Genomic DNA, 57671 nt, shown 5'->3' on the forward strand with positions numbered 1-57671 from the left:
GTCGCCACATGTACGATGCCCACCGCGATGATGATGCCGAGCGCCGTGCCGAAGGCAAAGCCCAGCAGCGTCGAGGACAGCGTCACCCAGGCATTGTAGACCAGGCTGCGGTTCGAAGTGACGTTGCGCAGGAACGTGTTCTCGAAAAAGTTCACCGCCACCTGGTGCGGCGCCGGCAGCGTCGGCTTCGGCTGCGAGAGCGTCTTGCCGATGAACTCGACGGTGCCGGGCGTTTCGTTGGCACGTTGGTCGAGATCGCGCTGGAACGGCGTGTTGAGTATGACGGCGAAGACGTACCAGAGTGCGACCACGCCGGCGAGGATGGAGGTTACCGGGATGACCTTTGAGCGGAAGGTGTCCATCTAGCGCCGCCCTTCTCCTCTCCCCACCGGGGAGAGGGTGGCCGGAGCGAAGCGGAGGTCGGGGGCCCTTGCCTTCGTCATCCTAGGGCGAAGCAAGGAGCGAAGCGACGCGGCGCAGACCCTAGAATCCATGCCGTTACCTCTCCGCTCCGCGACCATTCGGAATATGGCTCCCTCCGCGCCGCTTAGCCTGCCGAATATTCTCGACTGTTTGCGCCTTTCGGCAGGCGTCACGGCATGGATCCTAGGGTCTACGTATGCCGCTTCGCGGCTACTCCGCCCTAGAATGACGAAGGCGTAGGTGGCCGCTCCTTCGTGAGGTGGAGGCGCCTTTCGGGGCGCTGCCGCGAGTCCATCCTGCCCCCGCTCAATCATCATAGCTGTGCCCTGCCCTTAAGCCGTCTCGCACCCGTGCGGCGATCGCCAGGAACTCCGGCGTCTCGCGGATGTCGAGTGGCCGCTCCTTCGGCAGCGTCGATTCGATGACGTCGCTGACGCGGCCCGGGCGCGGCGACATGACGACGATGCGCGTCGATAAATACACCGCCTCGGGAATGGAGTGCGTGACGAAGCAGATGGTCTTGTTGGTGCGCGCCCACAATTGCAGCAATTGCCCGTTGAGATGGTCGCGCACGATCTCGTCCAGCGCGCCGAACGGCTCGTCCATCAACAGAAGGTCGGCATCGAAGGCGAGCGCGCGAGCGATCGAGGCGCGCTGCTGCATGCCGCCGGAAAGCTGCCAAGGATACTTCTTCTCGAAGCCGGAAAGGTTGACGAGATCGAGCGTGCGCCTGATCCGCTCTCCCTGCTCCGCCCCGGACAGACCCATGATCTCCAGCGGCAGCGCGACGTTGCGCTCGATGGTGCGCCAGGGAAACAGGGCGGCGGCCTGGAAGACATAGCCGTAGGCGCGTTTCTCGCGCGCCTGTTCTGCTGTCATGCCGTTGACCGAAATGGTCCCCGAGGTCGGCTTCTCAAGATCGGCGATGACCCGCAGCAAGGTCGTCTTGCCGCAGCCCGACGGCCCGATGAAGGAAACGAACTCACCCTTGCCGATGGTCAGGTCGACATTGGACAGCGCCTGTACCGGCCCGTCATTGGTCTGGAAGGTCAGGCCAAGCTTGCTTGCCGCGACGACGGCTGGCGAAATCCCCGTCATCGGCCGCGGCCTGCCTGTTCCTGCCCCTTTAGTGCCGGCCCGATTCCGATTGCTTTTATCGCGATGTTGTTTTCCACTCGCCCAGTCCCATTGGTCTTGTTCCACTCATTCGACGCCCGGAGTTTCCCCGATGTCGCCTCAACCCACTTGCCATCTTATCCGCCCTGAAAGCTCTTATGAAGGCAAGCAGGGATTGACCTATTTCGCCGGTATCGCCACCGAGTCGGTCGGCTCATCTGGTATCTGCATGCATGTGCTCACCATGCCGCCCGGCGCCCGCGCTAAGGCGCATCTGCATGAGAACCATGAAACGGCGATCTACGTGCTCTCCGGCGAGGTCCATACCTGGTACGGCGACCGGCTTGAGAACCACATCGTCGCCAAAGCCGGCGACCTCTTCTACATTCCGGCCGGCGTGCCGCATCTGCCCGCCAATCTGAGTGGGGCCCCGTCTTCGGCCGTCATTGCCCGCACCGATCCCAAAGAGCAGGAAAGCGTCGTCCTGCTGCCGGAACTGGATGCATTGGTCGCCTGAAGCCGGCCTTGCGGGGCTAGGCGCCCATCGGCCAATTGCTTGAGGTTTGCGCTGCCCCTCATCGCCCTGCCGGGCACTTCTCCACGTATCGGGACGGGGAGAAGGACGATTTCGCGAAGGATTTCGCCAATTTCCAGCGTTGCCGGAAAGGGCGCCAAGATTGCGTTCAGTTCCCTTCTCCCCGTCCCTATACGGGGAGAAGGCGCCGGCAGGCGGATGAGGGGCAGCACCAACTTCGGCAATCATCGGCACCGGGAAACTTCCCCGCAGACGGTGCCGTCCTTGTCGGCGATCATCAGTTTCTTGGCGCTTTTCGAGCTGCGCAAACTCAAACCCCAGTCGCCGGAATGCCTGTCCGCTCCACCTTGCGCGGCGCGGTGATCTCCTTCCAGGTCGACAGTGCCCGGTTGACCGCCGCGTTCGGCTCGCGGCCGACGAACTGGCCATGGCCAGGCTTGGCCTTCACCTCGGTCTCCTCGATCGACAATTCGCCACGCGAGAAGACAAAGCGCGGCAAGCCGGTCACTTCGACGCCTTCGAAGACATTGTAGTCGATGACCGACTGCTGCTTCTTCGAAGAAATCGTCTTCTTGCGCTTGGGGTCCCACACGATGATGTCGGCATCCGCGCCTTCGACAATGGCGCCCTTTTTCGGGTACATGTTGAGGATCTTGGCGATGTTGGTCGAGGTTACGGCGACGAATTCGTTCATCGTCAGCCGCCCGGTGTTGACGCCCCTGGTCCACAGCACCGGCATGCGATCCTCGAGGCCGCCCGTGCCGTTCGGGATCTTGGTGAAATTGCCGACGCCGAAGCGCTTCTGGTCCGTGGTGAAGGCGCAGTGGTCGGTCGCCACCACCTGCAACGATCCCGCCTGCAGGCCGGCCCACAGCGAATCCTGGTGTAATTTGTTGCGGAAGGGCGGGCTCATCACGCGGCGCGCCGCATGGTCCCAGTCCTTGTCGAAATACTCGCTCTCGTCCAGCGTCAGGTGCTGGATCAGTGGCTCGCCGAACACCCGCATGCCTTTCTGACGCGCCCGGCGGATGGCCTCGTGCGCCTGCTCGCAGGAAACATGCACGACGTAGAGCGGCACGCCGGCCATGTCGGCAATCATGATGGCGCGGTTGGTCGCCTCGCCTTCCACTTCCGGCGGGCGCGAATAGGCGTGCCCCTCCGGGCCATTGTTGCCGGCGGCAAGCAACTTCTGCGAGAGCGCCGCAACCACGTCGCCATTCTCGGCATGCACCAGCGGCAGCGCGCCGAGCTCGGCGCAGCGCTGGAACGACGCATACATCTCGTCGTCGTCCACCATCAGCGCGCCCTTGTAGGCCATGAAATGCTTGAACGAGGTGATGCCCTTGTCGACGACGGTGGCCATCTCGTCGAACACCTGCTTGCCCCACCAGGTGATCGCCATGTGGAAGGAATAATCGCAGGACGCCTTCGAGGTCTTGTTGTCCCACATCTGCAAGGCCTCGAGCAGCGACTGCTGCGGCGACGGCAGGCAGAAATCGACCACCATCGTCGTGCCGCCGGCTAGTGCCGCGCGCGTGCCGGACTCGAAATCGTCGGCCGAATAGGTGCCCATGAACGGCATTTCGAGATGGGTATGCGGATCGATACCGCCTGGCATGACATAACAGCCGGTGGCGTCGAACTCATGGTCGCCGTGTAGGTCGGAGCCAATGGCGACGATCTTGCCGTGCTGCATCAGCACGTCGGCCTTCCATGTGCGGTCGGCGGTAACGATGGTGCCGTTTCTGATGACTTTGGTCATTTTTCTCGTTCCCTTGTTCCTTCGCGCTTCTTGCGAGCAGCGTTTGGAAATCCAGCTTTCCAGCTTACTCCACGATGACCGCTGTCTCCACCACGGCATGGAACAGCACGTCGGCTCCTGCCGCCGCCCATTCCTTGGAGATCTCCTCGGCCTCGTTGTGGCTGAGACCGTCGACGCAGGGGCACATCACCATGGCGGTCGGCGCGACGCGGTTGATCCAGCAGGCGTCGTGGCCCGCGCCCGAGACGATGTTGCGGTGCGTGTAGCCGAGCCGGTCGGCGGCATCACGGATCGCCTTGACGCAGCCCTTGTCAAAGGTGACCGGATCGAAATGGCCGACCTGCTCGATCTTGTACTGGATGTCGAGCGCCTCGCATATCGTGTCGATGCCTTCGCGGATGCGCCCATCCATGGCGTCGAGCACTTCCTTCTCCGGCGAGCGGATGTCGATGGTGAAGACCGTGCGCCCGGCGATGATGTTGCGCGAGTTCGGATAGACTTCCATGTGGCCGACCGCGCCGACGGCGTCCGGCTGGTAGTCCATGGCAATCTCGTGCACCAGTTCGATCACGCGCGCCATGCCGAGCCCGGCATTGCGGCGCTTGGGCATCGGCGTCGAGCCGGTATGCGCCTCCTTGCCGGTCAGCGTCACCTGCAGCCATTTCAGCCCCTGTCCATGGGTGACGACGCCGATGTCGATGCCTTCGTCCTCGAGGATAGGCCCTTGCTCGATATGCAGTTCGAAAAAGGCGTGGATCTTGCGATCGCCGACCTTCTCCGTGCCCTTCCAGCCGATACGCTCCAGTTCCTCGCCGAATTTCTTGCCGTTCTTGTCCGTATGCTCGTAGACGTCGGTCTGGTCGAGCACACCGGCGAACACGCCGGACGCCATCATCGCCGGGGCAAAACGCGAGCCCTCCTCGTTGGTCCAGTTCGTGACCACGATCGGATGTTTGGTCTTGATGCCGAGATCATTGAGCGAGCGGACGATCTCCAGGCCGCCGAGCACGCCGAGCACGCCGTCATACTTGCCGCCGGTCGGCTGCGTGTCGAGATGGCTGCCGACATAGACCGGCGGCAGGCTGGGATCGGCGCCTTCGCGCCTGGCAAACATGGTGCCCATCTCGTCGACGCCCATTTCGAGCCCGGCCGCGTCGCACCAGCGCTTGAACAGATGCCGGCCCTCGCCGTCCTCGTCGGTCACGGTCTGGCGATTGTTGCCACCGGCAATGCCGGGGCCGATCTTCGCCATCTCCATGATGGAATCCCACAAACGGTCTGAATTGATTCGCAGATTCTCGCCGGGTGCGGCCATTCAAAACCTCTCCAATTGCGTGGCGTTCCCCTCCCCCTCGAGGGGAGGGTGGCCGCGAAGCGGTCGGGTGGGGTCGCCGGACATGCGCTCGACCTTCCCTTTGACCACCTGCGCAACATGCCAAGGGTTGTTTATGACATCGGGCTCATCGACGCGAAAGACATCAAAGCCGAGCGAGCGCAGATAGGCATCACGAACGGCATCATGCCGCTTGCCCTTCTCGTGTTCGTGCAGATCGCCATCAACTTCAACGATCAGCTTCACGGCGAGGCAGGCAAAGTCAACGATATAAGGCCCGATCGGACACTGACGACGAAACTTGATGCCGGCCGATTTCAGCTCGCGCAGTTCATACCAGAGCAAGGATTCACCCCTGGTTGCGTGAACTCGAAGCGCGCGCGCCTTTTGGCGCATTTCGTAGCTCACGCGAGTGCGGGGCATCAACGGCAGCCTCGCGGCAACAGATCAGGTCGGCACCCCGTCGCACCGACCCCACCCGACCGCTTCGCGGCCACCCTCCCCTCGAGGGGGAGGGATATCCGCGCCCAGTTCTTCAATCGATCGACCTCAGTACCTCACGCACATGATCGATCAGTTCGTTGATCTGGCCCTTGGTGATGATCAGCGGCGGCGACAGCGCGATGATGTCGCCGGTGGTGCGGATCAGCGCGCCGCGCTCGAACGCCTTGACGAAGGCCGAGAAGGCCCGCTTGGTCGGGCTGCCGGCAATTGGCGCCAGCTCGATCGCACCGATCAGGCCGATGTTCCTGATATCGATGACATGCGGCTCGCCCTTCAGCGAATGCAGCGCGTCTTCCCAATAGGGCGCCAGTTCCTCGCCGCGGGTGAGCAGGCCCTCTTCCTTGTAGGTGTCGAGCGTGCCGAGCGCCGCGGCGCAGGCGATCGGATTGCCCGAATAGGTGTAGCCGTGGAAGAACTCGATCATGTGCTCGGGGCCGGTCATGAAGGCGTCGTGGATTTCCTTCTTCACGAACACCGCGCCCATCGGGATGACGCCGTTGGAGACGCCCTTGGCGGTGGTCATGATATCAGGCGTGACGCCGAAATAATCGGCAGCGAACGGCGCGCCAAGACGGCCGAAACCGGTGATGACCTCGTCGAAAATCAACAGAATGCCGTGCTTGGTGCAGATTTCGCGCAGCTTCTGCAAATAGCCCTTGGGCGGCAGGATGACGCCGGTGGAGCCGGCGACCGGCTCGACGATAACGGCCGCGATGGTCGAGGCGTCATGCAGCGCAACGATGCGCTCCAGCTCGTTGGCCAGCTCCGCGCCATGTTCCGGCACGCCCTTGGAGAAGGCGTTCTTCTCCGGCAGGTGTGTGTGCGGCATATGGTCGACGCCGCCGAGCAGCGTGCCGAACATCTTGCGGTTGGTGACGATGCCGCCGACCGAGATGCCGCCGAAATTGACGCCGTGATAGCCGCGCTCGCGTCCGATCAGACGGGTGCGCGAGCCCTCGCCCTTCACGCGGTGATAGGCGATCGCCATCTTCAACGCGGTCTCGACCGATTCCGAACCGGAATTGGTGAAGAACACGTGATCCATGCCCTTCGGCGCGACGTCGACCAGGCGGTTGGCCAGTTCGAACACGATCGGGTGGCCCATCTGGAAGGCCGGAGCGTAGTCGAGCTCGGCGGCCTGCTGCTGGATCGCCTCGGTGATCTTGGGCCGGCAATGGCCGGCATTGACGCACCAGAGGCCGGCGGTGCCGTCCAGCACCTTGCGGCCGTCGCTGGTCGTGTAGTGCATGTCCTTGGCGGACACGAACATGCGCGGCGCCTGCTTGAACTGCCGGTTTGCCGTGAACGGCATCCAGAATGCACTGAGATCGTTCGGCGTGACTTTCAGCCGGTTGGACATGACCAAGACTTCCCCTTGTAACCTGTTTCGGTACGTCCAACGCTTGGTCTTTGCCGCGCTTTCGTGCTACGCAAATTTTTGACCGATTGGACAAACGTTAGCACCGCCCTGTCGGCGGTCAAGGGATTACTAGCGGAAATGCGGCTCCTGAAGTGCGTTCCACAGGCCGGGGAAAAACTGGTCCAGAGAATTGGGCCAGACCGCTTTCAACACGAGGGCGCGCAACGGTGAACACCAGCACGGAAGCCCCTCGCCGCACCCGCATCCAGCAGGAGAAGCGCGAACTCATTCTCGAAGCCGCGCTCGAGGTGTTCTCCACCAATGGCTTCCGCGGCTCGACCATCGACCAGATCGCCGAAGCCGCTGGGATGTCGAAGCCCAACCTGCTCTATTACTTTCGCCGCAAGGAAGACATTCACGAGACGCTGATGCAGCGCCTGCTCGACACATGGCTGGCGCCGCTCAGGGAACTCGACGACATCGGCGATCCCCTGACCGAGCTCAGGAGCTACATCAGGCGCAAGCTTGAAATGGCGCGCGATTTTCCGCGCGAGAGCCGGCTGTTCGCCAACGAGATTCTGCAGGGCGCACCACGCATCATGCCCTTGCTGACCGGCGAACTGAAGACGCTGGTCGACGAGAAGGCAACCGTCATCAAGGGCTGGATGCGCGCCGGCAAGATCGCCAGGACGGATCCTTGGCACCTGATCTTCTCGATCTGGGCGACGACCCAGCACTATGCCGATTTCGACGTCCAGGTCCGCGCCGTGCTCGGCCCGAACCGCGGCGGCGACGGCCGCTTCGAGGACGCAGCGAGGTTCCTGGAGCAATTATTTCTCGACGGGTTGAAGCCGAAGGCCTGACCCTGCCCTGAAGGCTCACGCGCTGCGCCGCTCGGCCGGCAGCGCATCAAGCAAGCTCTGCAGCTTGGCGATCGAGTTCTGCTCGGCCAGCGGCGTGTAGACGACCAGCCGCATGTCGGATCCATCGTCGATCGACAGGCTCATGTGCTCGAAGGCCATGGCGCCGGCCGTCGGATGGCGGACGTGCTTCAGACCCGTCAGCTTTCGCGCTACGTCACGTCGGGGCCACCAATCGCGGAACTCGGGGCTCGAGCGCATCATCAGCGCGATCAGCCGGTCGAAATCGGGATCACCGACATATTTGGCGCTTTCGGCGCGAAACGAAGCGAGCACCACGCGGGCAAGCTCTTCCCAGTCGACGAGCAGGCGGCGATGGTGCGGGTTGGTAAATACCATGTGGACGATGTTGCGGGCGTCGCCTTCCAGCAAGCCATAATCGCCGAACACCGCGGCGGCTGCCGGGTTCCAGGCGAGCACGTCCCAGCGCCGGCCAACCACATAGGCAGGCTGCAGCACAAGGCTTTGCAGCATGTGCAGCAACGGCCCGTCGACCTTTTCGGGCGTCGCCCCACGATGCTCCGGCTGCTGGCGGCCGGCGAGGATGAACAAATGCCGCTTCTCGACAGCGTCGAGGCGCAGCGCCTCGCAGAGCGCCGCCAGCACCTCTACGGAGGGCCTGACATCCCTTCCTTGTTCCAGCCAGGTGTACCAGGTGGTGCCGACACCGGCGATCATCGCCACCTCCTCGCGCCGCAGGCCCGGCGTGCGCCGCCGCGCGCCGCAGGCAATGCCGGCGGCCTGTGGCGAAAGCCTCTCGCGGCGCGAGCGCAGGAAGGCGCCGAGCTCGCGCCGGCGGCTGTCTTCAGGGGAATGAGAAGGAGCATCCATGATCCTATTATAGCAGTACCAATACCAGGATAAAGTTTGAACTGTTTGGCGCGCACCCGCTGCCCCATCTTCTGTCGGGAGCGACGAATGGAGGCTCAAACATGGACCTGAAAGACAAGACAATCCTGATCACCGGCTCGACCGATGGTGTCGGCCGGGTCGTCGCGCAACGGCTGGGCGCAGGTGGCGCCCGGGTGCTGGTGCACGGGCGCGACGCAGCGCGCGGCAAGGCGGCGGTCGCGGACATCGAGGTGGCCGGCGGCAAGGCCGAGTTCTTCGCAGCCGACCTCGCCTCGCTGGCCGAGGTGCGCCGGCTCGCCGAGGCCGTGCGTGACAAAACCGCTCGGCTCGACATCCTCATCAACAATGCCGGCGTCGGCACGGCTGGCCAAAACGCCAAAAGGCAGGTCAGCGCCGACGGCTATGAACTGCGCTTCGCCGTCAACTATCTCGCCGGCTTCCTGCTTACGGAGGAATTGCTGCCCCTGCTGAAGGCCAGCGCGCCGGCGCGTATCGTCAACGTCGCCTCGGCGGGCCAGCAGGCCATCGACTTTAGCGACGTCATGCTTACCCATGGCTACAGCGGCGTGCGCGCCTACTGCCAGAGCAAGTTGGCGCAGATCCTGTTCACCGTCGATCTCGCCGAGCAGCTCAAGGGCAGCGGGGTTACCGTCAACGCCCTGCACCCGGCGAGCTACATGAACACGACCATGGTCCGCGAGGCCGGCGTCACGCCGTGGAGCTCGGTGGAAACCGGCGCCGAGGCGATCGTCAACGTCGCCACCTCGCCGGCGCTCGAAGGGCGCAGCGGCCTCTATTTCGACGGCCTTCGCGAATCCCGCGCCGACGCCCAGGCTTACGACGCCAGAGCAAGACAACAATTGCGCGACTTGAGCCTCGACCTTGTCGGGCAGGCTACAGTGAAGGAAGAGCGTTCATGACCAGCAAGATCGAACACACAGTCGTCATCGGTGGCTCGTCCGGCATCGGCCTGGCGACGGCGCGCAAACTGCTCGGCCCCGGCATGAAGGTGACCATCACCGGGCGCAATCAGGACAAGCTCGTCAGCGCATGGAAAAGTCTCGGTGGCGCCGTCGACAAGGCGGCGTTCGATGCCGCCAAGCCCGACGAGGTGCGCCAATTCTTCGAGCGCATCGGCCCGTTCGACCATCTCGTTCTGGCGGCGAGCGGCGGCAAGGGCCTTGGCCCGTTCGAAACACTCGACCTTGCCGATATCGCTGGCGGCGTCGACGAAAAGGTGCGGCCGCAATTGTCCTGCTTGCAGGCGGCCTTGCCAACGCTGGACAAATCAGGATCGGTCACCTTCATCTCGGCGGTATCCGCCCAGCTCGCCACGCCGGGCGTCGCCGGCATCGGCGCCGTCAATGGCATGCTCCTGACGGTGGCACCGATCCTGGCCGTCGAGCTGAAGCCGCTGCGCGTCAACGTCGTGGCGCCCGGCGTCATCGACACACCCTGGTGGGACTTTCTGCCGGACGAGCAGCGACAAGCGGTCTTCGCGGACTATGCCGGCAAGACGCCGGTCGGCCGCATCGGCCGCGCCGAGGACGTCGCCTCGGCCATAGCCTTCCTCGTCTCCAACGGCTTCATGACCGGCCAGGTATTAACCTGCGATGGTGGTTTGCGGTTCGCGGCCTAGCTGCAACCGTCAAAGCGATTGGGCGATCAGCGTCAGGAAACCGCCGCTCAGCGCGACATTGCCAACAAAACCATTGATACGCGACGCACGCTCCTGTCCCTGATGGTCCCAGAAATTGTGGAACATCGGCGTGGCGACGATCAGGAACAGCACCAGCACCGCACAGGCAGTGGCGGTCCAGAAGCCCGTCACCACCAGCACGCCGGCGACGATCTGCAACACGATGCCGGCCCAAAGTGCCAGCCGCGCCTGCGGCACGCCTCGCGCGGCCATCAGCCCCGTCAAGAAGCCCGCGTTCTGGATGTTGCGCAGGCCGGCGAAGACAAACCCGCCGCCAAGCAACAGCCGGCCGAGAACCAACAAGGCGGCGGGCAAATCGGCAAGCATCAAACCCTCTCCCTACGAAATTCGGCAAGCATCAAACCCTCTCCCTTTGAAATAATGGGAGCGCCGCCTCCCTTGGCGGCGCTCCGATCGTGATCAAACAATCAGGCGGCCTTGGCGGCAGGCATCGGATGAATGGCATGGAACGGAATGCAAAGCCGGTTCCAGGTGTTGATCATGCCCAGCGCCACGGAGAGCTTGACCAGTTCCTCTTCCGAGAAATGTTCCAGCGTGCGGGCATAGAGTTCGTCCGAAACACCATTGTTGGCGATCAGCGTCACGGCCTCGGTCCAGGCCAAAGCGGCGCGCTCGCGCTCCGAAAACAGCGGCGATTCCTTCCAGGCTGAAACCAGATAAAGCCGCTGTTCGGTCTCGCCGTCGCGCCTCGCCTCGCGGCTGTGCATCTCGACACAGAAGGAGCAGCCATTGATCTGTGAGGCCCTGAGCTTGATCAGGTGCAGCAGGCTTTCCTCGAGCCCGCATTCGTCGACCGCCTTGTTGAGCGCCGACACCGCTTTCATGATCTCGGGCGCCTTGGCGAAGAACTGGAGCCTCTGTCTCATCATCTTTCCTTTCATGTTTGCTTGGTTGAACTGGATTTCTGCTGCCGCTGGTGGCGCTCGGTGAAAGCGCAGCTTGCCGCGACCGACCGCGGATCGGCGCCTTTCATGAAGTCCGCCACGATGTCGGACAGCCTGACCTCGGCCAGCGCCGCGCGATAGGCGCGCTCCGCCTTCAGCATCGCAGCATTGATGCCGCACGGCCTGACATAGGCTGACGCATCGAGTTTCGTCGGGCCGCGCTGGCGGATTTCGCCGCATCGAAAAGCCGGCTCGCGCCCTTCGACCGCCAGCACGATATCCAGCAGCGTGATGCGTTCGGCCGGTTTCGCCAACCGGTAGCCGCCCGCTGGTCCCGGAACCGATTCCAGGATGCGCGCAGCGGTGAGCATGTTGAGATGTTTCAGGAGATAGCTCGGCGACAGGCCAAACGCCTCCGCCAGGGCCGCACCTGGCATGGTGCTGTCGCCATCGACGCCAGCCAGCGTCGCCGCGCAGTGGATGGCCGCTTCGACGCCATCGCCGAGTTTCATGATACCAATCTCCAATACATGGATAAATTATATCCTGGATATCTTTTATCTGCAATAGCAAAATGAAAACGGCGCCCGAGGACGCCGCTTTTTCCTTGATTGTTCCGCCCTACTCCGCCGCTACCTTGGCCATCGGGTTGTTCGGGTGCGTGGTCCAGTTGGCATAGACCGGCGACACAGGCATGCCGGTGCGCTGGTCCATCACCCCGGCGGCCAGCGCCTCCATGGTGATGCAGTTGTCAACCGGGCAGACATTGACGCAAAGATTGCAGCCGACGCATTCGGCCTCGATCACCTCGAAATGCCTGACGCCGTCGACCATGCTGGTGATCGCCTGATGCGAGGTGTCCTCGCAGGCGATGTGGCAGCGGCCGCATTTGATGCAGGCATCCTGGTCGATATGCGCCTTGGCGACATAGTTGAGGTTGAGATACTGCCAGTCCGTGACATTGGGCGTGGCACGGCCGATGATGTCGTCGAGCGAGCGATGGCCCTTCTCGTCCATCCAGTTTTCGAGACCGGCGATCATCTCCTGGACGATCTTGAAACCGTAGGTCATCGCGGCCGTGCACACCTGCACGTTTCCGGCGCCGAGCGCCATGAACTCGGCAGCGTCGCGCCAGGTGGTGATACCGCCAATGCCGGAGATCGGCAGCCCCTGCGTTTCGGGGTCGCGCGCGATCTCGGCCACCATGTTCATGGCGATCGGCTTCACCGCAGGGCCGCAATAACCGCCATGCGAGCCCTTGCCGTCGATGGTCGGCATCGGCGCGAAGCTGTCGAGATCGACGCCGGTGATCGAGTTGATGGTGTTGATCAGCGACACCGCGTCGGTGCCGCCGGCATGTGCTGCTCGCGCCGGCTTGCGGATATCGGTGACGTTGGGCGTCAGCTTGGTGATGACGGGCATGCGCGTGTACTGCTTGCACCAGCGCACAACCATTTCGATATATTCCGGCACCTGGCCGACGGCGGCGCCCATGCCGCGCTCCGACATGCCGTGCGGGCAGCCGAAATTGAGCTCGATGCCGTCGGCGCCGGTTTCCTCGACAAGCGGCAGGATCGCCTTCCAGCTTTCCTCGACGCAAGGCACCATGATCGAGGCGATCAGCGCCCGGTCGGGCCACTCCATCTTGACCTGCTTCATCTCACGCAGATTGGTCTGCAAGTCGCGGTCGGTGATCAGCTCGATGTTGTTGAGGCCGAGCAGACGGCGGTCGGCGCCCCAGATCGCGCCGTAGCGTGGGCCATTGACGTTGACCACCGGCGGGCCCTCTTCGCCCAGCGTCTTCCAGACGACACCGCCCCAACCGGCCTTGAAGGCGCGCACGACATTGTAGGCCTTGTCGGTCGGCGGCGCCGAGGCCAGCCAGAACGGATTGGGCGATTTGATGCCGACGAAATTATTCCTGATATCTGCCATGCTCATGCCCTCCCGTTCGAGGTCAGTGCCCGGTGAATGGATTCCGCCGCATCACGCCCTTGCGCCACGGCCGAGACGGTCAGGTCGTCGCCACCGAATATGCAGTCGCCGCCGGCCCAGACCTTGGCCAGCGAGGTGCGCCCTTCCGCATCGACCTTGATGCGCCCGGCCTCGAGCTCGATCGCAGCACCGCTGCCGTTGAGCGCAGCGGGGACGAAACTCTGTCCGATCGCCTTGAACACCTGGTCGGCAACGAGGGTCAGCGTCTCGCCGGTGCCGGCAAGACTGTCGCCGTTCATGGCGGTGTATTCAAGCTCGATGGCATTGACCTTGCCGCCTTCGGCAATCACCCGCTTCGGCTGTAGCCAGTGTCGGATGACGACGCCGTTGGCGGCCGCCAGGTCCTGCTCGAATTCGGAAGCATTCATATGTTCCTGGCCGCGCCGGTAGCAGATCGTCACCTCCTCGGCGCCAAGCAGCTTCGACTGCACCGCGGCATCGATCGCCGTCATGCCGCCGCCGATGACGACGACGCGGCGGCCGACCGGCAGGCCGGAGAGATCGCTGGCTTGGCGCAGCTCGGAGATGAACTCGACGGCGTTGGTGACGCCCACGGCGGCCTCGCCATCGGCGCGCAGCGCATTGACGCCGCCGAGCCCCATGCCCAGAAACACCGCGTCATAATTGCGGATCAGGTCGGAGAGCTGATAGTCGCGGCCGAGCGCCTTACCGTTCTGGATATCAATCCCGCCAATCGAGGTGACGTACTCGACCTCGGCTTGGGCGAAATTGTCGACGCTCTTATAAGCGGCGATGCCGTATTCGTTGAGCCCGCCCGCCTTCGCGCGCGCTTCCAGGATTGTGACGTCGTGGCCATGGCGGGCGAGCCGATGGGCGGCGGCAAGGCCGGCCGGCCCGGCGCCCACCACGGCGACCGCCTTGCCTGTCGGTGCGGCACGTGGATAAAATTGCCTGTTCTCGCTCATCGCGATATCGGTGGCATAGCGCTGCAGCCGACCGATCTGCACCGGCTTGCCTTCCGCCACTTCGCGCACGCAGACCTCCTCGCACAGCGTCTCGGTCGGGCAGACGCGGGCGCACATGCCGCCCAGAATGTTCTGGTCGAAAATGGTCTTGGCCGAGCCGATCGGATTGCCCGTGGAGATCTGGCGGATGAACAGCGGAATGTCGATCGAGGTCGGGCATGCGTTCATGCACGGCGCGTCGTAGCAGAAATAGCAGCGGTCCGCTTCGACCAGCGCCTCGTGGTGATCGAGCGGCGGATGCAGGTCGGAAAAATTGTCCGCATACTGATCGGCAGGCAGCCGGCCGCCTGCAATGCCTTCCCTGAACTGGCCTTCTGCCATCGTCAGTTCCCCTTGTTTTCGTTTTAGGGAAGGCTAGCACGTTTTATTTTTTTATCAATTGGTCAATTTTCTACATAAGCCTCTGAAAAGGCTCGAATAAAACATGATAATTTAGTTCACGTTTAATATCGTAATGCGCGAATGTCGAACTTTCGAGGAAGGACGGTCCGCTAAGCGGGAGGCCGCAATCATGGCATGCCTGTCGAGCCGCAATTTTTCCTCCGCTGTCGGATTTCGGTCTCGAAGATCGTCCTATGATGGATCGAAGGACGATCGACGCAAAAGGTGAGGAGACCGACGATGCCGAAATCCCCAATGCCCTTCTTCTGGTACGAATTGATGACATCAGACCTCGACGCCGCCGAGGCGTTCTATACCAAGGTGGTCGGCTGGACCGCGCAAGCCTTCGACAAGGCTCCCGGCATGCCGCGCTACATCGTCATGAATGTCGGCGAGCGTGGCGTCGGCGGGCTGATGACGATGCCTGAGGATGCCGCCAAGATGGGCATGCCTCCCGCCTGGCTTGGCTATATCCACACCAGGGATGTCGATGCTGCCACGGCGTCGCTGCAGAAGGCCGGCGGCGCCGTTCATCGCCAGCCCGACGACATTCCGGGCGTCGGCCGCTTCGCCGTCGTCGCCGATCCGCAAGGCGCGACCTTCATGTTCCTGCAGCCGAACGGGCCCGACCAGCCGGTCGTGCCGGCCAGCACGCCGGGCCATATCGGCTGGCACGAGCTTTACACAACCGACTGGAAGGCCGCGTTCGACTTCTATTCCAGCCAGTTCGGATGGACCAATGCCGGCGATTTCGACATGGGGCCGATGGGAACCTATCAAACCTTCGCGGCCGGCCCCGAATCCGGTGGCGGCATCATGAACAAACCCGAACAGATCCCGGTGCCGGTCTGGCAGTTTTATTTCAACGTAACCGCCATCGACGCGGCGGCAAAACAGGTGACCGACAATGGCGGCAAGATCCTGATGGGCCCGATGGAGGTCCCCGGCGGCAGCTGGATCGTGCAGTGCCAGGATCCGCAAGGCGCCCATTTCGCCTTGATGGCGCCCGGACGGTAAGGGGCTCAACGTCGCACAGGAGGACGGCCTTTGATCGTAAGGTTGAGGGTCGTGTCCTCGCTTGGCCCCGAGCTATTCCGGCGTCAGCACCGCGACTTTCAGGCCTGCCTTTTTTGCACCGCTGAACTGGACGGTGGCCGGGCCGGGCGCAAGCTTGAACCGAACGCTTTTGCGAATGTCCGGACAGGTCTTGACCCCGCTGTAGCCGGCCAATTTCACGGTATGGCCGTCTTGAATGACATCGATCCAGGCTTCGCCCGACAGGCTTATCTGGATGCCCCCTTCCGGCGGCACAACCATGCTGGCGACAGCGCCGAACGTGCCAGGCGCCGGGGCACGTTCCGGCGGGAGGGCGAATTCCGCTGTCTCGGCCGGCACCAGAACCAGATCGGCGGCAGCGCCGACCGCCAGCGTCGTCCCCGACGCAGCAGAAGGAGGCGCGGCGAACAGCGCCTGCTCGCGCATTACCGGCCATTTGAAAGCCTCGCAGCCGGCATCCCCGGCCATCGCGAAGCTGGTACCTGCAAGGATTGCGAAAAAGCTGATGACGACTTTTTTCATGGCGAGAGACCCCCAAACGATTTCAACTATCTACAGATCGATACAACCAGAGGGATAATAATGCAACCTTAGGGAGAAAATATCGACGCGTTGCGGAACATCTCGCATCACCGATTGTTGATGTCCGGTAGCGGGAAGTGAATGGTCCATCTCGGGGCGATAATCTAGGCCGGACCTGGGGGGTGAAAACGGAGTTTCAGATGGCGCTTTTTGAAGGCTTGGCCCGATACCAGCCACAGGCGCTCGGCGTTCTGCGCATCATGACCGCGCTGCAGTTCATCGAGCATGGCAGCCAGAAGCTGTTCAATTTCCCGGCAAGCGCCGAACCCCACGCCCTCAGCGGGTTGACTTTGACAGCCGGCATTCTCGAGTTCGCCGGCGGCATCCTGCTCGCGCTGGGGCTGTTCACCCGCCCAGTCGCCTTCCTTCTGGCCGGCGAGATGGCGATCGCCTATTTCATGGCGCACATGCCGCGCGGCTTCTTCCCGGTCAACAATGGCGGCGATTTGGCGATCTCGTTCTGCTTCATCTTCCTCTATCTGTTCTTCGCCGGCCCTGGCGCCTTTGCGCTCGACAATCGCCGCGCTGCCTGATGCGAGCCGGATGCGGATTGTTCACGCCCGCATCCGCTGCAAATTGGCGTCGAACAGCGGCACCGGCTGCATGCGTGCGGCATGGCGCTTGCCGAGGATTTCGATCTCGAAGCCTTCGCTCTCCTCGGCGATCTCCTTCGGCACGTAGCCCATGGCCACCGATTTCCTTGAATGATGCGCATAGCCGCCTGACGTCACCCAGCCACGCACCGTGCCGCCGAACCAGATCGGCTCGTCGCCGATGACATCGGCGTCGGCAGCCTCGACGATGAAGGCGCGCAGCCTGAGCCTGCCGCCCTGCTTGCGCTCTGCCAACGCCCCGGTCTTGCCTATGAAATCGGCTTCCTTGCCATAGGCGACAAAGCGATCGAGCCCTGCCTCCAGCGGTCCGTAGATCGGCCGGTATTCGCGCGCCCACGAGCCATAGTTCTTTTCCAGCCGCAGTGCGTTCAGCGCACGGGAGCCGAACAGGCCAATGCCGAACTCCTCGCCCGCCGCCATCAGCGCCTGGAACGCCGCGCGCTGATATTCCGGCGCCACCCAGATTTCGTAGCCGAGATCACCGGTGTAGCTGACGCGGCCTACCAGGCACGGCGCCATGCCGATATCCATCTTGCCGATGGCCATGAAGGGAAAGGCGGCGTTCGAGACGTCCGTCCGCGTGACCTTGGCCAGCACGTCCCGCGCCTTCGGCCCGGCGACGGCAAGGCCGGTGAGTTTCGCGCCCGAAGCCTCGATGCGGACAGAACCATCCGCGGGCAGATGCTTTTCGAACCAGCGCATATGGTACTGCTCGGCAATGCCGGAACCGGCGATGAACCACTCCTCGCCGCCGAGATTGGCCAGCGTGAAATCGCCGATGAGCTTGCCGTCCTCCTTCAGCATAGGCGCCAGCGTCATGCGGCCTGGCCTCGGCAGCTTGCAGGCGAGCAGCCGGTCGAGCCATGCAGCAGCCCCCTCGCCTGTCACGTCGTATTTGGCGAAATTCGAAATCTCGGCGAGGCCGACGCCCCCGCGAACGTTTGCAACCTCCCTGCCGACATGCGCGAAATCGCTCGAGCGACGCCACGAGAACTCGTCCTTGACGCCTTCGGGCGCGTACCAGAGCGGCACTTCCAGCCCATAGGACACGCCCCATTGCGCGCCCTTGGCCGACAGCAGGTCATAGACCGGCGTGGTCTTCAGCGGCCGTCCGGCGGGCAATTCCTCATTGGGGAAGCGTATCGAAAAGCGCCTGGAATAGTTCTCGCGCACCTTAGCGTTGGTGTAGGCCATCGTCGCCCAGTCGCCATAGCGCGACACGTCCATGGCCCAGATGTCGGCGCCGGGATCGCCCTCGATCATCCAGTTGGACAGCGCGAGCCCAACGCCGCCGCCCTGGCTGAAACCGGCCATGACGCCGCAGGCCACCCAGAAGCCCGGCAAACCGCGCACCGGCCCGACCAGCGGGTTGCCGTCAGGCGCGAAGGTGAAGGGTCCGTTGATGATCTGCTTGATGCCGGTGTTCTGAAAGGCCGGGAAATGCCGGAAGCCGACTTCCAGCGACGGCGCGATGCGGTCGATGTCCGGCTCCAGCAATTCATGGCCGAAATTCCACGGCGTCTGGTGCTCGGACCATGCCTTGTTGGCCTTCTCATAGGTGCCCATCAGCATGCCGCCGCGCTCCTGGCGCAGATAGAGCTCGCCGTCGAAATCGACGGCGTGGATGATCTCGGTGCCGGTCTTGGCGTTCCAGGCGGCGACCTCCGGCATGTCCTCGGTGATCAGGTACATGTGCTCCATGGCCAGCACCGGCAGTTCGAGCCCGACCATGCGGCCGACCTCGCGCGCCCAAAGGCCACCGGCGTTGACGACATGCTCGGCCGCGACCTCGCCCTTGTTGGTGATGACGCGCCACAGCCCGTCGGGACGCCGCACGATGTCCTCGACCTTGGTGAAGCGCTCGACCTCGGCGCCCAGCTTACGCGCAGCCTTGGCATAGGCATGGGTGACGCCGGAGGGATCGAGATGGCCGTCCTCCTTGTTGCGGACAGCGCCGACGAACTGCTTGGGGTCGAGCAGAGGCATCAGTTCGGCCGCTTCTTTCGGCGAGATTTCTTCGAGATCGATGCCGAGATAGCGACCCTTGGCGACGACGCCACGCAGCCAGTCGAGCCGTGCCTCGGTCGCCGCCAGCAGCACGCCGCCGGTCAGATGCACGCCGGTCGCCTGGCCGGAAAGCTCCTCGATCTCCTTGTAGAGGTTGATCGTGTATTTCTGCAGCTTGGCGACGTTGGGATCGCCATTGATCGTGTGCATGCCGCCGGCCGCGTGCCACGTCGAGCCTGAAGTCAGCTCGTCTCGCTCCAGAAGCACTACGTCGGTCCAGCCATGGCGGGCGAGATGGAACAGCACGGAACACCCGACAACCCCGCCGCCAATGACCACGACCTTTGCATGCGATTTCATGGGTTCTTCTCTGATATCAGTGAGTTGGATGGGCTAGATGATTCAAAAAGAGACGTTCGTGGCGCATCACGGCTCGCCCGCCCCAATCGCTTCCTTGCGCTTGGTCACGTAGGCCTCCAGCGCTTCGCGCACGGTGACGTCCATCGGCGGCTCGACATAGTCTTCGAGCGCCTTCTTCCACAACCGCGTCGCGCGCGCGGTTGCGTCGAGGCCGCCGGCTTCCTGCCAGGCTTCAAAATTCTGCCAGTTCGAAAGCATCGGCTGATAGAAGGCCGTCGCATAACGTTCCAGCGTGTGCGGCTCGCCGAAGAAATGGCCGCCGGTCGGCACCGCGCCCAGCGCCTCGACGGCAAGCTCGGCCTCGTCGACCACGATCGGGCGCAAAAACTCCATCATGTACTGGATCATTTCGACGTCGATGATGAATTTCTCGAACGACGCCGTCAGCCCGCCCTCCTGCCAGCCGGCGGCGTGATAGACGAGGTTGCCGTGGCCGAGCACAGCGCCCCACAGCGCCATCAACGTCTCGTAAGCGCCTTGCGCATCGGCGGCGTTGGAGGCCGAGCCCGGCGTTGTTCGGTAGGGCAGCCCGTAACGCCGTGCCAATTGCCCCGACGCGATGTTGGCCTTGGTGTTTTCAGGCGTGCCGAAGGCCGGCGCGCCCGACTTCATGTCGACATTGGAGGTAAAGGCGCCATACATGACCGGCGCGCCCGGACGCACAAGTTGCGTCAGGACTACGCCGAACAGTGCTTCCGCATTCTGCTGCGCGAGCGCACCCGCCAGCGTCACCGGGCTCATCGCGCCCATCAGCGTGAACGGCGTCACTGCCACAGACTGGCCGAATTCGGCCATCGTCATCAGCCCCTCGGCCATCATCTCGTCGAAACGGCGCGGCGAGTTGACCGAGATGATGGTGGCGATGCCGGGATCGTCGCGCAACTGGTCCAGCGTCAGCCCGCGCGCGATCGCCATCATCTCGATCCCGTCCAGCGCCCTGCCCCGGCCGATCGCCGAGACATGGAAGCTTTTGTCGGTCAGCGTCAGATTGGTGAAATAGGTGTCGAGATGGCGCGAATTGGCCGGCAATTCGACCGGCGCGCAGACCTGGTTGCCGAGCATGTGCACGCAGTTGAAATGCTGCGCCAGCCGGGTCAGGTCCGCATAGTCGCGCAAATTGCCGGGGCGGCGGCCCCGCGCCATGTCGTGCACATTGGGCGGCCCCGCAACGAGCGTGAAATTGATTGTGTTGCCGCCGAGATGAACGGCGTTGGCCGGATTGCGCGGTGTAAGGGAATAATTGGACCGCGTCGTCTTCAGCGCCTCGTCGACCATGCCGCGGTCAATGCGCACGTTCGCCGACGCGTGGTCCACACTGGCACCGGCCTGCTCGAACAGCGAGAGCGCCCGCGGGCTCATCACCTCGATGCCGAAATTCTCCAATATGTGCATCGACGCCTGGTGGATCGCCTCGATCTGGTCGGGCGACAGCAAGGCCATCGGCGGATAAGGATTGGTCACCCGCCTCGCCGGCAGCTGCGGGATAGGCCCTGGTCCCCGGTTGCTGGTGCGCTCGGCGCCGCGCTTGCGTCTTGGTTCGTTCATGCCAGGCATCAAAGCCTCGACAAACCGCGCCAGCTGTCAGAAATACGCCGTTTGCGGGCGCGATTTTAACCGAGGCGGCATTTTCGAAACATCGATTTATGAAAAGCGACAAGATATGTCGGGTGATCAATATGGCATTTTTCTGAAGCGCCCGCATCGGCGGCCCGTTAACGAGGGCAGCAAGATTCCCTTTATGATTTGAGCCTATTGCTCTGCCGATGCGTAGGTCAAGTTTTAGTAAAATTGTAGCGGTTGGTATGCTGCTGGCACTTTCGGCCTGTGCGACGGCCCCCAGCCACATCAACAATGTCTGCGCCGTCTTCGACCAGAATGACGGCTGGTTCGACAATTGGCAGTCGGCCGCCGAACGCGCCGAGCAGAAATACGGCGTGCCCGTCCCCGTGCTGATGGCGACCGTGCGCAAGGAATCCGGTTTCAAGAGCAACGCCCGGCCGCCGCGCACCAAACTGCTCGGTTTCATCCCCTGGAAGCACGTCTCGTCGGCCACCGGCTTCTCGCAGGCGCTGGACGGGACCTGGTCGCAATATCAGAGCGAAACGGGCAACTGGGCGGCCCGCCGGACCAAATTCTCCGACGCCGTCGATTTCGTCGGCTGGTACCATTCCAAGACAGCGGATACCTACGGCGTCGCCCGCAACGACACCTACAATCTCTACCTTGCCTACTATCTCGGCTGGACCGCCTATGGCCGCGGCAATCGTGGCGATTCCGGCGTCCAGAGCTATGCCCGGGCCACCGACAAGATGGCCCGCGACTATGCCGAACAGCTAAGGCAGTGCGGCAGCTAAAGGGCTCCCGCTACAACGACAGCATCTGTCAGCGCGGCTTCCTGCCGAACACCTTGATGTATTCCGCCTCGCCGCCCTTGGCGAGCGCCTTCGCCTGCTTGACCCAGTCCTCGCGCTCGATGCGGCCCTGGAATCTCAAATGGTCGTCGACCCACTCCCGTTCGGCCTTCTTCCACGAGGCAATTTGAGCGTAGGTGAAGATACCGAGGCCATTGAGGATGGCTTCCGTCTTCGGACCTACGCCGGATATCAATTTCAAGTCGTCCGGCTTGGCAGGCTTGGAGATGCCGGCGGGTCGGTTCCTGTCGGCCGCGCCATCACGCGCCGCGCCTGGTCTGGCCGCACGGCCGCTAATTGGTGCGACACGCGCATTCTCTGCCTGGCGGCCCTCGCCAAGCGTTCTCGGCATGAAAGGCGCGGAGGTCGCGTTGGCATCGGTCGCCGGTGCACCTGTTTCGGAGACCTCGTCGCGCACCTCGTGGCGGCGGGCTCGCCACACGGCTTCTGTCTCCTCGGCGTCCTCTCCCACCGCGCTGGCTTCCGCACTGGCGGTCTTGCCATGTGGTCGGCTGGGCGGCTGACCGGCAAAGCCCGGACCGGCACCATGCGGCGCGTCGTCCGGCACGCCCTCATGGTCGGCATGCTGCTTGTCGAACTTGATCACCGGCTCCATCGTCGCCAGAACGTCGTCCGAGAGCCAGCACAGGCTCATGTGCCCGTCGCCCAGGTTCTTTACCGGCGGCACCTTGGTTTCGCAGAGATTATCCGGCACCAGTCTCTTGTAGCCGCAGCGCGTCTGGAATGGACAGCCTGTCGGCGGGTTCATCGCCGAGGGTATGTCGCCCTCCAGCACGATGTGCTTCTTGACCACGCTGGTGTCGGCGATCGGGATCGCCGAAAGCAGTGCCTCGGTGTAGGGATGATAGGGCGGCGCGAAGATCTGGTCGGTCGTACCTTGCTCGACGATATAGCCGAGATACATGACGACGACCCGGTCGGCGATATAGCGCACGACCGACAAATCGTGGCTGATGAACAGCATCGTCGTCTTGTTCTTGCGCTGGATGTCCATCAGCAGCTCGGTCACCGCCGCCTGCACCGACACGTCGAGCGCCGAGACCGGTTCGTCGGCCACCACCACCTTGGCATCGCCGGCAAAGGCGCGCGCCACGCCGATGCGCTGCTTCTGGCCACCCGAAAGCTGGCGCGGCTTGCGGCTCTCGAAGGCGCGCGGCAGCTTCACCAGGTCAAGCAATTCCAGCATGCGCTTGCGCCGGTCGGCGACGGTCTTGCCGACGTTGAACTTTTCCAGTGTGCGGATGATCTGCGAGCCGACCGAATGGCTGGGGTTGAGCGTATCGAACGGGTTCTGGAACACCATCTGGATCGACGACACCGTGTCGACGCTGCGGCTCTCGATGCCGGTCGACTGGATTTCCTTGTTGGCGAGCGTGACCTTGCCGGAGCTCGCCGTCTCGAGCCCGAGCAGTACTTTGGCCAGCGTCGATTTTCCGCACCCGGATTCGCCGACAATGGCGACGGTTTCGGATTCGCGCGCCGTAAACGAAATCGTCTCGTTGGCCTTGACGACGCGGCCCTCGCTTGAGCCGAACACCTCGCTGCCGCCAACCTTGTAGTATTTTCTCAAGTCCTCGATCTTGAGTACCGGTGCGCCAGGCACGACCTTCTCATTGACCTTTTTGGCGCCGGGCGGCAGGGCGTCCCAATCGATTTCGTTGAAGCGCACGCAGCGCGAGAAATGACCTTCATGTCCCGCGACTTCGATCATCGGGATTTCGGCGGCATTGCAGACGCCCTCGACGAAATGGTGGCAGCGCGGACCGAAATTACAGCCCTTCGGCCTTTCATGCGGCAGGGGCAGCTGGCCGGGGATCGAGATCAGCGGCCGCGAGTTCTTGTCGGCGCCCGGCAGTGGAATCGAGCGGAAAAGGCCCTGCGTATAGGGATGGCGCATCCGGTCGAACACGTCCTTGATCTTGCCGGTCTCGACGGCCTCGCCCGAATACATCACCGTGATGCGGTCGCAGGTCTCCAGGATCAGGCCAAGATTGTGCGACACGAAGATCATCGAGGTGCCGAACTTCTCGCCCAGCCCCTTGACCAGTTCGACGATGCCCGCCTCCACCGTTACGTCTAGCGCCGTCGTCGGCTCGTCGAGGAGAAGCAGCGCCGGCTTCGACAGCAGCGCCATGGCGATGACGATGCGCTGCTGCTGGCCGCCCGAAAGCTGGTGCGGATAGGAGCGCATCATGCGTTCCGGATCGGGAAGCTTCACCGAGCGCACCATTTCGAGCGCACGTTTATAGGCCTCCTCCTTCGACACCTTGTCGTGGATCAGCGGCACTTCCATTAGCTGCTGGCCGATCTTCATCGCCGGGTTCAGGCTCGCCATCGGCTCCTGATAAATCATGGCGATCTTGTTGCCGCGGATGCTGCGCAGCTCCTCCTCGGAGAGCTCGCCCATGTCCTTGCCCTGGAACTTGATCTTGCCGCCGACGATCTTCCCGATGTTGGAGAGATCACGCATGATGCCGAGCGACACGGTCGACTTGCCGCAGCCGGATTCGCCGACAATGCCCATCGCCTCGCCGGGCATGACCGTGCAGGAAAAATCCATCACGGCCGGTATCTCGCCCTTGCGGGTGAAGAAGGAGATCGACAGGTTCTCGATCTCGATGATCGGCCCATTGTTCGGCCTGGCCGGATTTCGAACTGCCTCGTTCATGGGTCGCTCCAATCCTTGGTTCTTCCGGGCAAGTAGGGTCGAGGACCCCGCCATCAATCCTTCATCGATTGCTCGCGCAGGGAATCGGCGAGCAGGTTTAGCCCCAGCACGAACGACATCAGCGCGATCGTCGGCGGCAGTGCCGGGTGGATGAAGGAACGCAGCAGCCGGCTGGCATCCTTGATCGCAGTGCCCCAGTCGGGACTTTCCGGCGCCAACCCGAGGCCGAAATAGCCCAGCGTGCCGAGCAGGATGGTGGTGTAGCCGATGCGCAGGCAGGCATCGACGATCAGCGGTCCGCGCGCATTGGGCAGGATCTCCCACAGCATGATGTACCATGGCGATTCACCGCGCGTCTGGGCCGCCGCCACATAGTCCCGCGTCTTGATATCCATGGTCAGGCCACGCACGATGCGGAACACGCCCGGGCTGGAGGCGAACACCACCGCCACGAAGATGTTGAGCTGGTTGGGATCGATATGCACGATCTTCAGCGGGTCGGCATCGAACACCAGGCCGGCATAGATCCAGCCGCCGACCACCAGCGTCAGTCCGAGCAGGATGTAGATCCGGTCGGAACGGTTCTTGTAGCGCGTCCAGAACAGCACGCAGAAGAAAATAATCGGGAACAGGAAGAAAACGCCGGCCAGCGCGTAGGGGATCGGCGTGTCCATGATGCCCGGCGTCACCAGGAGGTAAAACAGCAGGATAACCGGGAAGGCCAGCACGAGATTGGCCAGGAACGACAAAACGGTATCGATCTTGCCGCCATAATAGCCGGCCGGCAGGCCGAGCGTGATGCCGACCATGAGCGCGAAGCCGGTCGCCGCCGGCGCGATGATCAGGACGATTTGGCTGCCATAGACCATGCGTGAAAAGACATCGCGGGCGAGCTTGTCGCCACCGAACAGATAAGCGAGGCCCGATTGCGGTTCGATGGCTCCGGGCAGTGTATCCTTCATGATGGGAATCTGGCCGAGGGGATCGAAAGGCGAGATGGTCGAGGCGAAGATCGCCGTGAACAGCCAGAACAGGCAGATGGCCACCCCCGCTATGCCGACGCCGCTGTCGAACAGTTGGCCGTAGAGAGCCAGCTTCTTCTTGTAGAGGAAGCTCGCGCCCATGACGATGAGAAGCGCGAGCCAGACCGGCCAGAAGCGCCAGAGCACTTCGAGGACGACGGTGGAGGCGCCGATATATTGGGCTTGCATGCGCCGTCTCCCCTACTGGACCCGAATGCGCGGATTGAGGAACGCGTAGCCGACATCGGAAATGAGCTGCGTGATCAGGACGATGAACACCGAGACCAGCGAGCAGCCAAGCAAAAGGTCGATGTCGTTGTTGCCTGCGGCCTCGACCAGCGTGTAGCCGAAGCCCTGATAGCGGAACATCACCTCGACGATGACGACGCCGGTGAGCAGCCACGGAAACTGCAGCATGATCACGGTGAAGGGCGCGATCAGAGCGTTGCGCAGCGCGTGCTTGACCACCACGCTTTTGAAGGAAAGACCCTTCAGCCGGGCGGTGCGGATATATTGCTGCGTCATCACCTCGACCATCGAGGCACGCGTCATGCGCGCGATGTAGCCGATGCCGTAGATGGCCAGCGTGATCACCGGCAGCGTGAAGTTATAGAAGGTGATGCCCTGGCTTGCCGATGCGGCGGATCCGTTCAGCCAGCCAAGCCAGGAGGCGAAGATGACGGTAAAGATGACGCCCGATACATATTCGGGCGTCGCCGTCGAGGCGATCGAGGCGACCGACAGCACCCGGTCGGTGCGCGACCCCTCGCGCATGCCGGCCAGGATGCCGATCAGCAGCGAGACCGGCACCATCACCGCCAGCACACAGAACATCAGGATGCCCGTGGCGCCGAGCGCAGGGAATAGCTTGGCCCCCACCGTGGTCTTGAATTTGGTCGAGCAGCCGAAATCACCCTGGAGCACGCCGGAGAACTTCGGCTCGGCCGGATCATTGCAGAAAGAGAAGCGCTGCGCCGGCTTACCGGTCGCCGGATCGGTTACCGGCTGCTTGGGCACGACGCCGAGCCACTGGCCGTAGCGCACGAAAAAGTTCTGCCGGTAGCCGTGATTGACCAGCCAGCTTTCCAGCTGTTCGGCCGAGGTGTGCATCTCGGTCTGGCTGATCGCCAGCTTCTTCAGGTTGGGTTCCAGATTGACGAGGAAGAAGACGACCAGCGTCAGGCACAGCATCGTGAGCAGTATCGTGCCGATGCGTCTGGCGATGAATGAGAACATTGTACCCCCCTGCCGGCCGGGTTGGGGTCAGATAGGTTCAACCCTGTATCAAAAACCTTGTGACGTCACGCCGCCGCTGCATCCAATGCAACGGCGGCGATGCCGCGGGAGCGAAAGGCGCTGGCGCCCCGCTCCCGACAGGCTGTGGGTCACGCCTGATCGAGCCAGACCTTGCCGAAGTCGTGCTCGTAGGTGGGGTGCATCGAGTGGTTCTTCACCTCGGGCTTGATGTTGATGTAGAGCTTGCGCCAGTAAGGCTGGATGATGATGCCGGAATCCTGCAGCATCTGCTCGATGTCCTTCATCACCACCTTGCGCTTCTCCGCGTCGGCGATCCCGAGCGCCTCGTTGACCTTGTTGTCGAAGTCCGGATTGGCGTAGGCCGTCTCGTTCCAGGCTTCACCCGAGCGGTAGGCGATGGCGATGACCTGGATGCCAAGTGGACGCATGTTCCAGTTGGTTTCCGAGAACGGATATTTCGTCCAGTCGTTCCAGAAGGTCGAGCTCGGCAGCACGGTGCGCTTCACCTTGATGCCAGCCTCGCGCAGTTGGGCCGCGATCGCGTCCGTGGTGTTCTTGTGGTAGTCCTCGTCGTTGCTGATCAGCTCGTGTTCGAAATCGATCACGCCGGCTTCCGTCAGCATCTGCTTGGCCTTGGCGATGTCGCGCTTGATCTTGGGCAGCTCGACATATTCGGGATGGATCGGCGCGACATGGTGGTTCTCGGCCGGCGTGCCGGCATTGCCGTAGCCGAGCTGCAGCACCACCGAGTTGTCGACGGCCAGACACATCGCCTGACGCACTTTCTGGTCGCCATAAGGCTTGGCGTTGACGTTGAAGCGAGACACCACGGTGGCGGCGGTCACGACCTCGGAAGGCGGCGCGCCGACGTCTGCGATGATCTTGACGTAGTCGGCGGTCGTCTCATGGTTGGTCTGAACTTCGCCCGATTCGAAGGCCGAAACCGTTGCGGCCGGATCGGTGCCGTAATCGATGAACTCGACGCCATCGAGGAAGGCTTCGCCCTGCCACCACTTGCCGGTCTCGCGGCGCTTGTAGACGACCTTCTGGCCGACGTCGTAGGAGACGAGCTCGAACGGACCCGTACCGATCGGGCAGTTCTTGAAGTTGGCGCCCTTCTCGTCGAAGCTCTTGTGCACCACCAGTGCCGGATAATCGGTCAGGTTGGGGATGATGGCGATATCGGGTTTGGTGAGCTTCAGCTTGACGGTCATGTCGTCGACCTTGATGACCGACCCTTCGCGCAATTTCTTGGTCTTGTCATCGACGAGGCTGCCGAGACGGCCCGGCATGGAGTTGCCTTCCGCGGCCTTGTCGGCCCAGCGGGTGAAATTGTAGATCACGTCGTCGGCGGTGAACTTGTCACCATTGTTCCATTCGACGCCCGGCCGCACATGCAGCGTGTACTCGGTGGCGTCGTCATTGATGTCCCAGCTTTCCAGGAGATAGGGCGCGAATGTGTACTGGTGGGTGTATTTCACCAGCGGCTCGAGCGCCTGCCTCTCGGCATTGGAGATTTCCGACCAGTCGGCCGTGCGCGGATCCTTGGGATCCTTGACCGACATTGCCACCTTGAGCACGCCGCCTTTCTTACCCTGCACGTCCTCGGCCCTGGCCGGCGTCGGCGCGGCGAGCCCCAGAAGGCCATAGGCCATGGCCGTCGAAGCGCCGAAGACGCTGGCAAGCGCTAGGAATTCGCGGCGATCGACCTTACCCGACTTGGCTTCTTCGGCCATGGCCAGGATGTGATCCGGAACGCTATCGCCATTACTCTTGTAGATTGTCATGACTAACTCCCATTGTTGGCTTTCCGCCGATTAACATTCCGCATCCAGGCCATGATGTCAAAGACGGCATGGATTGGGAACATATTGACGAATGTGCAACTTTGGAGGGGGAGCGGTTCGCGTGATAGCGACAGTCTTGGCGCAAAATTGCTAGTGCGCGACGGATTTCCACTAAATCTCTTCAGGCGATTAAACTGAGACATTGGCGCGGTTTGCGACAGGACCAGCCCCTCGCCAGGATGAGGGCCAGCCCAAGTCTCCGCTTCAATATTCCTTCTCGTAGAAGATGCCGCCCTTGGCTTCGCCGGCGTCCGTCGCCTCGCCGCGCAGTTTGACGCCGCGTCCCACGTTGAGGTCGATCGTGGCCTTGCCCGAGCCCGGCTTGTCGCCTTTCTGGATCGTCACATAGGTGCGGTCGTTGAGGTACTTGCCGGCAGAAACCGCCGTGCCGCCCTTTTCGTCGGTGGTGACATCGAGATCGTCGACGCCGATCGCGCTGCGCAGGTTTTCCAGCAGCGACGTCGAGCCGCCGACACCGGCGAGTTGCCCGGCGGCTTCGGCCAGTTGCGCGATCTGCAGCGGCGACAGGTTCGACATGGACCGCCCGAAGATCAGTTGCGCCAGCACCTCGTCCTCGGGCAGCGCCGGCACCGAGGTGAAGGTGAATTTCGGATTGGTCGCCTCGCCCGACACCACGATGGTGACGATGGTGCTGCTCGTGGTCGTTGTCGCGGTCAGGTTGAGATAGGGCACCAGCGAGCCAGAAAAGCCGACCGTGCCCTCGGTGAAGGTCAGCCGCTTGCCGAGAATCGACAGCCGCCCGCGTTGCAGCGTGAAAGTGCCGACCGCTTGCGGCGATGAGGCCGGACCGGTCAGCCTGAGCGAGCCGCCGAGTTCGGCGTCCACGCCCCTGCCCTGGATGAAGATCTGGTTCGGCGCGTTGACGGTGACATCCAGCACAAGGCCGCTGCCACCCGTCTTGCCGCTGGTCGTGGCCGGGCGCAATGCCTTGTCCTGCGCCCTCACCGCGCCGGGCGCGTTCTTGTGTTTGACATCGAGCGCCGAAAGCGAACCTGGCAATTTGTCCGGAACGGTGATCACGGTCTTGGCAAGGTTGACGGTGCCGGCAATCACCGGCGCCGACGTCAGCGGTCCTTTGATCGTCAGGTCGCCGCCAAGATTGGCGGTGACCACCCGCCCATCGGTGTAGCGGCCGTCGGTGAGCTTGATCGACAGATCGGCCGGGAACCCCTGCGCCGGATTGATACCGACCGTGCCGCTGGCCGACAGGCTGCCGCGCGTCGACAGCGTCCCGGTCAGCCGGTTGATCCTGGCGACGCCATTGCCGATGGAAATTTCGGCTGCGATGTCGTTGACCGCAAGCCCGGAACGCGCGTCGAGCAGGCGGGCGCCCGACGTGCTGATGCTGCCGCCGATGACCGGCGATGTCGCGGGACCGCGTACCTGCACATTGACACTCGCGGTCCCCGTCAGCGACAGGCCTTGCGCGGCGAGCTTCTGACTGAGGATGCCGAACGGCACGGCGCCATTGAAGTCGAGCGCGAGCGCCGGCGTGCCTGATGTCGTCACCGTGCCGCCCCCCTTGAGACCAAGGCCGGCCCCATCGCTGACATTGGCGTTGAAGGTCAGCTTGTTGCCGGCAAAGGTGCCGGAGGAAGAGACACTCACCGCACCGACCCCCGCGCCGCGGGTCTGGGAGGTCTGGACGCCGGCAGCATCGAGGTTGAACGCCGCACTGGGGCTGGCTGGTGCCCCGGTGACCTTCACCGTGCCCGAAATCGAACCGGCGGCATCGAGACCCCGCGAAAAACTGTTGGCAAGCGAGATCGGCACCCGCGCCAGCGCCGCGTTGATGTCGAGCGCCTGCCCGATCTTGCCGGTCACCGTCGCCGTGCCGCCGCCCAGGTTGAGCACCAGCCTGTCCAGCGTCGTCGTGCCATTGGCGATGGTGACGGTCGAAGCCTGCGCGATGGCAGCCTTTATGCCTTGGACGGTCGCCTCGCCGGAAGCAAGCTCTATGGTCGTCGTGCCGTTTGCCGCCTTCACGCGGCCCGCGGCCCTCGCCGGAATTCCTTTCACCGTCGCGCCGCCGGAAAAGCCGGTCCAGTCGCCGTCACGCTTCAGGTCGACATCGATGCCGCCGATCACCGTGCCGCCCGACGTGACGGTGTCGGCATGGATTTTTCCGGAGATGACCGGAGCGGCGAGGTAATTGGCGATCAATGCGTCGATCGACACGGCCTTCGCCTGAAGATCGCCGCGCGTGACCGAGGCGGTCGTAGCCTTGATGGCGACCTGCGGTGCGGCACCGTTCTTCGAGAACGCAATCGTGCCGCGCACATCGCCTTCCGCTTTTTCCAGCGCCAATGCGGCAAGCGGTCCTATATCGGGCAGGTCGAGAGAGATCGTGCCTTCGGGTATGAACTTGTCGTCCAGCGCCAGGTCGCCGGAAATCCTGTTTTGGCCCAGCGACAAAAGCAGGCCATTGATGGCGCTCTTGCCGTCCGCGGTCGCCAGCACCGCACTGCCTTGCAAGGGTTGGCCCGCGACATTGCCTGTCAGCTGCACATTGGCCGCCGGCTTGGCCGCGTCGGCTTTGCCGGTGGCGGTTAGTCTGAGCCCGGTGATCTCGCGCGACGCCACCGAAAGCTTGTCGCTGTCGACGGTCAGCGACAGATCCGGCGCGGTCGCCGGGCCCTGCGCATTCAGCGCAAAGGCGATAGCGCCTTTGGCATCCTTCGACAGCAGCGAAACATCGCCCAGCACGCCCTTGATGTCGGCGGCCAGCGTATTGTCGGCAAGGCTCGCCTGCCCCTGTGCGGTCAGCGCGCCGGAGGCCAGCGTCAATCCGCCTATGGCGATATTACCGTTGGGCTCGCGCTTCAGCGTGGCGCTCAACTGCGCCCGTTCGCCAAGCATGCCGCGTGCTGCGGCCGGCAGGGCCGACGATGGAGCATCCGCCTTCAGCTTGAGGTCGATGGCGCCGTCACGCAGCGACACCAGGCCGGCGACCTGGCTGTTGAGCGCGTCGCTTTTGAGCGAGCCGCTGTCGATGGCGACAGCGTCGGCTGACAGGCGCCCGCTGAGCGCGGCCGTGACCTTGCCGGCGATCAGCGGCGCGATGGTGGGATTGTCGAGCCCAACCCTATCCACCGAAACTGTGCCCGAAACCGGCCCGGCGCGGTTCTTCAGATCGAACGCATCCGAGTGCAATGCCAGGCTCAGTCCGTCCACCTTCGCCGGTCTCGTGGCGATCGAGGGCAGGATCGCGGACATATCCAATCGGGCCCGCGTGCTCTCGCCCGCCACCTTTGCCGACAGCGACCGGACCTCGATCTTGATGGGACTCTCGGCGCTTCCGACCGTGAGCGGCAGACTTGGACCGGATGAGACGAGGTCAAGGGCGAAATCGCTGGCGCCGTTCGGATTGATCGTGCCGGCAGCTTGACCGGAAACCTTGTCACCGGAGAGCGTCGCGTGATCGAGGACGACGCCGCCGGCCATGGTGTAGCTGCCGGCCGCGTCGACTGCGAGCTGCCCAAGCCCAGTCTGGCGGGTTTGGCTTGTTTCGACACCGGCCAGTTGCACATTGAACCGGACGTCCGGAGCCGACGGCGAGCCCGTTACCTCAGCGCTGCCATCAAGCGTTCCAGCGGCATCGAGGCCGGGCGAAAAGCCGTTGGCAAGGGCAGCCGGCAAGGCGGAGACCTTTGCCGCGAGATCGAGCGTCTGGCCGGCGGTACCGGACAGCGCCACCGAGCCGCCGCCGACATCGAGCGCTAATTTTTCGATGCTGGTGGTGCCATCGGCGATACTGAGCATAGATGGCTCGGCAATTGCCGCCTTGATGCCGCGAATCGTAGCCTCGCCCGAGGCGATCTCGACGCTGGTGACGCCATCGGCGATCTTCACGCGCCCCGCCGCCTTCGCTGGAATGCCGGATACGGTGGCGCCGCCGGCAAAATTCGTCCAGTCTCCGTCGCGCTTCAGATCGACGATGATGCCGCCGACTTGGGTGGTCCCCGACGTCACGGCATCGGCCTTGATCGAGCCTGAAATCGCCGGCGCCTTGAGATAGTTGGCAATCAGGGCATTGACGGCGATTGTGCTGGCCGTCACCTCGCCGCGCGCAATCGACGTGCTCTTCGCGTCAATGGCAACGGAGGGCGCGTCGCCACTCTTGGCAAAGCGGATGGTGCCGTTGATGTCGCCGGTCACCGCCTGGCCGGCCAGCGCCGCAAGCTGATCGATTGCAGGCGCAGAAAGAATGAGCGTGCCCAGCGGCATGAACTTGTCATCCAGCGCCAGATCGCCCGACACCTTGTTGTCACCCAGCGACACCGCAAAGCCATTGATCGAGCGCTTGCCTTCGCTCGTCACCAGCGCCGCCTTGATGTCGAGCGGCTGGTCGTTGACGGCGCCGGTCAGCGAGACATTGGCGGAAGGGTTAGCAATGTCGGCCTTGCCGCTCGCGGTCAGCTTGATCGCCTTCACCGTGCGGCCCGAGGCCGTCAGGCTATCGCTGTCGGCGGAAACCGTGAAATCCGGCGCGGTCATGGCGCCGCTTGCCGACAGGGCGAAATCGACACCGCCCTCGACCGGAACGCCGACCGTCGGCGACAGCACCGAAACATCACCCAGCCTGCCTTTGATATCGGCCAGGATGTCGGTACCTTGCATGCTGGCGGTACCGCTGGCGCTGAGCGAACCGGACGTGAGTTCGATCGAGTTGGCGGCGAACGAGCCCTGCGGATCGCGCGACGCTGTGGCCGAGAACTTCACCCGCCCGCCGAGCACCGAGGCGATCTGCTGCGGGAAGGCGGTCGCCACGGCATCGGCATTCATCTTGAGCTGCATCGACAGGTCGGCGAGCGCCACGGTCGCCGTCAGCGAGGCATTGAGCGCATCGGACCGGAGCGTGCCCTGATCGATGACAACGGCGTCCTTGCTGAGGGAACCAGCCAGGCCGACATCGACCTTGCCAGTGACCAGCGGCGCCAGCGTCGCGACGTCGGTTTTCAGGCCACCGGCCCCAAGCTTGACGGTAACCGGCCCGGTGCGGTTCTGGATGTCGAACCCGTCGGAGTGTATCTGCGCCGCCAGGTCGTCTAGCCGCGTCCCGCCGACGACGATCGAAACGAAGGAGGCGCCGATATCGACGACCGGCGCCTTGCCGTCGCCGAACGCCCGGGCGGTGGCATTCTTGATCGCCAGCGTGATCGGCTGCGCCTTGCTGCCGACGCTAACCACCACGGGTGGCCCCTTGGCGGCGAGTTCGACCGAAAGATCGCTGGCTCCGGCGGGATCGACGATACCGGTCGCGGTGCCGTGCACGGCATCACTGTCGATGTTGGCCCGGTCGACACTGATCCCGCCCGCCGTCGTGGCGGTGCCCGCCATATCGAAGCTGGTCTTACCGGCAAACAATGGTTTCAGGTTCTCCGGCAGGAAGCGGGCGAAATCGCCGTCGCCCTTGGCTTCGAGATAGTTACCCTTGTCGGTGAGCTGATGGCGGCCGGTGAGCTGGGTTACGATCCGATGATCGACAAGGAAGGTACCGACGCCACTCCAGTTGGCCAGCGGCCCGGTGCCCGAGACGACGATGTCGACCGGCGGCGTGTCCGGCAGATTGAGCAGATTGGCGATGATGCCGCCGGCCGGTTCCGACGCCTTGAGGTTGAGGTCGAGCTTGTTGTCCGCTGGCGCGAAATGGATCTGCGCGTCGACATTGCCCTGTTTGCCGTCATGGCGGGTAATGTTGAGCACCGTCTCGACCGACAGCGGTGCGGCGTCGGCCTTCACCGAGGCCTTGGCGGCGAGTTCGGCGATGCCGCTGCCGGCCAGTTGTTGGCCGAGCGCGACTTCCGGCAAGTCGATCTGCTTGATATCAATGGAAACCGGCAGCGTCGTCGCGCCGCCTTGCGCCGGCTGCTGCGTGCCGGCCACCGGCAGACGCGCAAGTTCGATGCGCTCCGCCGCGATGCGGTCGGCGCTGAAGTTTTTGGACAACAGTGCCAGCGGCGACCAGTCGATGGCCACCTTGCGCGCCACCAGCCAGGCGCCCTCGCGGTCCTCCAGCACGACATGGTCGACACTGAGCGCGCCCGACCAGATACCGTCGATGCCGCTGACGGTGACCTTACGCTCGTCGCTCGAGGCCAGGCTCGAAATGATGCCGGCGAGATTGTCGCGTCCACGCTCGGTCTTGGTCAGCACGAAAAGCGCGCCGATGGCGCCTGCTACCACGATCAGCAGCGTGTAGAGAAAAATGCGAAGGATGCGCCAGACCGTCTTCATGTTCAAAACGCTTGGCCAATGCCGGCATAGATGCCGAAATGAGGGTCGCCTGGGTCGCGGTTGAGCGGCACGGCGGCGTCGATACGCAGCGGCCCGAATGGCGTCACATAGCGCAAGCCGACACCGGCGCCCACCTTGACGTCGGAAAAATCGGGGAACGACTTCGTCGATACCGTGCCGGCATCGACGAACGGCACGATGCCGATCGTGTCGGTGATGGCGATACGCATTTCAACCGAGGTCTCGAAGAAGGACAGGCCGCCGATCGGCTGGCCGGTGAAATCCTTGGGGCCGATGCCCTGATAGGCATAGCCGCGCACCGAGCCGCCGCCGCCGGAATAGAAACGCCGGTCGGCAGGCACGTTGTGCAGGCTGGTGCCGACGATCGAGCCAAGTGCGACACGTTCCGCCAGCACGAATTTCGAAGCGGTATCCAGCGACTGATAGGCCGATCCCTCGCCCTTCAGCTTGAGGAAGGCGGCACCGCTCAATATGTCGTAGCTCGGCTCGGCATAGGCCAGCAACCTGAAGCCCTTGGTCGGGTTCAGCCTGACGTCCCTGTTGTCATAGACATATTGCAGCGGGATGCTGGCGATCAGGTATTTATGTTTGCCAAAGGAATCGTGGATGCGTGAATAGTCGAGCGCGACCTCGGCCGACACGGTTTGGTTCTTGGTCAGTTCATAGGACAGGCCGGTGTTGCCCTTGACCGAGAAATGGTCGTAGGCGTCGGGATGTTCGAGCACGGTCTTGATGCCGGCGAAGAATTTAGATGCCGGCCCGATCACGCCGGGTTTCTCGAACATGATGCCGGCATTGTAGTTCAATTCGGACAGGTCATTGCTGCCGATGCCGCTGATGGCTCCGTCGATGCGCAGCTTCTCGGCCCGGCCGAACAGGTTGCGATGGCCCCAATACCCCTCCAGCCCCAGCCCTTCCGTATTCGAGAAGGTGCCGCCCAGTCCGAAATAACGCGGCTTGCGCTCGCTGACCTGGACGCCGATCGGAATGTTGCCCTCGGCATCGAGCTTGTCGGCCTCCTTGAAAGTCACGCTGTTGAAGACCTCGAGCGCCAGCAGCCTGTCGCGCGCATCGTCGATCTCCTGAGGCGAGTACTGCCGGCCACGTTTCAGCCCGGTCATGTATTCGGTGAAGTCGCGGTCGACCTTCTCGGTGCCTTCCACCGTGGTCGCGCCATAGCCGGCGACTGGCCCGGCAGCAACCGTCAGCGTCACGTCGAGGGTCGACGTGTCATGGTCGGCGACGATGTGCCTGCTGGTCACCTCGGCCAGCGGCCTGCCCTGCTCCTTCAGCGTGCGCACTATCAGCGCCTCGGCCTTGAGCACCGCGCCAGACCCAGCGTCGCCGCCTGATATCAGGCCGTAATCGGCGCTCATCAGTCCAGCGGCGTCACCCTCCAGCCGGATATCGCCGAGGGTGAATTTGGGACCCGCGGCGATGTTGACGGCCACGGGAATGGGCTGCGGACCCTTGAATTCGGCGTCCGGCGGCAATTCGTCCAGCGGCTTGCCCTCGATGGTGATAGTGACGACGCCTTCGTAGCGGGCATCGGCGTAGAGCGCCGCCACAAGCTGTTCTCGATCGCTGCGCGCCTTGGCCATCAGACCGAGCGAGCCGGAGACGGGATGGTCTTCGTCGCTCTTCAGCGCCGAGGCGTTTTCGAGCTTTTTCACGAGGTCCTTGTCGGCGTCGGGCGCGGAGATGGTCACGGCGTAGCGCATCGGATCGACGATGTCGGCATCCTCATCGCTCGATGAGCCCCACAGCTTGATGCCGAAGATTTCGAAGGCGGCCGCCGGTCCCAGCCCGGCGATCAGCGAGCAGCAGATCACGGCCAGAAGCAGCGCGCGCGAAAGCACGCGCTTTGGCTCGGTACCCCCTGACATCTGCCTTTCATACGCCGGCATTAAGACAACCTACTTTACAAACCTAAAATTGGAATGAAGTTCTGAAGCGCTCGTAAAGGGGCCACAATCCAATTGTCTGAAATAGGACGGGCTTGGAATTCACACCTTTTGCGTTGCCGCAAGAATGCGTGATCCCCTGTCCTATGGAGGTACTACCGGCTGTTGGCCGGAAAGGAAACCGTTGGCAGGCGGAACCCTGCCGCGTCCTCATGTTGACAAGCCTGAGTGAAGCTTGAACATGCCCGGACGTCTGCAAATTGTCTGGAGGGTGTTATGGCAATGCGCGCGGCTCGTGGTCTGTCTTTCCTGATCCTTCTCTTCTTCGCCTGGGCCAATGTCTTGGCCTGGGGTAACGTCGCGCAAGCGGCCGAAGCACGGCGAGTCGCAACGACCGACAATTCCGACTATTTCGGTTTCGACCTCCGGTCGGACCAGAATGTCACGCTCGATCAATGCAAGACCACCTGCCTGGGCGATCCCGCCTGCCGCGCCTTCACCTATAACATCAAGGCCAAATGGTGCTTCCTCAAATCCGATTATAACCAGTTGAAGCCCTTCAACGGCGCGGTCGCGGGCAAGGTCGTCAATATCGACGGCGACCCCGACATCGGCGCGCCGCCGGAACTCGCCTTCTTCCCCAACTGGATGGCCGACCAGGCCCAGCAATACCGCAACAGGCTGCTCGGCCCGGCCTATGACAGGCCGACCGAGGGCATGGCCGCGCTGACCACGGCGGCCGAGCAGGCGGTGCTCACCGGCGATCATCGCACTGCCGTGCAGAAATACGAGGCCGCGGTCTCTGTCATGCCCGACGATGGCCAGCTCTGGCTCAACCTGGCGCGCGAGACGCTTGCCGTGCAGCCGGCGGCCAACACATCCGAGGCCTCCACCTTGCCGGCAAACGGTACGTCGGCCGCCTTCAATGCCTACAAGCTCCTGCGTACAGCCAGGACGCGCGCGGAGACGCTGGCGCTCATCGGCTCCGGCCTCGACAAGCGCGACCTCTATCGCCCCGCCCTGCAGGCCTATGAAGCCAGCCTTGCCCTGGTACCTTCGCCTGCGGTCCAGGCCGACTATTCCGATCTCAAGGCTCGCAAGGGTTTCCGCGTCATCGACCACACCGTCGATGCCGACACCAGCGCCCCGCGCATCTGCGCCCAATTCTCCGAGGAACTGGTCAAGACCGGCGTCGATTACGCACAATTCGTCACCGTCGACAACCAGCCGCCCAAAGGCGTTGAAGCCAAGGACAAGCAGATTTGTGTCGAAGGACTGGAACACGGCCAGCATTATGACGTGACCTTCCGCGCCGGCCTGCCGGCCGCCATCGGCGAAGTGACCGCCGCGCCCGTCGTGCTGTCGATCTATGTGCAGGACCGTGCGCCTTCGGCCCGCTTCACCGGCGACAGCTTCGTGCTGCCGGCCGGCGCGCGCCGTGGTATCCCCGTCGTCACCGTCAACATGAACGCCGCCGAGATGAAGCTTTATCGCATCGGCGACCGCTCGCTGGCCCAGCTTCTGTCCGGCTACCAGTTCCTGCATCGGCTCGACAGCTACGACATCTCAAACATTTCCGAGCAGATGGGCGAGCCGGTCTGGGAAGGCCAGCTCGACATCGCCAACGACCTGAACAAGGAGGTCACCACCTCCTTCCCGGTCGACGAGGCGCTGCCGCGGCGCAAGCCCGGCGTCTATGTGCTGACTGCCCAGGCTGTCAGCGAGAAGAGCGACGACTACAACTCGATGGCCACGCAATGGTTCGTCGTTTCCGACATCGGCCTCTCGACCTATACCGGTCAGGACGGGCTCAATGTCTATGCCCGTTCGCTGGGCAGCGCCAAGCCGATAGCGGGCGCCGAACTGACGCTGGTTGCCCGCAACAACGAGATCCTCGGCACCGCGACTTCGGATACCGATGGTCATGCCGTGTTCAATCCCGGCCTAACACGCGGCGACGGTGGCATGGTGCCGGCCGTGCTGATGGCCAGGCAGGGCGATAACGACTTTGTCTTCCTCGACATGGCCCGCGCCGGTTTCGACCTGTCCGACCGCGGCGTCACTGGACGCGCAGCGCCGGGCGCGCTCGATGTCTACGCCTGGACCGAGCGCGGCATCTACCGCGCCGGCGAGGAGGTGCATGTTGCGGCTCTTGCCCGTGACGGCGCCGCCAAGGCGGTCGAGAACCTGCCGCTGACCTTCATCTTCTCGCGCCCGGACGGCGTCGAGGATCGCCGCGTCGTCAGCGATGGCGCGTCAGCCGGCGGGCACGCCGTCGATCTGCCGCTCCAGCCAAACGCCATGCGCGGCACCTGGTCGGTATCGATCTATACCGATCCCAAGCAACCGGCCGTCGCCAGCCAGATGTTCCTGGTCGAGGATTTCGTGCCGGACCGCATCGAATTCGACATGAAGGCCGACAAGCAGGAGATCGCGCAGGGCGAAACCGCCAACATCACCGTCGACGGCCGCTTTCTCTATGGCGCACCGGCTGCTGGCCTCGCGCTCGAAGGCGAACTGACCTTGTCGACCGCGCGTGACTGGGACCGCTTCAACGGCTATTCCTTTGGCCTTGCCGACGAGCAGTCGTCGGAACCGACCGTCACCCCGTTCACCGATCTTCCGGTGGTCGGCGAGGATGGCAAGGCGACCTTCCCGGTCTCCGTCGAGCAACTGCCGTCGACCACGAAGCTCATCGACGCCAAGGTGACGGTCCGCATGCGTGAGACCGGCGGCCGCGCAATCGAGCGCTCGCTCAACATCGGCATCCGCCCGCAAGGCCACATGATCGGCATCCGGCCGGATTTCGCTGACGACGAGGTGCCGCAGGGCGGCACGGCGAAGTTCAGCCTGATCGCCGTCGACCCCGACGGCAAGCGCGAGGCGCTGAAAGGAGCGCAATGGTCGCTGGTCAAGGTCGAGCGCAATTACCAGTGGTACCGCTCCAACAACTCATGGAATTACGAACCTGTCACCTTCACCAAATCGATCGCCAATGGCCAGGTCGACCTTAGCGCCGATGGCGAGGCGACAGTGTCGATCCCGGTCGACTGGGGCCGCTACCGGCTCGAGGTCGAGACAGCGGATCCGGAAGGACCCGCGACCAGTTATGAGTTCGATGGCGGCTGGTATGTCTCCTCCACCACTACCGAAACGCCTGATGGTCTCGAGATCGCCCTCGACAAGGACAATTATGCCGCCGGCGAAGTGGCCAGGCTCAAGGTCTCGCCGCACTTTGCCGGCGAACTTCTGGTCAACATCGGTTCCGACAAGCTGTTGAAGACCGTCACGGCGTCGGTGCCGGCCGGCGGCGGCACGGTCGACATCCCGGTCGGCGACGACTGGGGCGCCGGCGCATATGTCACGGCAACCCTGTTCCGGCCTGGCGACGCGCAGGAAAGCCGCATGCCGGCCCGCGCCATCGGCGTGAAATGGCTGAAGGTCGATCCGGGCTCGAAGAAGCTCGCCGTCACCCTTACCCCGCCGGACAAGACCATGCCGCGCCAGCAGCTGTCGATCCCGGTCGCGGTCGCCGGCGTAGAGCCCGGCAGCAACGCCTATGTCACTGTCGCCGCCGTCGATGTCGGCATCCTCAACCTGACCAACTACAAGGCGCCGGATCCTGAGAACTGGTTTTTCGGCCAGCGCATGCTGGGCATGGAAATCCGTGATCTCTACGGCCGCCTGATCGACGGCTCTCTCGGCACCATGGGCAAGCTCAGGACCGGCGGCGACGGCGCCAACATGCAGGCGCAGGGCAGTCCGCCGACCGAAAAGCTGGTCGCCTTCTTCTCCGGCCCGGTGCAGCTCGATGCCGACGGCAAAGCACGCGTCGACTTCGATATTCCGCAGTTCAACGGCACGGTTCGCGTCATGGCCGTCGCCTGGACCAAGGAAGCGGTCGGCCACGCCCAGTCGGACGTGATCGTGCGCGATCCGGTGGTGATCACCGCCGGCCTGCCGCGCTTCCTGGCGCCCGGCGACGCCGCCGTCATGCGGCTCGACATTGCGGACACCGACGGTCCGGCCGGCGACTATGCGCTGTCGATCGACACGACGGGGGACCTCTCGACGGGCGACAAGCCCCTGCCCCAGAAACTGACGCTGGCGCAGGGCAAGCGCCAGACCCTGACCGTGCCGCTGATCGCACAGACGGCAGGCAATGCCTCGCTCACCATCAAGCTAGCGCACGCCGACGGCACCAAGGTCGAGCAGACGCTCTACGTGCCGGTCCGTCCGGCACAACTGCCGGTCACCACCCGCATGGTGGTCGACCTCAAGGGCGATGGCGGCGCGCTGCGCGTCGACAAGGAGCTTTTGGCGGCAAGCCTGCTCGACGGCGCTTCGGTCAGTGTCGGCGTTTCGCAGGCGGCGGCCTTCGATGTGCCCTCGCTCCTGATGACGCTCGACCGCTACCCCTATGGTTGCGCCGAGCAAACCACCAGCCGAGCGATGCCTCTGCTCTATGTCAACGAAATGGCCTCGGGCGTCGGCATGGAGAGCGATCCCGAGCTGCATGGCCGCATCCAGGACGCGATCTACAAGGTGCTGAGCTACCAGGCTTCGGGCGGCAGCTTCGGCCTGTGGGGCCCGGGCTCCGGCGATCTATGGCTCGACGCCTATGTCACCGACTTCCTGACCAGGGCGCGCGAGCAGAAATACGATGTGCCGGCGCTCGCCATGAACCAGGCGTTGGGCAATCTGCAGAACTCGCTCGGTTACGATCAGAGCGTACAGGACCGGGGCAGCGAGATCGCCTACGCGCTCTACGTGCTTGCCCGCAACAAGAAGGCCTCGATCGGCGACCTGCGCTATTACGCGGACACCCAGCTCGAGGCGTTCACCAGCCCGATGGCCGTTGCCCAACTGGCGGCGAGCCTGGCGCTGTATGGCGACACACAGCGTTCGGAAGCGACGTTCAAGACCGCCCTGCAGCTCGCCAAGTCGAGCACAGCCTATGACTACTATCGCTCCGACTACGGCTCGGCGCTGCGCGACGGGGCGGCAATGCTGGCGCTTGCGGCGGAATCGAAGCCGGTGCCGTCGGTCGTACCGGAGCTGATCAAGCTGGTGACCAGGGAACGCGCCGAGGTCCGCTGGACCAGCACCCAGGATGAATCCTGGATGCTGCTGGCGGCCCGCGCCCTCAGACAAGGCAATGATTCGATCACGCTTTCCGTCAACGGTGCACCGCATTCCGGCGGCTATTCCAGCCAGATCAACGGCAGCGATGTGGCCGACAGCCCGCTCACCATCGCCAACACCGGCAAGACCCCGCTGCAGGCCGTCGTCACCACCGTGGCATCGCCGGTGCAGCCCTTGCCGGCCGGGGGTGACGGGTTCACCATTGAGCGCACCTATTACAAGCTCGACGGCACCGAAGCCAATGTGACGGAGGCAACCCAGAACGAACGCTATGTCGTCGTGCTCAAGGTCAATGAACAGAACAACTGGCCTTCGCGCCTTTTGATCACCGACCTTTTGCCGGCCGGCTTCGAGATCGACAATCCCGGCCTGGTCTCCAGCGCGCAATTGTCGAACTTCTCCTGGCTGGCACAGACCGACGCCGCGCATCTGGAATTCCGCGACGACCGTTTCGTCGCCGCCTTCAACCCCAGTGACGGCGACCACGACCACAATCTGACACTCGCCTATGTCGTGCGCGCCGTGACGCCGGGCACCTACGCCCATCCGGCCGCAACGGTGGAGGACATGTACCGGCCGCAATATTCGGCCCGCACCGCCACCGGCGTGATGGAGGTCAAGGCGCCGTAAGGTGTCGAGGCGGACATGAACGTGAAGTTTGCGCTGCCCCTCATTGCCCTGCCGGCACCTTCTCCCCGTTTAGTGACGGGGAGAAAGGGGCCTGCACCAAGGCTTTCGCCAATTTTCAACGTTACAGAAAAGGCGCCGACGATTGCGACAGCTCCCTTCTCCCCGCCACTATGCGGGGAGAAGGTGCCGGCAGGCGGATGAGGGGCAGCGCCATGCCCTCAAGAAAATTCCTGCGCCGCGCGGCTATCGCTAGCACCTCCTTGGTGGCTGTTATTGCTGTTTCCGCCGCTACCCTGTGGCAGCTCGACCGCGCCTTCCCGCCTCCGCTTCCTGAAAAGCTTACCGTCTCGACGGAAGTCCAGGACCGCGACGGCCAGCTTTTGCGCGCCTTCGCCACGCCTGACGGCTATTGGCGGCTCGAAACCCGCCTCGACCAGGTCGACAAGCAGTTCGTCGACATGTTGGTCACCTATGAGGACAAGCGCTTCTGGAACCATGAAGGCGTCGATGTGCTGGCGCTTGCCCGCGCCGCCGGCCAGTTCGCCACCAGTGGCCACATCGTGTCCGGCGGCTCGACGCTGTCGATGCAACTCGCCCGCCTGATCGAGCCGCGCGACAGCCGCAGCCTCGGCTCCAAGCTCAAGCAGATGCTGCGCGCCATCCAGATCGAGCGGCGGCTGTCCAAGCGCGAGATCCTCGAACGCTATCTGACGCTGGCGCCCTATGGCGGCAATCTCGAAGGCGTGCGCGCCGCTTCGCTCGCCTATTTCGGTAAAGAGCCGAAGCGGCTCACCGTCTCGGAAGCCGCGCTTCTCGTCGCCCTGCCGCAGCTGCCGGAGAAGCGCCGGCCCGACCGCAACCTCGCGATCGCGCACGCCGCCCGCGACCGCGTGCTGTCCCGCATGGCCTCGGCTGGCCTGCTTGGCGAACGCGAGGCCGCGCGCGCCGCGCTCGACGATGTGTCTGGCCTGCGCCGTAGCTTGCCGGCGCTCGCCGCGCACGCCGCCTATGCGATGCTGCCCAAGGCGGTTCCCGGCCAGCCGCTCAAGCTGACGATCCGCAAGAGCGTCCAGGAAGGGCTGGAACAGGTAGCGCGCGACGCAGCCGCCAAGCTTGGGGCGCGTCTCTCCGTCGCCATGGTGCTGGCCGATTCCCGGACCGGCGATATTCTGGGCGAAGTCGGCTCGGCCAATTTCTTTGACGCCAGCCGCTCCGGCTGGATCGACATGACCAAGGTCGTGCGCTCACCGGGCTCGACGCTGAAGCCGTTCATCTACGGCCTCGCGTTCGAACAGGGACTGGTGGCACAGGAAATGTTGATCGAGGACAGCCCGGCCGATTTCGGCGGCTACCGGCCGAAGAATTTCGATATGGGCTACCAGGGCGACGTCAGCATCCGCGAGGCGCTGCAATTGTCGCTCAACGTGCCGGCGATCCGCGTGCTCGACGCGGTCGGTCCCGCGCGGCTGACGGCCCGCTTTCGCCAGGCTGGGGTAAACCCGATCCTGCCGGTCAACGAGGCGCCGGGCCTGGCCATCGGCCTTGGCGGCGTTGGGATTACGCTGCGCGATCTCGTCCAGCTCTATACAGGGCTCGCCAATGGCGGCAAGACGCACACGCTGCATGATGGCACCGAGCCGGCCTATGCCGAGCGCACCACCGCGACCATCCTCGATGACCAGGCGAGCTGGCAAATCATCGACATTCTGTCGGGCGTCAAGCCGCCCGAGGGTGCATTGCAGCGCGGCATCGCCTACAAGACCGGCACCTCCTATGGCTACCGCGATGCCTGGTCGGTCGGCTTCGACGGCCGTTACGTGCTGGGCGTCTGGGTCGGCCGGGCCGATGCAGGCGCGGTGCCTGGCCTGTCCGGCTATGTGTCGGCAGCCCCAATTCTGTTCGAGGGCTTTGTCCGCTCGGGTCTCGCCACCGTGCCGCTGCCGGGCAAGCCCCCCGGCGCCTTCACTCCTCGACGCAACGACCTGCCTGTGACGCTTGCCCGCTTCGGCGCCGGGTCCGACGGCCTGGTTCAGGCCTCGACCCCCACAGAGCCCGCGCCGACCATTATCTTTCCGCCCGACGGCGCCCGCGTCGATCTCGCCACCAACTCGGCCGACGCCTCGCCGCTGGTACTGAAGCTGCAAGGCGGGCGCGCGCCGTTCCGCTGGCTGGCCAACGGCAAGCCGCTGACCGGCATCGACCGCCGGCGCACCGCGACATGGCAACCGGACGGCACCGGCTACTCGACCTTGACCGTAATCGATGCGGCGGGACGCGCGGCAAGTGTGAAGGTGTTTGTTGAATAAGATTGCGCAAGCGATTCAGGGGATTGCGCTTCTTCGCCTGAGGTACGGCGCCTCGCGACAATACTCGCGACGCTAGTTCCTTTACCCGCAATCTCCTCCCAGCCCGCGCCGACGCCCTGCCCGCCGACTTCGTCCGCGTTGCCGGCCCCTCGATCCGCCCGGATATCCGTTACGCCGGAACGGACAATTTTCCTGTACCGCAAGCGAAGCGACGGCAAATCGCAAGCTGCTGCTCGGCGCGATGCACTCGGCCGGATTCAAGAACTATGCACGCGAATGGCGGCACCTTCACGCTGAACCACGATCTCTCCGCCAAGCAGCGCTTCGATTTCCCAGTCCAGCCGGATAGCGTGCCGACCAAATGCCACAGCCTTGCTTCGGCCCCGCTTGTTCCTAGATAGGTCGATGGGGATTCGCCAGCGGACGTTTGAGGAAAATGTTTCTCCGCACCGCGAAATCAGGTCCAAGATTTTCTCCAAAACAACAAAAAAGGCAACATTTAATGCATCTAAATTCTACCAATTCGGTAGATTTGACGCGGGTTCAACGGAGGCAGAAATGACCAAACCTCGTTTCAGGAGACTGCTCGGCGCACTGGTCGCCACGTCTGTCCAGTTCGGCACGCTCGGTTTCGCGTTCGCCGATACCACCATTCTCAACGTGTCATACGATCCGACACGCGAGCTCTACAAGGCCTATGACGAGGCCTTCGCCGCTCACTGGAAAGCCGAGACAGGGGAAACGGTCACCATCCAGCAGTCGCACGGTGGATCGGGCGCACAGGCCCGGGCCGTGATCGACGGCCTCGACGCCGACGTGGTGACGCTGGCGCTCGAAGGCGATATCAACGCCATCGTCTCCAAGTCGAAAAAGATCAATCCGGACTGGCGCACGAAATTCGAGAACAATTCGGCACCCTACACCTCGACCATCATCTTCCTCGTCCGCAAAGGAAACCCCAAGGGCATCCACGACTGGAACGACCTGGTCAAGGACGGCGTCCAGGTGATTACGCCCAACCCGAAGACATCGGGCGGCGCACGCTGGAACTATCTCGCCGCCTGGGCTTATGCCAACGCCAATGACGGTGGCGACGAGGCCAAGACGAAGGAGTTCGTCGGCAAGCTCTATGCCAACGCTCCGGTGCTCGATACCGGTGCGCGCGGCTCGACGGTGACCTTCGCGCAAAAGGGCCTGGGCGACGTGCTGATTGCCTGGGAAAACGAGGCCTATCTAGCGCTCGACGAGTTCGGTGCCGAAAATTTCGATATCGTCTATCCACCGACCTCGATCCTGGCCGAGCCGCCGGTCGCTTTGGTCGACGCCAATGTCGATGCCAAGGGCACGCGCAAGGTCGCCGAAGCCTATCTGGGCTGGCTCTATTCCAAGGAAGCGCAGACGATCATCGCCAAGAACCACTATCGTCCGGCCAAGCCCGATCTGGTGCCGGCAGAGGACCTGGCCAAGCTACCGCCGATCAAGCTGGTCACCATCGACGACCCACAATTCGGCGGCTGGAAGAAAGCACAGCCTTACCATTTCGGCGATGGTGGTATATTCGACCAGATCTACAAGCCCCAGTAAGCAGTCGATATTCAGGACGATATGATCACAGCACCCGCTCGGGCGGGTTGGCGGTTTCGACAGCCGAGCGTCATTCCGGGTTTCGGATTGACGCTAGGCTTCTCGCTTGCCTACCTGACCCTCATCATCCTCATTCCGCTGTCGGGGCTGATCTGGCGCTCCGCGGCGCTGGGCTGGACCGATTTCTGGGCGATCGCCACCGACCGCCGCACCATCAACGCGCTGGAGATCAGCTTCGGCACCGCCTTTGTCGCGGCCGCCGTCAATGTCGTGTTCGGCACGCTGGTCGCCTGGGTGCTGGTGCGCTACCGCTTTCCCGGCCGCCGCATCGTCGATGCCATGGTCGACCTGCCCTTCGCGCTGCCGACGGCGGTGGCCGGCATCGCGCTGACCACGCTCTACGCGCCCAATGGCTGGATCGGCAAGCTGTTGCTGCCGCTTGGGCTCAAGGTCGCCTACACGCCGCTCGGCATCGTCATCGCGCTGGTCTTCATCGGCCTGCCCTTCGTCGTGCGCACCGTGCAGCCGATCATGGAGGAGATCGACAAGGAGGTGGAGGAGGCCGCCGCCACGCTCGGCGCCAGCCGCTTCCAGATCGTCACCCGGGTGCTGTTCCCGGGCCTGGCGCCGGCCATCGTCACCGGTTTCGCGCTGGCCTTCGCGCGCGGCGTCGGCGAATACGGCTCGGTCATCTTCATCGCCGGCAACCTGCCCTACAAGTCCGAGATCGCGCCGCTTTTGATCGTCATCCGGCTGGAGGAGTACAATTACCCGGCGGCGACCGCCATCGCCGCGATCATGCTGGCGCTGTCGTTCCTGATGCTGCTCATCGTCAACCTGGCGCAGACATGGAGCCGCAAGCGCTATGGCTGATCCGGAGATCAAATCCTACGAGCCGCATCACGACAGCCGCTCGGCGGCGGTGACCGAAAGCCGCCCGGCGCAGGCCGTGCTGATGGCGATCGCCTTCGCCTTCCTCGGCATCTTCCTGCTGTTGCCGCTGATCATCGTCTTCAACGAAGCCTTCGCCAAGGGCGTCGGCGCCTACACCGAAGCGCTCGGCAATCCCGATACGCGCTCGGCGATCCGGCTGACGCTGCTGGTGGCGGCGATCTCGGTGCCGCTCAATGTCGTCTTCGGCATCTCGGCCGCCTGGGCGATCGCCAAGTTCGAGTTCAAGGGCAAGGCCTTCCTGACCACGCTGATCGACCTGCCGTTCTCGGTCTCGCCGGTCATCTCGGGCCTGGTCTACGTGCTTCTGTTCGGCGCCCAGGGGCTGCTCGGCGCCTGGCTGAAGGCTCATGGCATCGTCATCCTGTTCGCCGTGCCCGGCATTGTGCTGGCCACCATCTTCGTCACCTTCCCCTTCGTGGCCCGCGAGCTGATCCCGCTGATGCAGGAGCAGGGCAATGGCGACGAGGAGGCCGCGCTGTCGCTCGGCGCCAATGGCTGGCAGGCCTTCTGGTATGTGACGCTGCCCAACGTCAAATGGGGGCTGCTTTACGGCGTGCTCTTGTGCAATGCGCGCGCCATGGGCGAGTTCGGCGCGGTCTCGGTGGTGTCGGGCCACATACGCGGCCTGACCAACACCATGCCGCTGCATGTCGAGATCCTCTACAATGAATACAACGCCGTCGGCGCCTTTGCCGTCGCCTCGCTGCTGGCCGGCCTGGCGCTGGTGACGCTGGTCCTGAAGACACTGCTCGAGATGCGTTACGGCGCCGAGATCGCCGCCGCGCGTGGACATTGATGCATGTCGCCCAAAAGCGGGACCCGGTTTTGGGATAACGGCATGCAGCCACTACAAAGGGACTGTTGATGGAAGTTCGCGTTGCCAATGTGCGCAAGGAGTTCGAGCGGTTTCCCGCGCTCCATGACGTGTCGCTCGACATCAAGTCGGGCGAGCTGATCGCGTTGCTGGGGCCGTCGGGCTCGGGCAAGACGACGCTGCTGCGGCTGATTGCCGGGCTGGAGCGGCCGACGCGCGGCAAGATCTTCTTCGGCGACGAGGACGCCTCGCACAAATCGATCCAGGAGCGCAATGTCGGCTTCGTCTTCCAGCACTACGCGCTGTTCCGGCACATGACGGTCTCGGACAATATCGGCTTCGGCCTCAAGGTCCGGCAGGGCTCGACGCGGCCGCCGGCGCAGGAGATCCGCCGCCGCGCCTCCGAGCTGCTCGACCTGGTCCAGCTCTCGGGCCTGGAGAAGCGCTATCCGGCGCAGCTTTCCGGCGGCCAGCGCCAGCGCGTCGCGCTGGCGCGCGCCATGGCGATCGAACCCAAAGTGCTTCTGCTCGACGAGCCGTTCGGCGCGCTCGATGCGCAGGTGCGCCGGGAACTGCGCCGCTGGCTACGCGACATCCATGACGCCACCGGCCACACCACCGTCTTCGTCACCCACGACCAGGAAGAGGCGCTGGAGCTTGCCGACCGCGTCGTGGTGATGAGCCAGGGCCGCATCGAGCAGGTCGGCACCGCCGATGACATCTATGACAGGCCGAACTCGCCTTTCGTCTATGGCTTCATCGGCGAATCGAGCTCGCTTCCCGTCAAGGTCGAGAATGGCGAGGTCTGGCTCGCCGATCGCCCGATCGGGCTGTCGGCGCCGGACGCCGCCAGCGGCAATGCCAGGCTGTACTTCCGCCCGCACGACGTCGAATTGCTGAGCGGCTGCTCTGGCTGCATCGCCGGCACGGTGGTCGCCAGCCGCCGCGTCGCCGGCACCCGCCGGGTGGAACTCGAGATCGGCGGCGAACGCCAGCGCGTCGAGATCGAGCTGCCCGTCGACCATCCCGCGGCCCAGAAGAGCCGGGTAGCATTCCGCCCGGGCCGCTGGAAGCTGTTTCCGGCTGCTTGATATTAGACCGAGCACTACTCCAGCCAGTTCTCGATCTTGAGGTTGCGGATTCGGATGAACTCGCCCGTATTGGCCGTTACCAAAGTGATGCCCACAGCGCAGGCGTGCGCAGCAATAAAAAGGTCGTATAGTCAATGGGTTGGCCGGCGGCCTCCAGTTCTGCACGAAGGGCGCCATACTCTGCATCCGCCGGCACATCGAGCGGCAAGACCGGAATCTCAGCCAGCAATTGCTCGACTTTTTTGAGCAGCTTGGTTGATCCCTTCCTGGCACAGCCATATCGCAATTCCGAGGCAACCACGATACTTGTGCAAATGGCGTCGTCTCCCTCGCGGTCCACTGCATTGGCGGCTTTGCCAGCCGGATTTCGGATCATGTCACTGATGATGTTGGTGTCCAGCATGAACCGCATCAAAAAATGTCCTCGGATTCGACTGGCGCATCATTGATTCGGGAAGATCGTCCTCGGGGCCGAGCGGCGGCTCGTTTGCCCATTGGGCGAGCAACGCGCCGAGCCCAGCTTTGCGGATCGGCTCAATGACAAGGCGGTCGCCTTCACGGCTGATCAGGACCTTCTCGCCGGGGAGCTCGAACTCGACAGGAATGCGCACCGCCTGGCTGCGGTTATTGCGAAACAGCTTCGCCTCCTTCGACGGCCGCGTTGTTGAATGGCGGTGTTGGGGCATGGTTGCCTCCTTTGTATATGCATATTGGGCGGAACAAAATTCTAATGACAGCGTTCATGACGACATTTTTTCTTACGGTGGCACCGCGAAACTATTGCACGTGCCTCGTCGGGCAAGTGGCGCAGGACTATGGTGAGGTGATTAAGCACTACACGGAGCCTTATTTCATGAAGCGATTTCTCCTCGGCGTCGCCACCGTCGCCGGCCTGTTCCTCGCATCTTCCCAAGCCTGGTCTGCCGACAAGCTGCTCAACGCCTCCTATGACGTCGGCCGCGAACTGTTCGTCCAGGTCAACAAGGCATTCATCGAGAAGCACCCGGGCGTGAGCATCGACCAGTCGCATGCCGGCACCTCGGCTCAGGCACGCGCCATCGCCGAAGGGCTCGGCGCTGATGTCGTCACCTTCAACCAGGTCACCGACATCGACTTCCTGGTCAAGAAGGGCCTCGTCTCGGCCGACTGGCAGAAGGATTTTCCCGACAACGCCTCGCCCTTCTATTCGCTGCCGTCCTTCCTGGTGCGGGCGGGCAACCCCAAGCACATCAAGGATTGGAACGACCTGGTGCGCGACGACGTGCAGGTGATCTTCCCCAACCCGAAAACCTCGGGCAATGCGCGCTACACCTATCTGGCGGCGACCGCCTACGCCAAGGAGGCCTTCAAGGGCGACGACGCCAAGGTGAAGGAATTCATCACCAAGTTGTTCAACAACGTGCCGATCTTCGACACCGGCGGGCGCGCAGCCACCACCACTTTCGTGCAGCGCGAGATCGGTGACGTGCTGATCACGTTCGAATCCGAAACCCGCGGCATCCGCAAGGAGTATGGCGACGACAAATTCGAGCAGGTCACGCCTTCCGTCAGCCTGCTGGCAGAATTCCCGGTGGCGATCGTCGACAAGGTCGCCGACGAACATGGCACGCGTGATCTGGCCAAAAGCTATCTCGATTTCCTCTATACGCCCGAGGGGCAGGACATCGCCGCTGACAATGGCCTGCGCGCCCGCGACACGGCCGTCGCCGCCAAACACAAGGCCGACTTCCCGGACGTGCGCCTGCTGACGGTGGAAAACGTCTTCGGCGGCTGGGACAACGTCCAGAAAGAGCATTTCGCCGCCGGCGGCCTGCTCGACCAGGCCTATGGCAGCCGATAAGGTTTTCGCGGCGCGATAGCACGTTACGGTAAGCAAATCAGGAAAGCCGGCGCTTTGCCGGCTTTCGCCGTTTGCGGCAAAATATGGCAAATACGACGCCAGCCGCGCAAAAGGTTACGAAGAATCAACGCGTTTGCGCCTAACGTGCCGACAAATCGGCTTGTTCGCGAAACGGCAGCGCTCCACAAGCCCCGTCATCATTTGCACACAAACAGCCGCCAGATGCGGATTGTTGGGGCTTCATGGGTTGACTCGGGCATGCTGACTAAAAAAGGCAAATACGGCCTCAAGGCCCTCGTGCATCTGTCCGGCTTGCCGGCTGGCCAATTGGCCTTCGTCAACGACATCGCGGTCGCCAACAACATCCCGAAAAAATTCCTCGATGCCATTCTGGGCGAGCTGCGCAATGCCGGCTTCGTCCAGAGCCGCAAAGGCAAGGAAGGCGGCTATCGCCTCGCCCGCCCGGCCTCGGAGATCAAGATCGGCCATGTCGTGCGTGTGCTGGACGGGCCGCTGGCGCCGATCCCATGCGCCAGCCGCACGCAGTATCAGCGCTGCGAGGATTGCGACGAAGCGACGTGCCAGGTCCGGCACATGATGCTCGAGGTGCGCCAGGCAATCGCCGAGGTGCTGGACAACCGCAGCCTTGCCGCCATGCGCGATGCCGACAATGATGATTTTCCGGTCGAGTTGACGTCCCAGATCTAGATCCTGCGCATGCGCCGCACTTGCCGGCGTAAGTCGCATGCCGGTACGGCGCCGATCAAGGTTCAGAACCGCCGCGTCACGCGCACCGCCTCGGCTACGAGATCGGCGATCGGGTGCGTCGCATCGAGCGTCAGCGCCCGCTCATCCGCCGCCGGCGGCTCGAGAATGGCGAACTGGCTGTCGACCAGGCTTGCCGGCATGAAATGACCCTTGCGGCTGGCGACCCGCAGCCTAGCCATGGCCGGATCGATCTCCAGATAGAGGAAGACGATGTCTCGGCAAATGCCACGCAGGCGCTCGCGGTAGCTTCGCTTCAACGCCGAGCAGGCAGCGACCACGCCCCGCCCCTCACCGGCCGACGCTGCGATGCGCTCGCCGATTGCATCGAGCCAGCCTTCGCGCAGTTGATCGGTAAGCGGCTGACCGCTTGCCATGCGGGCGACGTTCTCGGGGGGATGAAGACGGTCACCCTCGATGAAGACCGCGCCCAGCGCGGTTGCCAGCGCTGCACCGACGACCGATTTGCCGCATCCGGCGACACCCATAACCACAATGGCTGGGGGTACAGAGCCGGGGGCGGCCTCCGCCATCCGCTGAGCCTTTTCGTCCACTGTCAGCGGCTTGCCGGCGCGCGGCCGTAGAGCAGCAGCATGGCGACGATGACGACGCCGTAGATGATCTGCCTACCCGCCTCCGGCATCTGCATGACCGACAGTATGGATTGCAGGAGCGTGATCAGGATGACGCCGGCGACAGTGCCGAGATAGGAGCCGCGCCCGCCAAGGATCGAGGTGCCGCCCAGCACGACGGCCGCGATCGACGGCAGGAGATAGGCGTCGCCCATCGACTGCGCCGCCTTGGAGGCGTAGCCGGCAAGCAGCACCCCGCCGAAGGCGGAGAGCCCGCCGGAGACGGCAAAGGCGATCATCACCACGCGCCTTGTGTCGATGCCGGAGAGGTAGGCGGCACGCTCGCGGTTGCCGATGCCGTAGACGGTGCGGCCAAAGCCGGTGCGGGTCAGAACGAACACCATCGCGGCGCCGATCAGCGCCCAGATGATGACCGCGTTGGGAACTCCCGGAATGGCAAAGCCGGTGGCCAGGTAGCGCATGGCGCCGGTGGCCGAATCCTGGGGCGAGAAGCCGCCGGTGTAGACCACCATCAGCCCTTGCGCGACGGCGTTTGTGGCGAGCGTAATGATCATGGAGGGAATGCGCAGATAGGCGACGCCGATGCCGTTGACGATGCCGATCAGCACCCCGCACAGGATGCCGAATGGAATGGCCAACGCAACGCCGGCCGGGCCATACGCGGCAGCGGCGCAAGCCATCATCGCGCCCGCCGCCACCGACCACGGCACCGACAGATCGATCTGGCCGAGCAGGATGACCAGCATCATGCCGGTGGCGATGACGCCGAGAAACGAGGCCACCTTGAGCTGCTGCAAGAGATATTCAGGCGACAGGAAGCTGCGCGAATAAAGACTGCCCAGCAGGAGCAGGACCACGATGCAGGCAAAGGCCGTCAACACCGCGGGGTCGGCGCGGCGAATGAATTTCGGCATGCGGCCGGCAATGCCGCCCAATGTCGTCTCGCTCACAGGAACCACTCCAGCCGGTTGCGGACTCGAAACAGGGCGAAGGCGCCGAGGCTGACGGCGATCAGCAGGATAACGCCCTGGAACAGCGGCTGCCACAGCGGATCGAAATCGAAGACGAACAACAGATCGCCGATGGTGCGGAAGGCGAGCGCGCCGAAGATCGCGCCAATGGCACTCCCCTTGCCGCCGAACAGCGAGACGCCGCCCAGCACCACGGCGGCAATGGAAAACAGCGTGTAGGAGTTGCCGCTGGCATAGGCCGCTTCGCCCGTATAGGTGAAGAACGTCAGGAACAGGCCGCCGATCGAGGCCAGCAGCCCCGCCAGCGTATAGGCTGCGAACTTGCCGCGCCGGATGGGCACGCCTGACATGTAGGCCGCCATTTCCGACGACCCTGCCGCATAGGCCGCGCGGCCAAGCACCGAACGGCTGAACGGCACCCAGATCACCAACACGACGGCCAGGAGCACAACCATGCTGGCCGGCACCACGTCAAACACACGGCCCGTCAGCGCGTCAGCCAGATCCTCGTTGACCGATCCGCCCGGGAACGGCCGCAGTAGAAGCCCGATGCCATAATAGACCGCGCCGGTGGCGATCGTGGCGACGATCGGCTGCAGCCGCCCGTAGATGACGATGGCGCCGTTGATCGCCCCGCACAGCAGTCCGACGGCCAGTACCGCCAACACGCCAAGCGCCGTCTGCACCGGCGTGCCCACCACCAGCCACGAGGCCAGGCAGTTGGTCAACAGGAAGATCATGCCGACGGAAAGGTCGATGCCCGCGGTGATCACCACCAGCGTCTGCGCCATGGCGACGAAGGCCAGCAGCACGCCCTTGTTGGCCGCCGTCTGCACGACATTGGCGGTGAAGCCGGCCGGATGGTTCGCGGTGTAGATGACGAACATGACGATGAAGATGCCAAGCGCCAGCAGCGTTCCGCGCTGCTCCGCCAACCAGTAGCGCCAATCCTTCACGCCAAAATCCCTTTCACGCGTTCGCTCCCCGGTTCACCGGGCTATCCCCGCCAGGCATGTTGAGCGCGCTTGATATCAGAGCCCGTTCGGTGATTTCGGCGCCCACCAATTCGCGCTTGACCGCCCCGTCATAGAGCACCAGCACACGGTCGCAGCAGCCGATCAGCTCGTCATAGTCGGTCGAATAGAACAGGATTGCCGCCCCCGCGTCCGCCAGCTTGCGCATCAGCTGATACAGCTCCTGCTTGGTGCCGACATCGATGCCGCGCGTCGGATCGTTGAGCAGGATGATGCGCGGCTGGCGCATCAGCCATTTGGCGATGACGACCTTCTGCTGGTTGCCGCCCGACAACGCGCCGACCGGAATGTCGAGGCCGGCCGTCTTGATCGCCAGCAGGCCGACCATGTCGTCGATAAGCCGCTGCTCGGCGGCGCGGTCTATTATGCCGCCTTTCGACAGCCGGTCGAGTGCGGCGAAAGACAGGTTCTCGCGCACCGTCATCGGCAGCATCAGGCCTTCGGTCTTGCGATCCTCGGGAATGAGCGCCATGCCGATGCCGTTCTCGCGTGCGGCGGCGGGGCTGGCGATGCCCACTGGCTTACCGTCGACCAGGATCTGGCCGGAAAGGCCACGCAGGACGCCGAAGAAAGCGAGCAGCAATTCGCGTTGGCCCTGCCCGTCGAGGCCGCCGAGGCCGACCACCTCGCCTGCCCTGACCGACAGCGAGATGTTGTGCAGGCGATCCGTCCAGGAGAGCTTGCGGGCTTCGAGCACCGGCGCGGTGGTGGCCGGCGCGAATGTCGGCTTGGGCGGGAAGATATGGCTGTATTCGCGCCCGATCATCAGTTCGACGACTTCACTGTCGCTCTTCGAGCCGGCGGGATAGCTGGCGACATTGCGGCCGTTGCGGAACACCGTGCACTGGTCCGCCAATTCGGCGATCTCGTTCATGCGGTGCGAGATGTAGAGCAGCGCCAGCCCTTCCGAACGCAGCCGCTTCAGCACGGCGAAGATCTTCGACACATCCGCCGCCGTCAGTGCCGAGGTCGCCTCGTCGAGGATCAGGATGCGTGGCTTCCTGGCCAATGCCTTGGCGATCTCGACCATCTGCCGGCGTGACAGCGGCAGGTCCTTGACCAGCGCCAGCGGATGAATGTCGGATGCTCCCGCACGCGCCAGCGCGTCCTCGGCGATGCGCCGCTGCGCCTTGCGGTCGATCATGCCGAAGCGTTTCGGCGGATCGGATATGACGATGTTGTCGGCGACGCTGAGTTCGGGAATCAGCGACAACTCCTGGAAGATGCAAACTATGCCGGCCTTGTTCGCGGCGCCCGGCGAGGCGAAGGTCGCCTCTCGCCCGTCCAGCACCATGCGGCCCTCGTCGGGCGCAACGACGCCCGCCATGATCTTGATCAGCGTCGACTTGCCGGCGCCGTTTTCGCCGAGGATGGCGTGGATGCTGCCGGCCTCGACCGACAGGTCGGCCTTCTCCAGCGCCCGCACGCCGCCATAGCGCTTCGATATGCCTTCCATGCGCAAGAGCGGAGCCGCACCGTCCATCAACCCTCCCAGGGCGCTCGAACATTCAAGAACCGGCGCCGCGGCTTAGCCGCGGCGCCGAAACGATATCCACTGGAAACTACTGATTTTCCTTGGTCTGACCCATGATTTCCTGGGCGCTGAAGTTGATGCCGCAGGTTGGGAAGGAGTTGCCGACGAAGAAATTGTCCGACTCTTTCGGGAAGTAATCCGTGCCTTCCTTCATGTTCGGATCTTCGGCGATCGCCAGCGGCAGCTTCACCTCTTGCGGCACCACTTCGCCTTCGAGCGCTGCAATCGCGGTCTTGATGGCGACGGCGACCTGGGCCGGGCCCGAGCCCGCGGAAGAGCACTTCAACCCGTCGGCCGAATGCGCCGCGCAGAACTTGCGGAAGCCGTTTTCGGTTTCACCGCCAAAGGGCACGAACGGATGCTTGGCATCGATCATCGCCTGCACGATGCCGGTGTCGCCGCCCTGGCCGGTGATGCCGTCGAATGGCCCGTTGGTGGCGATCGCGTCGGCGGTGACCTTCTGTGCCACGCCGTCGTCCCACTTGCCGGCGACTTCGGTGACGTCCCATTTCTTGCCGGAAGCGTCGAGCACCTCGTGGATGCCGTTGTGGCGATCGGTATCGACGGAGGTGCCGGCAACGCCGCGCACTTCGAGAATCTTGCCGCCATTCGGCACCTTCGCGACCAGCCATTTGGCCCACAATTCGCCGAGGCCCTTCTGGTCCACATTGACGTTGATGGCATCCTTGGTGTCGAGGATGTTGTCGAAGGCGACCAGCACGATGCCAGCCTGCTTGGCGCGCTTGATGACCGGGCCGAAAGCAGTCGGGTTCTGCGCGTCGGTGACGATCGCGTCATAGCCGGAATCGATGAAGTTGTTGATCGCCGAGATCTGCGCCGGCACGTCCTCGCCGGTCGAGACGACCTTGAATTCCTTGATCTTGGCTTTGACGTCCGGCTGGGCGGCATAGGCCTTTGCGGTCTGCACCATCTGGATGCGCCAGGTGTTGGCGATATAGCCATTGGCGAAGGCGATGCGGTATGGGCCTTCCTTTTTGGGATATTTGAAGAATTTCGTGTCCGCGCTCCAAGGCGCGAAGCAGTCGGCTTGGGCGGCCGGGCCCGGCACGATCTCGGGGCCGGCGGCCATGGCGGCCGAGTTGAGCATGACGAATGCGCTGGCGGCAACGATGCCACCTACCAGTGACTTGATCATCGATAATCCTCCCATTTTGTAATTCTGACGTCGTTTCGCGATGTGAATTTCGCACGGTCGGCTCCGGCTCCTCTTGCCTTGCCGTACCTGCCTTTCCGATGGCCAATGGTCTATGCGATGCCTCCTCCCCCGTCGTTCCCAGGCTGCTGGGAAAATAGCATATTATACATAATAAACAAGAATTAGTTGTCGCTTATGTATAATAGACAGGCGCCGTACCGTTGCATTTCTCTTTCCTGTCCGACGACGACGGTAGCGCTACCATGAACGGTGTGTAAAGCGCCCTTTCTCTTGATCGCGAAAGCGTGTTTAGCGCGCCGTGCTCTCGCGGCGCATGAGTTCGAAACCGAGATCCACGACGCGCTGCTGCGGAGGCTCGCCTCCTATCGCCGCCA

43 protein-coding genes and 2 pseudogenes (2 of these 45 cut by a window edge) are annotated in these 57671 nt (G+C 63.5%); 16 read left to right on the forward strand and 29 right to left on the reverse strand.

Annotation, left to right across the window (positions count from 1 at the left end; genetic code table 11):
* A protein-coding gene (locus FJ986_RS18745; protein ID WP_140664778.1) for an ABC transporter permease crosses the window boundary here: on the reverse strand, positions 1–362 show its beginning. The gene continues 517 nt to the left of window position 1, outside the view; only the first 362 of its 879 coding nucleotides appear in the window; the start codon lies at positions 360–362; its stop codon lies off the left edge, out of view.
* A 367-nt stretch (positions 363–729) separates the two neighbouring features.
* On the reverse strand, positions 730–1521 hold the full coding sequence (locus tag FJ986_RS18755) for an ABC transporter ATP-binding protein (RefSeq protein ID WP_140495131.1): 792 nt from the start codon (positions 1519–1521) through the stop codon (positions 730–732).
* Between the two features lie 130 nt (positions 1522–1651).
* On the opposite strand from FJ986_RS18755, the gene FJ986_RS18760 reads away from it, so the two are divergent.
* Positions 1652–2056 (forward strand): cupin domain-containing protein, encoded by a 405-nt coding sequence (locus FJ986_RS18760; RefSeq protein ID WP_140495129.1) that lies wholly within the window; start codon positions 1652–1654, stop codon positions 2054–2056.
* 328 nt (positions 2057–2384) lie between these two features.
* Here the strand turns inward: FJ986_RS18760 and hydA are convergent, their stop codons facing one another.
* From hydA to FJ986_RS18785, 4 genes are all read right to left on the reverse strand, one after another.
* Complete coding sequence (hydA, locus tag FJ986_RS18770) at positions 2385–3836, reverse strand: dihydropyrimidinase (protein ID WP_140557476.1); 1452 nt, start codon at positions 3834–3836, stop codon at positions 2385–2387.
* Between the two features lie 64 nt (positions 3837–3900).
* Positions 3901–5151, reverse strand: a complete 1251-nt coding sequence (locus FJ986_RS18775; RefSeq protein ID WP_140623102.1) for a Zn-dependent hydrolase — start codon at positions 5149–5151, stop codon at positions 3901–3903.
* The gene (locus tag FJ986_RS18780) at positions 5152–5592 is read right to left on the reverse strand and encodes an endonuclease domain-containing protein (RefSeq protein ID WP_140521237.1); all 441 of its coding nucleotides are present in this window, start codon (positions 5590–5592) and stop codon (positions 5152–5154) included.
* Between the two features lie 112 nt (positions 5593–5704).
* Entirely contained in the window at positions 5705–7033 is a 1329-nt protein-coding gene (locus FJ986_RS18785) for an aspartate aminotransferase family protein (RefSeq protein ID WP_140521238.1), read from the reverse strand.
* 227 nt (positions 7034–7260) lie between these two features.
* Here FJ986_RS18785 and FJ986_RS18790 point away from each other — a divergent pair, with 227 nt between their 5' ends.
* Entirely contained in the window at positions 7261–7896 is a 636-nt protein-coding gene (locus FJ986_RS18790) for a TetR family transcriptional regulator C-terminal domain-containing protein (protein ID WP_140495120.1), read from the forward strand.
* A gap of 15 nt (positions 7897–7911) precedes the next feature.
* Here the strand turns inward: FJ986_RS18790 and FJ986_RS18795 are convergent, their stop codons facing one another.
* On the reverse strand, positions 7912–8784 hold the full coding sequence (locus FJ986_RS18795; protein WP_140675423.1) for a helix-turn-helix transcriptional regulator: 873 nt from the start codon (positions 8782–8784) through the stop codon (positions 7912–7914).
* A gap of 101 nt (positions 8785–8885) precedes the next feature.
* On the opposite strand from FJ986_RS18795, the gene FJ986_RS18800 reads away from it, so the two are divergent.
* Positions 8886–9725: an SDR family NAD(P)-dependent oxidoreductase gene (locus FJ986_RS18800; protein ID WP_140675425.1), complete on the forward strand. Its 840-nt coding sequence runs from the start codon at positions 8886–8888 to the stop codon at positions 9723–9725.
* The gene (locus FJ986_RS18805; protein WP_140675428.1) at positions 9722–10444 is read left to right on the forward strand and encodes an SDR family oxidoreductase; all 723 of its coding nucleotides are present in this window, start codon (positions 9722–9724) and stop codon (positions 10442–10444) included. The genes FJ986_RS18800 and FJ986_RS18805 overlap by 4 nt, the downstream gene beginning before the upstream one ends.
* A gap of 9 nt (positions 10445–10453) precedes the next feature.
* On the opposite strand, the gene FJ986_RS18810 is transcribed toward FJ986_RS18805, so the two are convergent.
* The 5 genes from FJ986_RS18810 to FJ986_RS18830 all read right to left on the reverse strand — a co-directional run bounded on the left by FJ986_RS18810 (position 10454) and on the right by FJ986_RS18830 (position 14711).
* Positions 10454–10831, reverse strand: coding sequence for a DoxX family protein (locus tag FJ986_RS18810; RefSeq protein WP_140675430.1), 378 nt, complete (start codon positions 10829–10831; stop codon positions 10454–10456).
* Positions 10832–10932: 101 nt separating this feature from the next.
* Positions 10933–11391, reverse strand: coding sequence for a carboxymuconolactone decarboxylase family protein (locus tag FJ986_RS18815; RefSeq protein ID WP_140495113.1), 459 nt, complete (start codon positions 11389–11391; stop codon positions 10933–10935).
* A gap of 11 nt (positions 11392–11402) precedes the next feature.
* Positions 11403–11921 carry an Rrf2 family transcriptional regulator gene (locus FJ986_RS18820; protein WP_140623098.1) on the reverse strand — a complete coding sequence of 173 codons (519 nt, stop codon included), beginning with the start codon at positions 11919–11921 and terminating at the stop codon, positions 11403–11405.
* A gap of 109 nt (positions 11922–12030) precedes the next feature.
* Complete coding sequence (preA, locus tag FJ986_RS18825; RefSeq protein ID WP_140675432.1) at positions 12031–13344, reverse strand: NAD-dependent dihydropyrimidine dehydrogenase subunit PreA; 1314 nt, start codon at positions 13342–13344, stop codon at positions 12031–12033.
* 2 nt (positions 13345–13346) lie between these two features.
* Positions 13347–14711 carry an NAD(P)-dependent oxidoreductase gene (locus tag FJ986_RS18830; protein WP_140495107.1) on the reverse strand — a complete coding sequence of 455 codons (1365 nt, stop codon included), beginning with the start codon at positions 14709–14711 and terminating at the stop codon, positions 13347–13349.
* 300 nt (positions 14712–15011) lie between these two features.
* Here FJ986_RS18830 and FJ986_RS18835 point away from each other — a divergent pair, with 300 nt between their 5' ends.
* The gene (locus FJ986_RS18835) at positions 15012–15788 is read left to right on the forward strand and encodes a VOC family protein (protein ID WP_140516670.1); all 777 of its coding nucleotides are present in this window, start codon (positions 15012–15014) and stop codon (positions 15786–15788) included.
* Positions 15789–15860: 72 nt separating this feature from the next.
* Here FJ986_RS18835 and FJ986_RS18840 read toward each other — a convergent pair whose 3' ends face one another.
* On the reverse strand, positions 15861–16349 hold the full coding sequence (locus tag FJ986_RS18840) for a hypothetical protein (protein ID WP_140664791.1): 489 nt from the start codon (positions 16347–16349) through the stop codon (positions 15861–15863).
* A 200-nt stretch (positions 16350–16549) separates the two neighbouring features.
* On the opposite strand from FJ986_RS18840, the gene FJ986_RS18845 reads away from it, so the two are divergent.
* Complete coding sequence (locus FJ986_RS18845) at positions 16550–16942, forward strand: DoxX family protein (protein WP_140516674.1); 393 nt, start codon at positions 16550–16552, stop codon at positions 16940–16942.
* 21 nt (positions 16943–16963) lie between these two features.
* On the opposite strand, the gene FJ986_RS18850 is transcribed toward FJ986_RS18845, so the two are convergent.
* Entirely contained in the window at positions 16964–19390 is a 2427-nt protein-coding gene (locus tag FJ986_RS18850; protein WP_140664797.1) for an FAD-dependent oxidoreductase, read from the reverse strand.
* A gap of 66 nt (positions 19391–19456) precedes the next feature.
* Positions 19457–20995 (reverse strand): trimethylamine methyltransferase family protein, encoded by a 1539-nt coding sequence (locus FJ986_RS18855; RefSeq protein ID WP_140623094.1) that lies wholly within the window; start codon positions 20993–20995, stop codon positions 19457–19459.
* Between FJ986_RS18855 and FJ986_RS18860 the strand changes: the two genes are divergently transcribed.
* Both FJ986_RS18860 and FJ986_RS18865 read left to right on the forward strand, forming a co-directional pair.
* Positions 20994–21197 carry a hypothetical protein gene (locus FJ986_RS18860; RefSeq protein ID WP_140623092.1) on the forward strand — a complete coding sequence of 68 codons (204 nt, stop codon included), beginning with the start codon at positions 20994–20996 and terminating at the stop codon, positions 21195–21197. The genes FJ986_RS18855 and FJ986_RS18860 overlap by 2 nt on opposite strands.
* Before the next feature lie 16 nt (positions 21198–21213).
* Positions 21214–21804 (forward strand): transglycosylase SLT domain-containing protein, encoded by a 591-nt coding sequence (locus FJ986_RS18865; RefSeq protein ID WP_140495095.1) that lies wholly within the window; start codon positions 21214–21216, stop codon positions 21802–21804.
* 544 nt (positions 21805–22348) lie between these two features.
* On the opposite strand, the pseudogene FJ986_RS18870 reads toward FJ986_RS18865, so the two are convergent.
* The 6 genes and pseudogenes from FJ986_RS18870 to FJ986_RS18895 all read right to left on the reverse strand — a co-directional run.
* A pseudogene (locus FJ986_RS18870) lies at positions 22349–24550 on the reverse strand (ABC transporter ATP-binding protein); the annotation flags it as partial.
* Between the two features lie 53 nt (positions 24551–24603).
* Positions 24604–25761, reverse strand: coding sequence for an ABC transporter permease (locus FJ986_RS18875; protein WP_140495091.1), 1158 nt, complete (start codon positions 25759–25761; stop codon positions 24604–24606).
* Between the two features lie 12 nt (positions 25762–25773).
* Positions 25774–26808, reverse strand: coding sequence for an ABC transporter permease (locus FJ986_RS18880; RefSeq protein WP_140521245.1), 1035 nt, complete (start codon positions 26806–26808; stop codon positions 25774–25776).
* A 149-nt stretch (positions 26809–26957) separates the two neighbouring features.
* Complete coding sequence (locus FJ986_RS18885; RefSeq protein ID WP_140656773.1) at positions 26958–28616, reverse strand: ABC transporter substrate-binding protein; 1659 nt, start codon at positions 28614–28616, stop codon at positions 26958–26960.
* Positions 28617–28880: 264 nt separating this feature from the next.
* The gene (locus FJ986_RS18890; protein WP_140675438.1) at positions 28881–34934 is read right to left on the reverse strand and encodes a translocation/assembly module TamB domain-containing protein; all 6054 of its coding nucleotides are present in this window, start codon (positions 34932–34934) and stop codon (positions 28881–28883) included.
* A gap of 2 nt (positions 34935–34936) precedes the next feature.
* Positions 34937–36862: an autotransporter assembly complex family protein gene (locus FJ986_RS18895; protein ID WP_140675440.1), complete on the reverse strand. Its 1926-nt coding sequence runs from the start codon at positions 36860–36862 to the stop codon at positions 34937–34939.
* A gap of 273 nt (positions 36863–37135) precedes the next feature.
* Here FJ986_RS18895 and FJ986_RS18900 point away from each other — a divergent pair, with 273 nt between their 5' ends.
* The 6 genes from FJ986_RS18900 to FJ986_RS18935 all read left to right on the forward strand — a co-directional run bounded on the left by FJ986_RS18900 (position 37136) and on the right by FJ986_RS18935 (position 49383).
* Positions 37136–42634 carry an alpha-2-macroglobulin family protein gene (locus FJ986_RS18900; protein ID WP_140675443.1) on the forward strand — a complete coding sequence of 1833 codons (5499 nt, stop codon included), beginning with the start codon at positions 37136–37138 and terminating at the stop codon, positions 42632–42634.
* A 212-nt stretch (positions 42635–42846) separates the two neighbouring features.
* On the forward strand, positions 42847–44940 hold the full coding sequence (gene pbpC / locus FJ986_RS18910) for a penicillin-binding protein 1C (protein ID WP_140675446.1): 2094 nt from the start codon (positions 42847–42849) through the stop codon (positions 44938–44940).
* Positions 44941–45498: 558 nt separating this feature from the next.
* A complete protein-coding gene (locus FJ986_RS18920) occupies positions 45499–46524 on the forward strand; it encodes a sulfate ABC transporter substrate-binding protein (RefSeq protein WP_140516694.1) in 1026 nt (341 codons plus the stop codon).
* Positions 46525–46545: 21 nt separating this feature from the next.
* Positions 46546–47397 (forward strand): sulfate ABC transporter permease subunit CysT, encoded by an 852-nt coding sequence (gene cysT, locus FJ986_RS18925; protein ID WP_140580037.1) that lies wholly within the window; start codon positions 46546–46548, stop codon positions 47395–47397.
* Positions 47390–48274 carry a sulfate ABC transporter permease subunit CysW gene (gene cysW / locus FJ986_RS18930; RefSeq protein WP_140633929.1) on the forward strand — a complete coding sequence of 295 codons (885 nt, stop codon included), beginning with the start codon at positions 47390–47392 and terminating at the stop codon, positions 48272–48274. The genes cysT and cysW overlap by 8 nt, the downstream gene beginning before the upstream one ends.
* A gap of 68 nt (positions 48275–48342) precedes the next feature.
* Positions 48343–49383, forward strand: a complete 1041-nt coding sequence (locus FJ986_RS18935) for a sulfate/molybdate ABC transporter ATP-binding protein (RefSeq protein ID WP_140580039.1) — start codon at positions 48343–48345, stop codon at positions 49381–49383.
* A 14-nt stretch (positions 49384–49397) separates the two neighbouring features.
* On the opposite strand, the pseudogene FJ986_RS18940 reads toward FJ986_RS18935, so the two are convergent.
* Positions 49398–49795 (reverse strand): annotated as a pseudogene (locus tag FJ986_RS18940) (type II toxin-antitoxin system VapC family toxin).
* Positions 49761–50069 carry an antitoxin gene (locus FJ986_RS18945; RefSeq protein ID WP_210241340.1) on the reverse strand — a complete coding sequence of 103 codons (309 nt, stop codon included), beginning with the start codon at positions 50067–50069 and terminating at the stop codon, positions 49761–49763. The pseudogene FJ986_RS18940 and the gene FJ986_RS18945 overlap by 35 nt, the downstream one beginning before the upstream one ends.
* A gap of 167 nt (positions 50070–50236) precedes the next feature.
* On the opposite strand from FJ986_RS18945, the gene FJ986_RS18950 reads away from it, so the two are divergent.
* The gene (locus FJ986_RS18950; RefSeq protein WP_140567538.1) at positions 50237–51223 is read left to right on the forward strand and encodes a sulfate ABC transporter substrate-binding protein; all 987 of its coding nucleotides are present in this window, start codon (positions 50237–50239) and stop codon (positions 51221–51223) included.
* A gap of 258 nt (positions 51224–51481) precedes the next feature.
* A complete protein-coding gene (locus tag FJ986_RS18955) occupies positions 51482–51931 on the forward strand; it encodes an Rrf2 family transcriptional regulator (protein ID WP_013530871.1) in 450 nt (149 codons plus the stop codon).
* A gap of 62 nt (positions 51932–51993) precedes the next feature.
* On the opposite strand, the gene FJ986_RS18960 is transcribed toward FJ986_RS18955, so the two are convergent.
* The 6 genes from FJ986_RS18960 to FJ986_RS18985 all read right to left on the reverse strand — a co-directional run.
* On the reverse strand, positions 51994–52521 hold the full coding sequence (locus tag FJ986_RS18960) for a gluconokinase (protein WP_181167663.1): 528 nt from the start codon (positions 52519–52521) through the stop codon (positions 51994–51996).
* A gap of 23 nt (positions 52522–52544) precedes the next feature.
* Positions 52545–53531, reverse strand: a complete 987-nt coding sequence (locus tag FJ986_RS18965; protein ID WP_140553852.1) for an ABC transporter permease — start codon at positions 53529–53531, stop codon at positions 52545–52547.
* Positions 53528–54508: an ABC transporter permease gene (locus FJ986_RS18970; protein ID WP_140499841.1), complete on the reverse strand. Its 981-nt coding sequence runs from the start codon at positions 54506–54508 to the stop codon at positions 53528–53530. The genes FJ986_RS18965 and FJ986_RS18970 overlap by 4 nt, the downstream gene beginning before the upstream one ends.
* Positions 54509–54521: 13 nt before the next feature.
* Positions 54522–56069 carry a sugar ABC transporter ATP-binding protein gene (locus FJ986_RS18975; RefSeq protein ID WP_140515833.1) on the reverse strand — a complete coding sequence of 516 codons (1548 nt, stop codon included), beginning with the start codon at positions 56067–56069 and terminating at the stop codon, positions 54522–54524.
* A 79-nt stretch (positions 56070–56148) separates the two neighbouring features.
* The gene (locus tag FJ986_RS18980; protein ID WP_140515835.1) at positions 56149–57276 is read right to left on the reverse strand and encodes a sugar ABC transporter substrate-binding protein; all 1128 of its coding nucleotides are present in this window, start codon (positions 57274–57276) and stop codon (positions 56149–56151) included.
* Between the two features lie 309 nt (positions 57277–57585).
* On the reverse strand, positions 57586–57671 hold the 3' end of the coding sequence (locus FJ986_RS18985) for a LacI family DNA-binding transcriptional regulator (protein WP_140499846.1). It continues 943 nt past the right edge of the window; only the last 86 of its 1029 coding nucleotides appear in the window; the start codon falls outside the window, past its right edge; it ends in the stop codon at positions 57586–57588.

It is taken from the genome of Mesorhizobium sp. B1-1-1 (genome assembly GCF_006442955.1).
Lineage (GTDB): Bacteria > Pseudomonadota > Alphaproteobacteria > Rhizobiales > Rhizobiaceae > Mesorhizobium.

Bases quoted from the DNA above. Each gene is read 5' to 3' on its own strand.
- FJ986_RS18755 (WP_140495131.1), bottom strand. From the start codon at position 1,521: ATGACGGGGATTTCGCCAGCCGTCGTCGCGGCAAGCAAGCTTGGCCTG.
- FJ986_RS18760 (WP_140495129.1), top strand. From the start codon at position 1,652: ATGTCGCCTCAACCCACTTGCCATCTTATCCGCCCTGAAAGCTCTTAT.
- hydA (WP_140557476.1), bottom strand. From the start codon at position 3,836: ATGACCAAAGTCATCAGAAACGGCACCATCGTTACCGCCGACCGCACA.
- FJ986_RS18775 (WP_140623102.1), bottom strand. From the start codon at position 5,151: ATGGCCGCACCCGGCGAGAATCTGCGAATCAATTCAGACCGTTTGTGG.
- FJ986_RS18780 (WP_140521237.1), bottom strand. From the start codon at position 5,592: ATGCCCCGCACTCGCGTGAGCTACGAAATGCGCCAAAAGGCGCGCGCG.
- FJ986_RS18785 (WP_140521238.1), bottom strand. From the start codon at position 7,033: ATGTCCAACCGGCTGAAAGTCACGCCGAACGATCTCAGTGCATTCTGG.
- FJ986_RS18795 (WP_140675423.1), bottom strand. From the start codon at position 8,784: ATGGATGCTCCTTCTCATTCCCCTGAAGACAGCCGCCGGCGCGAGCTC.
- FJ986_RS18800 (WP_140675425.1), top strand. From the start codon at position 8,886: ATGGACCTGAAAGACAAGACAATCCTGATCACCGGCTCGACCGATGGT.
- FJ986_RS18805 (WP_140675428.1), top strand. From the start codon at position 9,722: ATGACCAGCAAGATCGAACACACAGTCGTCATCGGTGGCTCGTCCGGC.
- FJ986_RS18810 (WP_140675430.1), bottom strand. From the start codon at position 10,831: ATGCTTGCCGATTTGCCCGCCGCCTTGTTGGTTCTCGGCCGGCTGTTG.
- FJ986_RS18815 (WP_140495113.1), bottom strand. From the start codon at position 11,391: ATGAGACAGAGGCTCCAGTTCTTCGCCAAGGCGCCCGAGATCATGAAA.
- FJ986_RS18820 (WP_140623098.1), bottom strand. From the start codon at position 11,921: ATGAAACTCGGCGATGGCGTCGAAGCGGCCATCCACTGCGCGGCGACG.
- preA (WP_140675432.1), bottom strand. From the start codon at position 13,344: ATGGCAGATATCAGGAATAATTTCGTCGGCATCAAATCGCCCAATCCG.
- FJ986_RS18830 (WP_140495107.1), bottom strand. From the start codon at position 14,711: ATGGCAGAAGGCCAGTTCAGGGAAGGCATTGCAGGCGGCCGGCTGCCT.
- FJ986_RS18835 (WP_140516670.1), top strand. From the start codon at position 15,012: ATGCCGAAATCCCCAATGCCCTTCTTCTGGTACGAATTGATGACATCA.
- FJ986_RS18840 (WP_140664791.1), bottom strand. From the start codon at position 16,349: ATGAAAAAAGTCGTCATCAGCTTTTTCGCAATCCTTGCAGGTACCAGC.
- FJ986_RS18845 (WP_140516674.1), top strand. From the start codon at position 16,550: ATGGCGCTTTTTGAAGGCTTGGCCCGATACCAGCCACAGGCGCTCGGC.
- FJ986_RS18850 (WP_140664797.1), bottom strand. From the start codon at position 19,390: ATGAAATCGCATGCAAAGGTCGTGGTCATTGGCGGCGGGGTTGTCGGG.
- FJ986_RS18860 (WP_140623092.1), top strand. From the start codon at position 20,994: ATGCCAGGCATCAAAGCCTCGACAAACCGCGCCAGCTGTCAGAAATAC.
- FJ986_RS18855 (WP_140623094.1), bottom strand. From the start codon at position 20,995: ATGAACGAACCAAGACGCAAGCGCGGCGCCGAGCGCACCAGCAACCGG.
- FJ986_RS18865 (WP_140495095.1), top strand. From the start codon at position 21,214: ATGCGTAGGTCAAGTTTTAGTAAAATTGTAGCGGTTGGTATGCTGCTG.
- FJ986_RS18875 (WP_140495091.1), bottom strand. From the start codon at position 25,761: ATGCAAGCCCAATATATCGGCGCCTCCACCGTCGTCCTCGAAGTGCTC.
- FJ986_RS18880 (WP_140521245.1), bottom strand. From the start codon at position 26,808: ATGTTCTCATTCATCGCCAGACGCATCGGCACGATACTGCTCACGATG.
- FJ986_RS18885 (WP_140656773.1), bottom strand. From the start codon at position 28,616: ATGACAATCTACAAGAGTAATGGCGATAGCGTTCCGGATCACATCCTG.
- FJ986_RS18890 (WP_140675438.1), bottom strand. From the start codon at position 34,934: ATGAAGACGGTCTGGCGCATCCTTCGCATTTTTCTCTACACGCTGCTG.
- FJ986_RS18895 (WP_140675440.1), bottom strand. From the start codon at position 36,862: ATGCCGGCGTATGAAAGGCAGATGTCAGGGGGTACCGAGCCAAAGCGC.
- FJ986_RS18900 (WP_140675443.1), top strand. From the start codon at position 37,136: ATGGCAATGCGCGCGGCTCGTGGTCTGTCTTTCCTGATCCTTCTCTTC.
- pbpC (WP_140675446.1), top strand. From the start codon at position 42,847: ATGCCCTCAAGAAAATTCCTGCGCCGCGCGGCTATCGCTAGCACCTCC.
- FJ986_RS18920 (WP_140516694.1), top strand. From the start codon at position 45,499: ATGACCAAACCTCGTTTCAGGAGACTGCTCGGCGCACTGGTCGCCACG.
- cysT (WP_140580037.1), top strand. From the start codon at position 46,546: ATGATCACAGCACCCGCTCGGGCGGGTTGGCGGTTTCGACAGCCGAGC.
- cysW (WP_140633929.1), top strand. From the start codon at position 47,390: ATGGCTGATCCGGAGATCAAATCCTACGAGCCGCATCACGACAGCCGC.
- FJ986_RS18935 (WP_140580039.1), top strand. From the start codon at position 48,343: ATGGAAGTTCGCGTTGCCAATGTGCGCAAGGAGTTCGAGCGGTTTCCC.
- FJ986_RS18945 (WP_210241340.1), bottom strand. From the start codon at position 50,069: ATGCCCCAACACCGCCATTCAACAACGCGGCCGTCGAAGGAGGCGAAG.
- FJ986_RS18950 (WP_140567538.1), top strand. From the start codon at position 50,237: ATGAAGCGATTTCTCCTCGGCGTCGCCACCGTCGCCGGCCTGTTCCTC.
- FJ986_RS18955 (WP_013530871.1), top strand. From the start codon at position 51,482: ATGCTGACTAAAAAAGGCAAATACGGCCTCAAGGCCCTCGTGCATCTG.
- FJ986_RS18960 (WP_181167663.1), bottom strand. From the start codon at position 52,521: ATGGCGGAGGCCGCCCCCGGCTCTGTACCCCCAGCCATTGTGGTTATG.
- FJ986_RS18975 (WP_140515833.1), bottom strand. From the start codon at position 56,069: ATGGACGGTGCGGCTCCGCTCTTGCGCATGGAAGGCATATCGAAGCGC.
- FJ986_RS18980 (WP_140515835.1), bottom strand. From the start codon at position 57,276: ATGATCAAGTCACTGGTAGGTGGCATCGTTGCCGCCAGCGCATTCGTC.